Origin of the sequence: Micromonospora carbonacea (genome assembly GCF_014205165.1) — a bacterium.
In the GTDB taxonomy this organism is placed as follows: Bacteria; Actinomycetota; Actinomycetes; order Mycobacteriales; family Micromonosporaceae; genus Micromonospora; species Micromonospora carbonacea.
The window spans coordinates 7111343-7169013 of record NZ_JACHMZ010000001.1 but is presented as its reverse complement, the minus strand read 5'-3'; the positions used below and the strand labels follow the sequence as shown (position 1 = coordinate 7169013).

At 73.9% G+C, this 57671-nt stretch carries 51 protein-coding genes and 1 pseudogene (2 of these 52 running past the window's edge); 27 read left to right on the top strand and 25 right to left on the bottom strand.

What is annotated here, in order from left to right; all coding sequences use genetic code 11:
• Window positions 1-835, top strand: partial view of a helix-turn-helix domain-containing protein gene (locus HDA31_RS30185; RefSeq protein WP_178066950.1) — the 3' portion only. It extends 527 nt beyond the left edge of the window; the window shows 835 of its 1362 coding nt (coding positions 528-1362); the start codon falls outside the window, past its left edge; it ends in the stop codon at window positions 833-835.
• Between the two features lie 223 nt (window positions 836-1058).
• Here the strand turns inward: HDA31_RS30185 and HDA31_RS30180 are convergent, their stop codons facing one another.
• From HDA31_RS30180 to HDA31_RS30170, 3 genes are all read right to left on the bottom strand, one after another.
• The gene (locus HDA31_RS30180) at window positions 1059-2558 is read right to left on the bottom strand and encodes a cellulose binding domain-containing protein (RefSeq protein ID WP_178066951.1); all 1500 of its coding nucleotides are present in this window, start codon (window positions 2556-2558) and stop codon (window positions 1059-1061) included.
• A gap of 172 nt (window positions 2559-2730) precedes the next feature.
• Entirely contained in the window at window positions 2731-3249 is a 519-nt protein-coding gene (locus HDA31_RS30175) for a nucleoside deaminase (RefSeq protein ID WP_178066952.1), read from the bottom strand.
• 521 nt (window positions 3250-3770) lie between these two features.
• The gene (locus HDA31_RS30170; protein WP_178066953.1) at window positions 3771-4811 is read right to left on the bottom strand and encodes a DUF4192 domain-containing protein; all 1041 of its coding nucleotides are present in this window, start codon (window positions 4809-4811) and stop codon (window positions 3771-3773) included.
• 163 nt (window positions 4812-4974) lie between these two features.
• On the opposite strand from HDA31_RS30170, the gene HDA31_RS30165 reads away from it, so the two are divergent.
• From HDA31_RS30165 to HDA31_RS30145, 5 genes are all read left to right on the top strand, one after another.
• Window positions 4975-5892: a fructosamine kinase family protein gene (locus HDA31_RS30165; protein ID WP_178066954.1), complete on the top strand. Its 918-nt coding sequence runs from the start codon at window positions 4975-4977 to the stop codon at window positions 5890-5892.
• On the top strand, window positions 5889-6977 hold the full coding sequence (moaA, locus tag HDA31_RS30160) for a GTP 3',8-cyclase MoaA (RefSeq protein WP_178066955.1): 1089 nt from the start codon (window positions 5889-5891) through the stop codon (window positions 6975-6977). Before HDA31_RS30165 ends, moaA begins: the two co-directional genes overlap by 4 nt.
• 14 nt (window positions 6978-6991) lie before the next feature.
• Complete coding sequence (locus HDA31_RS30155; RefSeq protein WP_246384233.1) at window positions 6992-7243, top strand: MoaD/ThiS family protein; 252 nt, start codon at window positions 6992-6994, stop codon at window positions 7241-7243.
• Window positions 7244-7252: 9 nt separating this feature from the next.
• The gene (locus HDA31_RS30150; RefSeq protein WP_184871985.1) at window positions 7253-8497 is read left to right on the top strand and encodes a metallophosphoesterase; all 1245 of its coding nucleotides are present in this window, start codon (window positions 7253-7255) and stop codon (window positions 8495-8497) included.
• A 103-nt stretch (window positions 8498-8600) separates the two neighbouring features.
• A complete protein-coding gene (locus tag HDA31_RS30145; RefSeq protein ID WP_178066957.1) occupies window positions 8601-11789 on the top strand; it encodes a UvrD-helicase domain-containing protein in 3189 nt (1062 codons plus the stop codon).
• A 170-nt stretch (window positions 11790-11959) separates the two neighbouring features.
• Here the strand turns inward: HDA31_RS30145 and HDA31_RS33270 are convergent, their stop codons facing one another.
• Both HDA31_RS33270 and HDA31_RS30135 read right to left on the bottom strand, forming a co-directional pair.
• Window positions 11960-12643 carry a prepilin peptidase gene (locus HDA31_RS33270; RefSeq protein WP_281370215.1) on the bottom strand — a complete coding sequence of 228 codons (684 nt, stop codon included), beginning with the start codon at window positions 12641-12643 and terminating at the stop codon, window positions 11960-11962.
• A gap of 10 nt (window positions 12644-12653) precedes the next feature.
• Window positions 12654-13628 (bottom strand): EamA family transporter, encoded by a 975-nt coding sequence (locus HDA31_RS30135; protein ID WP_246384235.1) that lies wholly within the window; start codon window positions 13626-13628, stop codon window positions 12654-12656.
• Window positions 13629-14546: 918 nt separating this feature from the next.
• On the opposite strand from HDA31_RS30135, the gene HDA31_RS30130 reads away from it, so the two are divergent.
• The 3 genes from HDA31_RS30130 (at window position 14547) to HDA31_RS30120 (ending at window position 17316) form a co-directional block, all read left to right on the top strand.
• The gene (locus tag HDA31_RS30130) at window positions 14547-15029 is read left to right on the top strand and encodes an LppU/SCO3897 family protein (RefSeq protein WP_074478305.1); all 483 of its coding nucleotides are present in this window, start codon (window positions 14547-14549) and stop codon (window positions 15027-15029) included.
• 477 nt (window positions 15030-15506) lie between these two features.
• Window positions 15507-15935, top strand: coding sequence for an LppU/SCO3897 family protein (locus tag HDA31_RS33265; protein ID WP_178067953.1), 429 nt, complete (start codon window positions 15507-15509; stop codon window positions 15933-15935).
• Window positions 15936-16080: 145 nt separating this feature from the next.
• A complete protein-coding gene (locus tag HDA31_RS30120; RefSeq protein ID WP_178066958.1) occupies window positions 16081-17316 on the top strand; it encodes an ATP-binding protein in 1236 nt (411 codons plus the stop codon).
• 61 nt (window positions 17317-17377) lie between these two features.
• On the opposite strand, the gene HDA31_RS30115 is transcribed toward HDA31_RS30120, so the two are convergent.
• Window positions 17378-17923, bottom strand: a complete 546-nt coding sequence (locus tag HDA31_RS30115) for a GNAT family N-acetyltransferase (protein ID WP_074478176.1) — start codon at window positions 17921-17923, stop codon at window positions 17378-17380.
• 216 nt (window positions 17924-18139) lie between these two features.
• On the opposite strand from HDA31_RS30115, the gene HDA31_RS30110 reads away from it, so the two are divergent.
• Together HDA31_RS30110 and HDA31_RS30105 are read left to right on the top strand one after the other, a co-directional pair.
• Window positions 18140-18685 (top strand): DoxX family protein, encoded by a 546-nt coding sequence (locus HDA31_RS30110; RefSeq protein WP_074478178.1) that lies wholly within the window; start codon window positions 18140-18142, stop codon window positions 18683-18685.
• A 215-nt stretch (window positions 18686-18900) separates the two neighbouring features.
• Window positions 18901-20346: a glycosyltransferase 87 family protein gene (locus HDA31_RS30105; protein ID WP_178066959.1), complete on the top strand. Its 1446-nt coding sequence runs from the start codon at window positions 18901-18903 to the stop codon at window positions 20344-20346.
• On the opposite strand, the gene HDA31_RS30100 is transcribed toward HDA31_RS30105, so the two are convergent.
• The 4 genes from HDA31_RS30100 to moaC all read right to left on the bottom strand — a co-directional run bounded on the left by HDA31_RS30100 (window position 20333) and on the right by moaC (window position 23068).
• Entirely contained in the window at window positions 20333-20764 is a 432-nt protein-coding gene (locus tag HDA31_RS30100; protein ID WP_178066960.1) for a molybdenum cofactor biosynthesis protein MoaE, read from the bottom strand. The two genes, HDA31_RS30105 and HDA31_RS30100, sit on opposite strands and share 14 nt — an antisense overlap.
• Window positions 20765-20777: 13 nt before the next feature.
• Window positions 20778-22040, bottom strand: a complete 1263-nt coding sequence (locus tag HDA31_RS30095) for a molybdopterin molybdotransferase MoeA (protein WP_178066961.1) — start codon at window positions 22038-22040, stop codon at window positions 20778-20780.
• A 69-nt stretch (window positions 22041-22109) separates the two neighbouring features.
• Entirely contained in the window at window positions 22110-22580 is a 471-nt protein-coding gene (locus HDA31_RS30090; RefSeq protein ID WP_178066962.1) for a MogA/MoaB family molybdenum cofactor biosynthesis protein, read from the bottom strand.
• Window positions 22577-23068 (bottom strand): cyclic pyranopterin monophosphate synthase MoaC, encoded by a 492-nt coding sequence (moaC, locus tag HDA31_RS30085; RefSeq protein WP_043960949.1) that lies wholly within the window; start codon window positions 23066-23068, stop codon window positions 22577-22579. Before moaC ends, HDA31_RS30090 begins: the two co-directional genes overlap by 4 nt.
• Before the next feature lie 597 nt (window positions 23069-23665).
• On the opposite strand from moaC, the gene HDA31_RS30080 reads away from it, so the two are divergent.
• The 5 genes from HDA31_RS30080 to HDA31_RS30060 all read left to right on the top strand — a co-directional run bounded on the left by HDA31_RS30080 (window position 23666) and on the right by HDA31_RS30060 (window position 29470).
• Window positions 23666-26188 carry a putative bifunctional diguanylate cyclase/phosphodiesterase gene (locus HDA31_RS30080; RefSeq protein ID WP_178066963.1) on the top strand — a complete coding sequence of 841 codons (2523 nt, stop codon included), beginning with the start codon at window positions 23666-23668 and terminating at the stop codon, window positions 26186-26188.
• Window positions 26185-27510, top strand: coding sequence for a glycosyltransferase 87 family protein (locus HDA31_RS30075; RefSeq protein WP_178066964.1), 1326 nt, complete (start codon window positions 26185-26187; stop codon window positions 27508-27510). The genes HDA31_RS30080 and HDA31_RS30075 overlap by 4 nt, the downstream gene beginning before the upstream one ends.
• A gap of 59 nt (window positions 27511-27569) precedes the next feature.
• The gene (locus HDA31_RS30070) at window positions 27570-28205 is read left to right on the top strand and encodes a phosphoribosyltransferase (protein WP_178066965.1); all 636 of its coding nucleotides are present in this window, start codon (window positions 27570-27572) and stop codon (window positions 28203-28205) included.
• 22 nt (window positions 28206-28227) lie between these two features.
• Window positions 28228-28635, top strand: coding sequence for a TFIIB-type zinc ribbon-containing protein (locus HDA31_RS30065; RefSeq protein WP_178066966.1), 408 nt, complete (start codon window positions 28228-28230; stop codon window positions 28633-28635).
• 109 nt (window positions 28636-28744) lie between these two features.
• Window positions 28745-29470: a maleylpyruvate isomerase N-terminal domain-containing protein gene (locus HDA31_RS30060; protein ID WP_178066967.1), complete on the top strand. Its 726-nt coding sequence runs from the start codon at window positions 28745-28747 to the stop codon at window positions 29468-29470.
• A 48-nt stretch (window positions 29471-29518) separates the two neighbouring features.
• Here HDA31_RS30060 and dnaB read toward each other — a convergent pair whose 3' ends face one another.
• Window positions 29519-31738 carry a replicative DNA helicase gene (gene dnaB / locus HDA31_RS30055; RefSeq protein WP_219824975.1) on the bottom strand — a complete coding sequence of 740 codons (2220 nt, stop codon included), beginning with the start codon at window positions 31736-31738 and terminating at the stop codon, window positions 29519-29521.
• A 400-nt stretch (window positions 31739-32138) separates the two neighbouring features.
• Between dnaB and HDA31_RS30050 the strand changes: the two genes are divergently transcribed.
• Entirely contained in the window at window positions 32139-33920 is a 1782-nt protein-coding gene (locus HDA31_RS30050; RefSeq protein WP_178066968.1) for a hypothetical protein, read from the top strand.
• A gap of 181 nt (window positions 33921-34101) precedes the next feature.
• Here HDA31_RS30050 and rplI read toward each other — a convergent pair whose 3' ends face one another.
• The 4 genes from rplI to rpsF form a co-directional block, all read right to left on the bottom strand.
• Window positions 34102-34548, bottom strand: coding sequence for a 50S ribosomal protein L9 (gene rplI, locus HDA31_RS30045; RefSeq protein ID WP_007073788.1), 447 nt, complete (start codon window positions 34546-34548; stop codon window positions 34102-34104).
• A 14-nt stretch (window positions 34549-34562) separates the two neighbouring features.
• Window positions 34563-34802, bottom strand: a complete 240-nt coding sequence (rpsR, locus tag HDA31_RS30040) for a 30S ribosomal protein S18 (RefSeq protein ID WP_007073789.1) — start codon at window positions 34800-34802, stop codon at window positions 34563-34565.
• A gap of 41 nt (window positions 34803-34843) precedes the next feature.
• Window positions 34844-35374 (bottom strand): single-stranded DNA-binding protein, encoded by a 531-nt coding sequence (locus tag HDA31_RS30035; protein ID WP_176734099.1) that lies wholly within the window; start codon window positions 35372-35374, stop codon window positions 34844-34846.
• 80 nt (window positions 35375-35454) lie between these two features.
• Complete coding sequence (rpsF, locus tag HDA31_RS30030) at window positions 35455-35745, bottom strand: 30S ribosomal protein S6 (RefSeq protein WP_007073791.1); 291 nt, start codon at window positions 35743-35745, stop codon at window positions 35455-35457.
• A 598-nt stretch (window positions 35746-36343) separates the two neighbouring features.
• Between rpsF and HDA31_RS30025 the strand changes: the two genes are divergently transcribed.
• A complete protein-coding gene (locus tag HDA31_RS30025) occupies window positions 36344-37135 on the top strand; it encodes a deoxyribonuclease IV (RefSeq protein WP_074478198.1) in 792 nt (263 codons plus the stop codon).
• Window positions 37132-39249, top strand: coding sequence for a glycosyltransferase family protein (locus tag HDA31_RS30020; protein ID WP_246384237.1), 2118 nt, complete (start codon window positions 37132-37134; stop codon window positions 39247-39249). Before HDA31_RS30025 ends, HDA31_RS30020 begins: the two co-directional genes overlap by 4 nt.
• 87 nt (window positions 39250-39336) lie before the next feature.
• Here the strand turns inward: HDA31_RS30020 and HDA31_RS30015 are convergent, their stop codons facing one another.
• The 3 genes from HDA31_RS30015 to HDA31_RS30005 form a co-directional block, all read right to left on the bottom strand.
• Window positions 39337-40851, bottom strand: a complete 1515-nt coding sequence (locus tag HDA31_RS30015) for a glycosyltransferase family 87 protein (RefSeq protein ID WP_178066969.1) — start codon at window positions 40849-40851, stop codon at window positions 39337-39339.
• A gap of 129 nt (window positions 40852-40980) precedes the next feature.
• A complete protein-coding gene (locus HDA31_RS30010; protein WP_178066970.1) occupies window positions 40981-43917 on the bottom strand; it encodes a transglycosylase domain-containing protein in 2937 nt (978 codons plus the stop codon).
• Between the two features lie 191 nt (window positions 43918-44108).
• Window positions 44109-44582, bottom strand: a complete 474-nt coding sequence (locus HDA31_RS30005; protein ID WP_178066971.1) for a DUF5318 domain-containing protein — start codon at window positions 44580-44582, stop codon at window positions 44109-44111.
• A gap of 174 nt (window positions 44583-44756) precedes the next feature.
• Here HDA31_RS30005 and HDA31_RS30000 point away from each other — a divergent pair, with 174 nt between their 5' ends.
• Both HDA31_RS30000 and HDA31_RS29995 read left to right on the top strand, forming a co-directional pair.
• Window positions 44757-45395, top strand: coding sequence for a PadR family transcriptional regulator (locus HDA31_RS30000; protein ID WP_178066972.1), 639 nt, complete (start codon window positions 44757-44759; stop codon window positions 45393-45395).
• A 23-nt stretch (window positions 45396-45418) separates the two neighbouring features.
• A complete protein-coding gene (locus HDA31_RS29995) occupies window positions 45419-46498 on the top strand; it encodes an inositol-3-phosphate synthase (RefSeq protein ID WP_077935340.1) in 1080 nt (359 codons plus the stop codon).
• 64 nt (window positions 46499-46562) lie between these two features.
• Here the strand turns inward: HDA31_RS29995 and HDA31_RS29990 are convergent, their stop codons facing one another.
• The 3 genes from HDA31_RS29990 to HDA31_RS31890 form a co-directional block, all read right to left on the bottom strand.
• The gene (locus tag HDA31_RS29990; protein ID WP_178066973.1) at window positions 46563-46949 is read right to left on the bottom strand and encodes a hypothetical protein; all 387 of its coding nucleotides are present in this window, start codon (window positions 46947-46949) and stop codon (window positions 46563-46565) included.
• Window positions 46946-47152, bottom strand: coding sequence for a ribbon-helix-helix protein, CopG family (locus HDA31_RS29985; RefSeq protein ID WP_178066974.1), 207 nt, complete (start codon window positions 47150-47152; stop codon window positions 46946-46948). Before HDA31_RS29985 ends, HDA31_RS29990 begins: the two co-directional genes overlap by 4 nt.
• A 147-nt stretch (window positions 47153-47299) precedes the next feature.
• On the bottom strand, window positions 47300-47446 hold the full coding sequence (locus HDA31_RS31890) for a hypothetical protein (protein ID WP_221486721.1): 147 nt from the start codon (window positions 47444-47446) through the stop codon (window positions 47300-47302).
• Between the two features lie 8 nt (window positions 47447-47454).
• On the opposite strand from HDA31_RS31890, the pseudogene HDA31_RS31885 reads away from it, so the two are divergent.
• Window positions 47455-47601: pseudogene (locus HDA31_RS31885) on the top strand (DUF397 domain-containing protein); the annotation flags it as partial.
• Between the two features lie 221 nt (window positions 47602-47822).
• Here the strand turns inward: HDA31_RS31885 and HDA31_RS29975 are convergent.
• Window positions 47823-48308: a methylated-DNA--[protein]-cysteine S-methyltransferase gene (locus HDA31_RS29975; protein ID WP_178066975.1), complete on the bottom strand. Its 486-nt coding sequence runs from the start codon at window positions 48306-48308 to the stop codon at window positions 47823-47825.
• A gap of 145 nt (window positions 48309-48453) precedes the next feature.
• Between HDA31_RS29975 and HDA31_RS29970 the strand changes: the two genes are divergently transcribed.
• On the top strand, window positions 48454-48975 hold the full coding sequence (locus tag HDA31_RS29970) for a SigE family RNA polymerase sigma factor (RefSeq protein ID WP_178066976.1): 522 nt from the start codon (window positions 48454-48456) through the stop codon (window positions 48973-48975).
• Complete coding sequence (locus tag HDA31_RS29965) at window positions 48972-50105, top strand: TolB family protein (RefSeq protein ID WP_178066977.1); 1134 nt, start codon at window positions 48972-48974, stop codon at window positions 50103-50105. Before HDA31_RS29970 ends, HDA31_RS29965 begins: the two co-directional genes overlap by 4 nt.
• A gap of 35 nt (window positions 50106-50140) precedes the next feature.
• Here HDA31_RS29965 and HDA31_RS29960 read toward each other — a convergent pair whose 3' ends face one another.
• Window positions 50141-50908, bottom strand: a complete 768-nt coding sequence (locus tag HDA31_RS29960) for a RhiA family protein (protein WP_219824976.1) — start codon at window positions 50906-50908, stop codon at window positions 50141-50143.
• Window positions 50909-51271: 363 nt separating this feature from the next.
• Between HDA31_RS29960 and HDA31_RS29955 the strand changes: the two genes are divergently transcribed.
• Entirely contained in the window at window positions 51272-51817 is a 546-nt protein-coding gene (locus HDA31_RS29955) for an NfeD C-terminal domain-containing protein (protein ID WP_178066978.1), read from the top strand.
• 36 nt (window positions 51818-51853) lie between these two features.
• Window positions 51854-53362, top strand: a complete 1509-nt coding sequence (locus HDA31_RS29950) for a flotillin family protein (protein ID WP_074478223.1) — start codon at window positions 51854-51856, stop codon at window positions 53360-53362.
• 194 nt (window positions 53363-53556) lie between these two features.
• Here the strand turns inward: HDA31_RS29950 and HDA31_RS29945 are convergent, their stop codons facing one another.
• Entirely contained in the window at window positions 53557-55650 is a 2094-nt protein-coding gene (locus HDA31_RS29945) for a S8 family serine peptidase (protein ID WP_246384241.1), read from the bottom strand.
• Window positions 55651-55868: 218 nt separating this feature from the next.
• Window positions 55869-57329 carry a CCA tRNA nucleotidyltransferase gene (locus HDA31_RS29940; RefSeq protein WP_178066979.1) on the bottom strand — a complete coding sequence of 487 codons (1461 nt, stop codon included), beginning with the start codon at window positions 57327-57329 and terminating at the stop codon, window positions 55869-55871.
• Window positions 57330-57455: 126 nt separating this feature from the next.
• Here HDA31_RS29940 and murJ point away from each other — a divergent pair, with 126 nt between their 5' ends.
• On the top strand, window positions 57456-57671 hold the 5' portion of the coding sequence (gene murJ / locus HDA31_RS29935) for a murein biosynthesis integral membrane protein MurJ (RefSeq protein ID WP_178066980.1). Its footprint extends 1530 nt past the window's final position; the window shows 216 of its 1746 coding nt (coding positions 1-216); the start codon lies at window positions 57456-57458; the stop codon falls past the right edge of the window.

Sequence of the window (57671 nt, the reverse complement as noted above, 5' to 3'; positions counted from 1 at the left end):
CAGCGGCGCGTTCACCGACGGCACATCCGCCGGTGGGGCGTCCGCTGGCGGGGCGTTCACGGGTGCCGCGCCCGCCGGCAGCGTCGACCCGGCCGAGGCGCTGGCCGGGCTGCTGCGCTCGCTCGGCGTGCCCGAGGAGGCCATCCCCGGGCCGCCAGAACAGCGGGGCCGGCTGTTCCGCACCCTCACCCGCGACCGGCGGCTGCTGATCGTGGCGGACGACGCCGCCGACGAGGCACAGGTACGCCCGCTGCTGCCGGCCGCGCGGCACTGCCTGACCCTGGTCACCAGCCGGCGACCGCTCACCGGGCTCACCGGCGCCGTCCGCGTCACCGTCGGGCTGCTCGCCCCGCACGCCGCCTGGCGGCTGCTCGCCTCGATCACCGGCGAGGACCGCTTGGCCGCCGACCCGACGGGCACGGCCGAGCTGGTCGAGCTCTGCGGCCGGCTGCCGCTGGCGATCCGGGTCGCCGGAAACCGGCTGGCCAGCCGGCCGGGCTGGCCCGTCGCCCAGCTCGTCGCCCAGCTCGCCGACCCGCGCCGCCGGTTGACCGCGCTGACCGCCGGGGACCTCGACGTCCGGGCGGCGTTCGACGTGTCGTACCGCCGGCTCGGCGCGACGGTCGCCGGGGTCTTCCGGCGGGCGTCCCTCGTGCCGGGGACGGAGTTCGACGCCGGCCTGCTCGCCGCCGTCACGCGCGTCGACGTCGAGAGCGCGGCGGCGGCCGCCGAGGATCTGGTCGACGCCGGCCTGCTGCTGCCCCGCGGCGACCGGTACGCCTTCCACGGTCTGACCCGCATCTACGCCCGCGAACGCCTCGCGCTGGAGGAGTAAGGAAGGGCCCCCTGTTAACGCCTGAGGTAGAGAAGGGTCCCCCTCTCACGCCCGAGCGGGCGGGGCGCGCTGGCGGGGGCGGCGCAGCGGGCGGGGCGGCGCGCTGGCGGAGGCGGCGCGCGCGGGCGGGCGGTTCGGTGCGGAGGGTTCGGCGTGGCCGGCAGAACGGTGGGTCCCACCGGGTGCCCGCCCGGTGGGACCCACCCGTGGTGGGAAGCTGGGGTCAGGAGCAGGTGGCACCGTTCAGGGTGAACGGGGCCGGGTTGGTGGCGGACCCGTCGGCCGTGAAGCCGAAGCTCACCGAGCCACCGGACGGGATCGTCGCGTTGTGGTTCTCGTTGCTGACCGTCACGGACGCGCCCGTCTGCTGGAAGACGCCGTTCCAGTGCCCCTGCACGACCTGGCTCCCGCCGAACGTCCAGCCGACGTTCCAGCCGGTGACCTGCGGGCCGTCGTTGTAGACGGTGACGGCCGCCTCGTAGCCGGTGCCCCAGGAGTTGACGACGGCGAAGGACACCCGGCAGGTGGCGGCCGTCCCGGTGACCGGCACGATGTCGCCGAAGTCGTCCCGGGCGGTGGCGAAGTCCTGGAAGCCGAAACCGGGGCCCGCCGAACGGGTCGTGGTGCCGGCGGCCAGGACGGTGCCGTTGGCGTTGACGGCGTACACCGGGCCGCCGCTGTCCCCACTGCGGGCCGACTCGTCGCCGTCGAGCTGGGTGGCCTCGACCAGGTCCTCCCGGTCGTCGTAGTGGAACTGCACCTCAAGGTTGCAGACCGGGACGCCGATCTCCCAGGCCGACGTCGCGCCGGACTGGCAGAGGAGCTGGCCGGGGAACACCTCGGTCCAGCCGACCACCCGGGCCTTCACCTCGTCGTTCGAGCCGCCGACGTAGAGCCAGCCGCCGGCCGACGCAGTGCCGATGAGCATCGTGTCGTGGTCGGTGTTCTTGTGGGTCTGCACGCCGATCGGCTCGCCCTGGCCGTCGCTCCACTGCGACCCCACCGAGCCGCAGTGCCCGGCGCTGAGCAGGTGGTTGGTGCCGGTTGCCGCCTCGCGCACACCGAAGCCGACGGTGCAGCCTGCGCCCGAGTCGTTCCAGATCCGGGCCCCGCCGTTCCACGGCGCGGAGTCGTCCTCGCGGGAGCGGGGAACCAGCCGGTCCCGCTCGACGATCGTGGTGCGCACCCCGGTCGCCGGCAGCTTCGGCAGCGCCGCGTCGGCGTCGTCGACGGCGATCTCGATGCCCGAACCGTCGGTACGCAACCGCACGTCGTACGCCGAGTCGCCCGCGTCGCCATCCACCACGGGCGCGACCCGCGCGGCTGCGGCGGCCAGCTCGGTCCTGGCGTACGTCGCCTTGGCGACCTCGACCGGCGCGATCCGGCGGGCGACAGCGACGGCCGAGGCGACGTCGGCCGGGAGGCCACCCTTCCACCAGAGCGTGACGTGGTCGCCGACCAGCCCGATCCCGGCGTACCCGCGTGCCGGGCCCCGCTCCACGGCGGCCCGCAGCCCGGTCGCGGCGTCGACCAGCGGCACCTGCGCGACCATCCGGTCCCGGGTGCCGCCCGGGATCAGGTCGAGGATCGTCGTGCCCTCCGCGCCGGGAGCGGGGGCGGCCTGCGCGGGGGCGGGGGCCGCCCCCGGACCGGCCAGCGCCGTGGCACCGGCGAGGACCCCTGCGGCGAGGACGCGGGAGGTCACCTTCCAGGTTCGTTTCATGACTGAGAGTCAACCCACGGTGGTACGCCCGAACCAGGCAGGACGCCCGGCAGGAGGCTCCTGCCGCCCGTCCTGCCGGCCGCCTCCCCGGCTGACCGGGCCCGCACCTCCATGATCGTCTGTCGTTTTCGGACACTCCCGCCGGCGCGTCGTCTCACCTTTCAGCAGACGATCAAGGACCCGTCGCAGGCGACGACACGGTCAGGAGGGACTGGGCCCAACGGCGCGCGCCGGATTCCGGGGCCGTCTCGCAGTAGCGGCGGAAGAGACTGCGGCTCTCTTCGCGGCGGATGCCGCCGAACAACTTCGGTGGGGCGAACCAGGGCAGGTCGGGGCTCGGCCGCCAGGCAGCCGCCAACGCGGCCCCGCCGTCACCCGGCGACTCCAACGCGAAGTAACACTCGTCCACCCTCATCGCCATGGCCGCGCCCAGGCACATCACGCAGGGCTCCAGGCTCACCGCGAGCCGCACCGGGTGCGGCCGACGACGCCAGCCCAACGCCTCGTCGGCCTGCACCATGGCAAGCAGATCGGCGTGCACGAGTCGCCGCCCGCTCGTCCGCTCCTGCGTGTACGCCCGACCGATGATCTCGTCGCCCAGCAGCACCACCGCCCCGATGGGTTGCTCGCCGGCGGCCAGCCCCTCCTCGGCGGCCTCCAGCGCGGCCCCTACCAACTCGTCCGGAGTCACCCTCGAACCCTATCGATCGACGGTCCCCTACACCCGATACAAGTCGACAGGCCATCCACATCGAATTGCACCAACACCATGCGTGGCATACCGACGGAGGCAGGGGCGAGCAGACTTCTTGACCTGGGGAGCTAAAGATCAAGTGTGCAGTCTTCCTGCACTTGCCTGCGCAAGATCGACTCCTGCCGCACACCGTTCTCGGCTGCTTCGGGTCGCGCACAGCATACGGCGGCACCGAATCGATGCGGGTGTGCCGCAAAGTCTGGAAGCACGACGCCACTCCGCGACAGACAATCGCGCAGCAACACCCACCGGCCCTCTCCCGATCAGACGATGAATCCGAGCTGCGCATAGATCTTGGTACATTTCGGCCCCCAGGGGGCCGTTTCGTACCAAGATCTACCGATTGGGAAGCGAGCCGGGGCCGGGTGAGGCCCGGCGAACCCCCACCCACCGCGCGCCAACTCCACCAGCAGGCCAGCGAACACGACGGGCGGGCCGACCAGCACCCGCCTGAAGGATCAGGGATCACGGCGACGTCGACGGCGACGGAGCACCCCTGGGGGCCGGTTCGCCGGCCAGCCGTCGAGCTGCGACGGCGGCACCCCACGGCGCAGCAGGTCGTCGAGGAGCAGGCCGAGCGAGTAGCTCGGATGCGCCTCCAGCACCCGTTCCAGCGCCACCGCCGCCAGCGCCCCCTGCCCTGCCCGCCAGCAGGCGAAGGCGAGCAGCGAGCCAGGAGCGGCGATCAGATCCCGCTCGGCGCGGCGCAGGACGTCCGTCCAGAGGGCGATGTCCCGGTCCCGCCCGTCGGTGCGTTCCCAGGCGTGGTCGCGGACGGGCAGGTGGGTCAGCAGCAGGGTCAACCAGGCCACCTCGTCGTCGGTGAGCCGCTCGCCCCGGCGACTCGCCCGCAGGGCGGCACGGACGGCGTCGATGCCGGCCCGGCGCAGCGCCCGGCCGCCGAGCAGGTCGGCCTCGCCGGCTGCGGTGATCAGAGCGTCCAGCTTGCGGTCGGCGCGGTCGACCGCGTGACGCATCGCCACCCGCGCGGGCCCGCCGAACGGGGCCACCTGCGCGGTCAGGGCCGCCCGGTCGGGCAGTGCCACCTGGCCGGCGAAGACGGCCGCCGCGCTGACCTCGCTGGTGCCGGTGTCGTACGGGGTGCCGTCGGGCGGGCAGCAGGCCAGATCGTCGCACAGGTACGACCAGTATCGGCCGCCGGTGACCCGCAGCGCGTCGAGGACGGCCAGCCCCGCCTCGGCCAGCGAGTCGCGTACCGCGTCGACGGCCGGGGTGACCCCCGACGCGTCGCCGTAGCCGAGCACGGTGGCGGACTCGGCCCCCTGCCGGGCGATCACGCCGGCCAGGTGAACGGCGGGGTCCAGCGGGTCGTCGCCGGGACCGGGCAGGTCGGCGCGGGCGGCGAAGACGATCCGCCGGCCCTGCAGGGCGACCACCACCACGCTGTCGGCGGGGTGGAAGCCGAGCAGGTAGGGCACGGCGGCGATGAGGTCGGCGGGGGACCGGACGGTGAGCCGGGCGGGGTCGGTACGGGTCATGCAGGCAGCGTGGGCCGGGCGGGGGCACCTCCGGAGGCCCTGTGGACGACACGCCGCGCCATCCACACTACGCACAGTATTCACGCAGCTCAGCGCGCTGCATCGACGACGCACCGAAGAGGCGGCGCGCACGGCAGGGCGGCGTAGCGGCTACCTTGCGCACATGGACCTGGCGTACCTGCGGGCGCATCCGGAGCACCTCCCGACGTTCCTCACCCACCAGCGGATCCGGGAGACGCCGGTGGCCGGCGGCGACGTCTGCGCGGCGTCCCGGCTGACCCTGGACGACGGGCACTCGGTCTTCGCGAAGACGTGGCCCGCCCAGCGGGCGGGGCGGCCGGTGCCGGAGGGCTTCTTCGCTGCCGAGGCGGCCGGGTTGCGCTGGCTGCGGGAGGCCGGCGCGGTGGCCGTACCGGAGGTGGTGGTGGCGCTGCCGGAGCTGTTGGCGCTCGACTGGGTGGAGCCCGGCGAGCCGACGCCGGAGGCGGCCGAGCGGTTCGGCCGGGAGCTGGCCGCGCTGCACCGCGCCGGGGCCCCCGCGTTCGGCGCGGAGTGGGCCGGCTTCGTCGGTGCACTCCCCCAGGACAACACGCCTGACGACGGCCCCTGGCCGGCGTGGTTCGCCCGGCGACGGCTGCTGCCGTACCTGCGGATGTCGGTCGACTCCGGCGCGCTCACCACCGCCGAGGCCGCCCTGGTGGAACAGGTCGTCGAGCGGGTCGGCGAGTTCGGCGGCGACGAGCCACCGGCCCGGGTGCACGGCGACCTGTGGCCGGGCAACGTGCTCTGGGGGGCCGACGAGCGGGCGTGGCTGGTCGACCCGGCCGCGCACGGCGGGCACCGGGAGACCGACCTGGCCCAGCTGGCGCTGTTCGGCGGCCCGCCGCACCACGAGCGGATCATGGCGGCCTACCGGGAGGCGTGGCCGCTGGCCGACGGGTGGCGCGAGCGGGTGCCGCTGCACCAGCTGCACCTGCTGCTGGTGCACACCGCCCTGTTCGGCGCGGCGTACCGCGATGCGGTCGGTGCCGCCGCCCGGGACACCCTGCGCGGAGCGGGGCGCGCTACCGTCGAACGGTGACCGCCGCGCGAGGGACCGACGGCGTCCTCGTCGACCGGTACGGCCGCGTCGCCCGGGACCTGCGCGTCTCGCTGACCGACAAGTGCAACCTGCGCTGCACCTACTGCATGCCCGCCGAGGGGCTGCCCTGGCTGGCGGGGCCGCAGCTGCTGAGCGACGACGAGATCGTCCGGCTGGTGCGGGTGGCGGTGGAGCGGCTGGGGGTGACCGAGGTGCGGTTCACCGGCGGGGAGCCGCTGATCCGTCCCGGGGTGGTCGGCATCGTCGCGGCGGTGGCCGCGCTGACGCCCCGCCCCCGGATCTCGCTGACCACGAACGGGCTCGGGCTCGACCGGCTGGCCCCGGCGCTGCGGGCCGCCGGCCTGGACCGGGTGAACGTGTCGCTGGACACCCTCGACGCCGGGCGGTTCGCCCGGCTGACCCGGCGCGACCGGCTCGCGGACGTCCTCGCCGGGCTGGCCGGGGCCGCCGCCGCCGGGCTCACGCCGGTGAAGATCAACAGCGTGCTGATGCGGGGCGTCAACGACGACGAGGCCCCCGCGCTGCTCCACTTCGCCCTGGCCCACGGCTACGAGCTGCGGTTCATCGAGCAGATGCCGCTGGACGCCCAGCACGGCTGGGACCGCGCCGCGATGGTCACCGCCGACGAGATCCTCGCCACCCTGCGCACCGGAGCCGGCGCGCCCACCGAAGCCGGCGCGCCCACCGAAGCCGACCCGCACACCGGGGCCAGCCTGCCCCGCACCGGGTTCGACCTGACCCCCGACCCGGCCGAGCGGGGCGCGGCCCCCGCCGAGACCTGGCTGGTCGACGGCGGTCCCGCCCGGGTCGGCGTGATCGGCAGCGTGACCCGGCCGTTCTGCGGCGACTGCGACCGCACCCGGCTCACCGCCGACGGGCAGGTCCGGGCGTGCCTCTTCGCCACCGAGGAGTCGGACCTGCGCGGCGCGCTGCGGGCCGGGGCGGACGACGACGAGCTGGCCCGACGGTGGCGGGCGGCGATGTGGGGCAAGCGGGCCGGGCACGGCATCGACGACCCGACGTTCCTCCAGCCGGCCCGGCCGATGTCCGCGATCGGCGGGTGACCGTGCGCCACGACGTGCCCGACCAGCTCACCATCCGCTACTTCGCCGGGGCGCGGGCCGCCGCCGGCACGGCCGAGGAGACCGCATCCGCCGGCCGCGGTCTGGACGAACTCACGGACGAACTGACACGACGGCACGGCGAGCGCCTCGCCGCCGTGCTGAGGGTGGCGAGTTTCCTGGTCGACGGCGTGACCTGTCACGATCGCCGGACACCGCTGCCGGCAGGGGCGACGATCGACGTGCTGCCGCCGTTCGCGGGTGGCTGAGGAGGCTCGGTGTTGGCGGTTGTGGCTCTGGTGGGTTTCGTGCTGGTCGTGATCGGCCTCATCCACCTCTACCTGTGGAAGCGCCTGGTCGCCGACACCACCGGGTCCCGGCGGCTGCGCCGGGCCGGCGCGGTCGTGGCGGCGCTGCTCACGCTGCTCGTGCCGGCCACGCTCGCCGGCACCCAGAACGGCCTCTACTGGCTGGCCTGGCCGGGCTACGTGTGGTTGGCCCTGATGTTCTACCTGCTGGTCGTGCTGGCCGTCCTGGAGGTGCCGCTGCTGGTCGCCCGGCTAGCGCTGCGCCGCCGGGCCGTCGCCGCCGAGCCGGCCGCCGCCGCGCCGGAGCCGGTGCTCGTCGGGGCGCCCGGCGCCGCCGACCCGCCGGCCGCCGAGGCCGTCGACCCGCCCGACCACGACCCGGCCCGCCGGTTGCTGCTGGCCCGCAGCGCGGCGATCTTCGCGGGCCTCACGGCCGCGGGGACCGTCGGGTACGGGGTGCGCAACGCCCTCGGCCCGCCCCGGCTGGACCGGGTGCAGATCCCGTTGGCGAAGCTCCCGCGCGGCATGGACGGCCTGCGCATCGCCACCGTCTCCGACATCCACCTCGGTCCGCTGCGCGGCCGGGCGCACACCGAGCGCATCGTCGCGATGATCAACCGGCTGGACGCCGACCTCGTCGCGGTCGTGGGTGACCTGGTCGACGGGTCGGTCGCCGAGCTGGGCGAGGCGGCGGCCCCGCTGGGCGACCTGCGATCCCGCTACGGCAGCTTCTTCGTCACCGGCAACCACGAGTACTACTCCGGCGTGGAGGAGTGGGTGCGGGAGGTGGACCGGATCGGCCTGCGGGTGCTCCAGAACGTCCGGCAGGAGATCCGTACGCCGGCGGGGGTGCTCGACCTGGCCGGGGTGAACGACGTGACCGCCGCCGGGACCGGGCTGGCCGGCCCCGCCGACTTCGCCGCCGCGCTCGGCGACCGGGACCCGAGCCGCCCGGTGGTGCTGCTGGCCCACCAGCCGGTGGCCGCCGTCGAGGCCGCGAGGTTCGGCGTGGACCTGCAACTGTCCGGCCACACCCACGGCGGCCAGATGGTGCCGTTCAACCTGGCCGTCCGGCTCCAGCAGCCGGTCGTGTCCGGTCTCGGCGAGGTCGACGGCACGAAGGTGTACGTCACCAACGGCGCCGGCTTCTGGGGCCCGCCGGTGCGGGTGGGGGCGAACCCCCAGGTCACCCTTGTGGAGCTGCGCGCGCCCTGATCGGCGTACCGCGCCCTCGCCCCGGTGTCCAGACAAGGATTGCTCAGGTCACGCGTACGCGTGGCGGCGGGCGGGCGTCGGGGCGGGCGTGACAGGATGCGGCGTGCTCCCGTTCAGCGCCGTACCCCCGGCCGGCCCCTCGCCGTTCGTCGCGGACCTGCACATCCACTCGAAGTACTCGCGCGCGTGCAGCCGCGACCTGACCACCCCGAACCTCGCCTGGTGGGCCCGGCGCAAGGGCGTCGGGGTGCTCGGCACCGGTGACTTCACCCACCCCGCCTGGTACGACCACCTGCGGGAGACGCTGCACCCGGCCGAGCCGGGCCTGTACCGGCTCTCCCCCGAGACGGAGCGGGACGTCGCCCGCCGGCTGCCGCCCCGGCTGGCCAGCGAGGCGGAGGCGGACCCGGTCCGGTTCATGCTCAGCGTGGAGATCTCCACGATCTACAAGCGGGACGACCGCACCCGCAAGGTGCACCACCTGGTCTACCTGCCCGACCTCGACGCGGTGGGGCGGTTCAACACCACCCTCGGGCGGATCGGCAACATCGCCTCCGACGGGCGGCCCATCCTCGGCCTCGACTCCCGGGACCTGCTGGAGATCACCCTGGAGGCCAGCCCGGACGGCTACCTCGTGCCGGCGCACATCTGGACGCCGTGGTTCTCGGCGCTGGGCTCGAAGTCCGGGTTCGACGCGATCGCCGACTGCTACGCCGACCTCGCCGGGCACGTCTTCGCGGTGGAGACCGGGCTGTCGTCGGACCCGGAGATGAACTGGCGGGTCGGCAGCCTCGACCGCTACCAGCTCGTGTCCAACTCGGACGCCCACTCGCCGCCCGCCCTGGCCCGCGAGGCGACGGTCTTCGCCACGGGCCGCGACTACTTCGCGATCCGCGAGGCGCTGCGCACCGGCGACGGGCTCGCCGGCACCATCGAGTTCTTCCCCGAGGAGGGCAAGTACCACGCCGACGGGCACCGGCTCTGCGGCGTCAACTGGTCGCCGGAGCGGACCCGGGCGGCGGGCGGGCGCTGCCCCGAGTGCGGCAAGCCGCTCACCGTCGGCGTGCTCAGCCGCGTCGAGGAGCTGGCCGACCGGCCCGAGGGGCACCGGCCGGCCCACGCCCGGGACGTCACCCACCTGGTGCCGCTGGCCGAGATCCTCGGCGAACTGAACCGGGTGGGCCCGAAGTCCAAGAAGGTCGAGGGGAAGCTCAACGACCTGGTGGCCGCGCTCGGCCCGGAGCTGGAGATCCTGACCCGCGCCCCGCTCGACGAGATCGGCCGGGTCGGCGGGGAGCTGCTCGCCGAGGGCATCGGCCGGCTGCGCCGGGGCGACGTGCGCCGGGTGCCCGGCTACGACGGGGAGTACGGGGTGATCACCCTCTTCGACCCGGCGGAGCTGGGCGGGAAGGGGGCGGGGGCGCAGGCGGAGACGCTGTTCGACGTACCCGTGCCGGCGCAGCGACCGGCCGCGGAGCCGGCGGCGAAGGCGAAGCGCCCGGCCGCCGCGAAGGCCGAGCCGAAGCGGAAGCCCGCGCCGCCGGCCCCGCCGCCGCCGATCCCGCCGCAGCCCTCCCCGCACGAGCCGTTCGAGCCGATGCTCGCCGGCATGGAGGAGGTCGGCACGGGGCTGCTGGACCGGCTGGACGCGATGCAGCGGGTGGCCGCGTCCGCGCCGGGCGGGCCGCTGCTGATCGTCGCCGGCCCGGGCACCGGGAAGACCCGCACGCTGACCCACCGGATCGCCTACCTGTGCGCCGAGCTGAACGTGTTCCCGGAGCGCTGCCTCGCGATCACCTTCACCCGGCGGGCCGCCGAGGAGCTGCGGCACCGCCTCGACGGGCTGCTCGGGCCCGTCGCCGAGGACATCACCGTCGGCACGTTCCACTCGCTGGGCCTGACCGTCCTGCGGGAGAACGCGGGCGCGGCCGGGCTGCCGGCCGACTTCCGCATCGCCGACGACGCCGACCGGGCGGCGGCGAAGGCGGAGGCGGGGGAGGACCAGGCTGCCTACACCGCGCTGCTGCGCAAGCGGGACCTGGTCGACCTGGACGACCTGCTCACCCTGCCGGTGGAGCTGCTACGCGCGGACCGGAAGCTGGTGCAGCGCTACCGGGACCGCTGGCAGTGGATCTTCGTGGACGAGTACCAGGACGTCGACGCCGTCCAGTACGAGCTGCTGCGGCTGCTCAGCCCCGCCGACGGCAACCTGTGCGCGATCGGTGACCCCGACCAGGCGATCTACTCGTTCCGGGGCGCGGACGTCGGCTACTTCCTGCGCTTCTCGCAGGACTTCACCGACGCCCGCCTGGTGCGGCTCAACCGCAACTACCGCTCCTCCGCGCCGATCCTCGCCACCGCCGTCCAGGCCATCGCGCCGTCGTCGCTGGTCCGGGGCCGCCGGCTCGACCCGGCCCGGCTCGACCCGGAGGCCCCGCTGGTCGGCCGGTACGCCGCCGCGTCCGTCGCCGACGAGGCCGACTTCGTCGTACGCACCGTCGACGACCTCGTCGGCGGCCTGTCCCACCGGTCGCTGGACTCGGGGCGCATCGACGGCCGGTCCACCTCGCTGTCCTTCTCCGACATCGCCGTGCTGTACCGCACCGACGCGCAGGCCGCCCCCATCGTGGACGCCCTGGCCCGCGCCAACGTGCCCGTGCAGAAGCGCTCGCACGACCGGCTGCGCGACCGGCCCGGGGTGGCCGCGATCGCCCGCGAGCTGCGGCACGCCGACGGCTCCGGCGGCCTGCCCGCCCGGGTACGCCTCGCCGCGCAGGTGGTCGCCGACCGGTTCGCCGCGCCCACCCTCGACGGCTCCGGCGTGGTGCGCCCCGAGGAGGTCCGCGCCGCCGTCGACCTGCTCACCCCGCTGGCCCGCCGCTGCGGCGACGACCTGGAGCTGTTCCTGTCCCAGCTCGCCACCGGCGCGGAGGTCGACGCCCTCGACCCGCGCGCCGAGGCGGTCACCCTGCTCACCCTGCACGCCGCGAAGGGGCTGGAGTTTCCCGTCGTGTTCCTCGTCGGCTGCGAGGACGGACTGCTCCCGCTGCGCTGGCCCGGCTCGACGCCCGACGAGGACGCGATCGCCGAGGAGCGGCGGCTGTTCTTCGTCGGCCTCACCCGGGCCCAGGACCGGCTCTACGTCAGCCACGCGGCCCGGCGCACCCGGCACGGGGCGGAGCGGGACTGCCGGCCGACGCCGTTCCTCGACGTGATCGACCCGGGGCTGTTCGAACGCCTCGGCGAGGCGGAGCCCCGCCGTCCGAAGGACCGCCAGCTCCGCCTGCTGTGAAAGGAAGGGCCCCCTGTTAACGCCTGAGGTAGAGAAGGGTCCCCTTCTCGCGGCGGGCACGGTGGGGCGGGGCGGCGGCGCGGGCGCGACGGCGCAGGCACGGTGGGCGCGGTGGGCGCGGGCACGGCGCGCAGGTGCCGCCAGCGCGGGGCGGGGCGGTGGCGGGCGGCTCAGGCGGTGAGGGTCGCCAGCCAGGCGCCGGCGAGCAGGGCCGGCCCGAGCGGCAGCAGCGTGTCCCGGCGTATCCGGCGGGCGGCCAGCAGGCCGAGCACGATCAGCCCGTGCAGCACGTGCGGCAGGACCAGCCCGGTCAGCAGCGCCGGCCAGCCCAGCCAGCCGAGCGGCAGCCCCAGCACGGCGGCCAGCTTCACGTCGCCGAAGCCGAGCCGCGAGCCGGGCAGGAGGGCGAGCAGCGCGTACCCGAGAAACGACAGCCCCGCCCCGGTCAGCGACGCGAGCAGCCGGCCCGGTCGGCCGTCGGCCGCCGCCGCCGCGACCAGCCCGGCCGCCGCGCCGAGCGCCGCCAGGCCGACCAGGGGGTCCGGCAGCCGGAGGCAGGCCAGGTCGACCGCCGCGAGCAGCAGGCCGACCGCCGCCACCGCGAGGAACGCCGGCAGCGCCGGGCCGACGCCGGGCGCGGCACCGAGCCCGCCGAAGACCACGGCGGCCATCGCCGCCCAGGCCACCGCCGCCTTCCCCCGGGCCGCGCCGCGCCGGCCCGCGCCGGGTCGACCAGCACCGGCCCGGGCAGGATCGAGCCGGGGTACGCCGGCCCAGCGCCCCGCCAGCCACGGCACGAACGCCCCGAGCACCGCTCCGGTCAGGGCGAGAGCGAGCACGCCGGTGGTGGGCACCGGCCGGACGCTACCGCCGGGCCGGTCGGGCCGCCGCCCCGGTGCGCCGTCCGGGGCGTTCCATGCTGACCACGAGCGCGACCCCGGCGACGATCACCGCGCCGCCGAGCAGCACCTGCGCGGTGACCGGCTCCGCGGCCAGCAGCGCGCCGAGCGCGACCGCGACCACCGGGTTCACGTACGCGTAGGTGGACACCAGCGAGATCGGCGCGTGGTGCAGCAGCCAGACGTACGCGGTGAAGGCGACCAGCGAGCCGGCGACCATCAGGTACGCGAGGGCCAGCCAGGACCGTCCGGTGACCTGCCCTGGGTCGAGGTCCCGCAGTTCGCCCCGGGCGGCGGCGAGCACGGTCAGCGCCACGGCACCGGCGACCATCTCGTAGACGGTGGCGACGAACGGGTCCGTGGGCATCCGTAGCCGCCCGGCCAGGAAGGAGCCGACCGACCAGCAGGTGGCCGCCGCGACCACGGTCAGCGCGCCGGCCAGCGGTGCCGCTGCCGATCCGCCGGTCGGCAGCACGAGCAGGACCAGGCCGAGGAAGCCCAGCGTCACCCCGGCGAAGGTCCACACCCGGGGCCGGTCGCCGCCGAGCGTACGGAGCAGGACGACCAGCAGCGGGACCGTGGCGACGAGCAGCGCCGCGATGCCGGAGGGCACCGCCGTCCCGGGCGGCCCCGACTCGGCGAGCACCACCAGACCGTTGCCGCCGGCCAGCAGGAGCACGCCGACGAGCGCGGCGGAGCCGAGCTGCCGCCGGTCGACGCGCAGGGCGCCGGCGCCCCGGCGTACCCGGAGGACGAGGGCGAGCACGACGGCGGCCGCGCCGAACCGGAGGCCGGCCGACGCGAGGGCCGGCAGCGACTCCACCGCGACCCGGATGGCCAGGTAGGTGGAGCCCCAGAGGACGTAGACGACGGCCAGTGCCGCCCAGATCAGCGCCGGTCGGACCGCCGGCGCGGCGGCCGCGCCGGTCGGATCCGGCACGTTCGGTAGGGGTGGCGTAACCCGCCGGGGTGGTGATGTCATCGGTTCGCCACGCTACGGTGACCACGGCGTCGGCGTCCCTGGTTGGTGGCCGGCCTCACCGCTCGGGGTAGGAGGGTGTGCATGTCGAACTACGGACCACCGGGTGAGGGTCCCACCGGGGCGAGACCCGGGCGACGACCCGACGACGGGTACGGCACGCCGGCCGAGCCGTGGGCGGAGGACGCCTGGGGGGACGACGCCTGGGCGGATCCGGACGCGCCGCGCCGGCCGGGCGCGCCGGAGCCGGGGTACCCGGCGCAGGGCGGCCACCGGCCCGGCTCGGCCCAGCAGGGCGGCTACCGGCCCGCCCCGCACCCGGCCCCGCACCCGCACGGCGGCTACCGGCCCGAGCCGGGCTATCCGCCCGAGCCGGGCCCACCCCCCGGCTATCCGCCCTCGCCCGGCCCAGGCTATGCGCCCGAGCCCGGCCCGCGGTCCGGCTTTCCGCCCCAGGGGGGTCCGCAGTCCGGCTACCGGCCCGAGCCGGGCCCGCAGCGCGGCCGCCCGCCCGAGCCGGGCCAGCATCCGGGTTACCGGCCGGAGCCGGGTCCCGATCCGACGTACGCCGGGTATCCGCCCGAGCCGGGTCCCGCCGGGCGGTACGGTTCCCCGCAGCCCGGGCCCCCACCGGCCGACCGGGCGCCGTGGCCGGGCGACCCCGGCCGGTTCGCGGCCGGCGGCTCCCGCGAGCCGCAGCCCGGCCCGTGGGGCGGGCCGGGGCCGCACGACCCGGGGCACACCGACGTCTACCGGCCGGTGGGGGCGGGCCCGGCGCACCCCGGGGACCGGTACGTCGACGACCGGCAGGCCCCCGCGCCGTACCCGAGGTCGGGCGGGGCGCCGCCATATCCGGGCGAGCCATATCCGGGCGAGCCGCTGCCGCCCTACCCCGGCGAGGCGGGCCGCAAGCGCGGTCGGGGTCCGCTGATCGCCGTGCTGGCCACCCTGGTCGTGTTCGCGCTCGTCGGTGGCGCGGCCGTGTGGTATCTGCTGCGGCAGGACGATCCACCGCCCGCCGCGGGTCCCGTCGCGCCCAGCGCCGGTCCGACGCCGGAGGACACCCCGGCGGCGTCGACGACCGCGCCCACCGCCCCGGCGCCCGAGTCCTCGGCGGATCCCCGGTTCGTCAAGGTGGGCCAGTGCGTGCGCAACGAGGGGCCGTCGGGCGGCAAGCCCAAGCTGCTGATCAGCCCGTGCGGCCCGAAGACGTACGAGGTGTTGCGCCGGTTCGACGGGCAGACCAGCGGGGAGAAGGACGCCGAGGCGAAGTGCGCCAAGGTGGCCGGCTACACCAACTGGTACTTCTTCGACAGCCAGTTGGACACCCTGGACTTCGTGCTCTGCCTGAAGCTCCGCTGACCCGCGCCGAAGCTGCGCTGACGCCGCTCGTCCGGTGCCGCGCCCTCCGTCCGCCACACCCCTGGGGGAGAGATGTCATCCTTCGGACCGCCCGGCTCCGGCGCGCCCGACGACCCGTACGCCAGGCCGCCCGCCGGCCCGCCGGTCGACCCGACCCTGCCGCAGTGGGGCCCGCCACCCGGCGGTGACCAGCCGGGGTATCCGCCGGGCCAGGCCGCGTATCCGCCGGGCCAGCCGGGCCACCCCACCGAGCAGCCGGGCTACCCGCCGCCGGGGCCCGGGGCCGGCCAGTCGGGCGGGTACCCGCCGCCCGGTCCCTTCCCGCCCGCCAACCAGCCGGGCGGGTACCCACCCCCCGGGCCCTACCCGCCCGCCGGCCAGCCGGGACCGGCCGCGCCGTGGGGTCCGCCGCCACCCCCGGGGTACGGGCCACCGCCCGTCGCCCCGCCCACGCCGGGCCGGGGCCGCCGGATCGGCCTGATCATCGCCCTGGTGGTCGTGCTGCTGCTCTGCCCCTGTCTCGGCCTGGCCGGGTGGGGGATCTGGCAGGCGGCCGACGACGACGGCTCCGCGGCGCCGACCGTGACCGCGTCGGCGGTGCCGACGGGCGAGTCGAGCGACGTGCCGACGGCCGCCCCGACCACGGCCGAGCCGAGCCCGACCGAGGACGACGACGGGGACTTCGCCAGGGGCGACTGCGTGGTCAACGACGGCACGGACGCCAACGCCGACCTGCGGAAGGTCCCGTGCGGACCGGACACGTACGAGGTCCTGCTGCGCATCCCGGGCACCACGGACGGCGACCGGTGCAAGACGGCGTCGCCGGACGCGACCGCCAACTTCGTCAGCGACAACCCGATCAACGCCCTCGACTACGTGCTCTGCCTGAAGCGACGCACGAGCTGAGGGAGCGCGTCCGCTACCCGAAACTAGGGCTGTCTAGCGTGGACGCTAGACAGCCCTAGTTTTGCCTCGACGGCCGGCGACACGCCGGTAGGGTCCTCTACGGATGTCTAGCCTCGCAGCTAGACGGCCCGATACTGTGCGATTCGTGGATCCGGTCCGCAACCCGTACGCGCCGGGCGCCGGCCAGCGCCCGCCCGAGCTCGCGGGGCGGGGGCGGGAGCTGGACGTCTTCGACGTCGTCCTGGAGCGCATCGCCCGGGGCCGCCCCGAGCGCAGCCTGATGCTCACCGGCCTGCGTGGCGTCGGGAAGACCGTCCTGCTCAACACCCTGCGCTCGCAGGCGATCACCCGCCTCTGGGGCACCGGCAAGATCGAGGCGCGACCCGACCAGTCGCTGCGCCGCCCGGTCGCCGCCGCGCTGCACATGGCGGTGCGCGAGCTGGCCCCCCGGCACCGGGCCCCGGACCGGATCGACGCGTTCCTCGGGGTGCTGAAGGCGTTCGCCCAGCGGTCCGCGCCGACGGGTCGGGCGGGCGCGGTCCCGAAGCTGCGCGACCGCTGGCAGCCGGGCATCGACGTGCCGGCCGCGACCGGCCGGGCCGACTCGGGCGACATCGAGATCGACCTGGTGGAGCTGCTCAGCGACGCCGCGGCGGTGGCCGCCGACGTCGGCACCGGCATCGCCGTCTTCATCGACGAGATGCAGGACCTCGGCCCCGAGGACGTCTCGGCGCTCTGCGCCGCCTGCCACGAGCTGTCGCAGCTCGGCGCGCCGCTGATCGTGGTGGGCGCGGGCCTGCCGCACCTGCCGGCCGTGCTCAGCGCCGCCAAGTCGTACTCGGAGCGGCTGTTCCGCTACCAGCGCATCGACCGGCTCGACCGGATCGCCGCCGACCAGGCGCTCTGCGCGCCGGCCGAGCGCGAGGAGGTCGCGTACGAGCCGAAGGCGCTCGACCTGCTCTACGAGAAGTCGGGCGGCTACCCGTACTTCGTCCAGGCGTACGGCAAGGCCACCTGGGACCACGCGCCACGGTCGCCGATCACCGACGCGGACGTCCGGGTGGCCGCCCCCGAGGCGGAGGCCGAGCTGGCGGTGGGCTTCTTCGGCTCCCGGTTCGAGCGGGCCACGCCGGCCGAGCGCGAGTACATGCGCGCGATGGCCACCCTGTCCCTGGTGGAGGGGGACGTCGGCGGTCGGGACGACATGGACGCCGCCGTGCCGACCGCGGAGATCGCCCGGGCGCTCGGGCGCAAGCCGGCGAGCCTCTCCCCGGCGCGGGACGCGTTGATCAAGAAGGGGCTGATCTACTCCGGGGAGCGCGGCACGGTCGCGTTCACCGTCCCGCACTTCGGCCGCTACCTGCGCACCCAGCCGGCCTGAGCGCGCGCCGGGCGGTCAGAACGCGGGTGGTCGGAGCGCGGGTGGTCGGAGCGCCGGGAGGTCAGACCTTCGACCAGGGTGGCGGGAACAGCACCTCGCCCCGGGGCGCGGGGCCGTCCCCGCTGGTGCTGGGGGGCAGGACCAGCGCCTGCCACGGCTCGCCCAGGCCGGACCACGGGCTGCTCAGCCCCATCCGGTCGGCGCGGGTGAAGCCGAACCGCCGGTAGTAGGCCGGGTCGCCGAGCACCACCACGAGTCGCTCGCCGAGCTCGGTGGCGGCGTCCAGGGCGGCCTGCACCACGGCCGTGCCGTGCCCGACCCGCTGCCGGTGCGGGGCGACCGCCACCGGGCCGAGGGCCAGCGCCGGGGCGCTCCCGCCGTCGCCGCGGACGTGGACCCGGGTGAGCAGGGCGCAGCCGACCACCTCGCCGCCGTACTCGGCGACCATGGCCAGCTCGGGAATCCAGGCGTCGGTGCCGCGCAGGTCCTCGACCAGCCCCACCTCGGGCGGGGTCGACACGTCCGGACGGGCGAACGCGGCGGTCAGCACCCGCCGGACGGGGCCGGTGTCCGCCGGGCCCTCGGGACGCAGCCGCAGAGTCGTCACCCGGGCGAGGTTACCCGCCGGGCCGGGTCCACCACCGACGGTCGCCCCGATCGGCGTGGCGTTCCCGCGTCGCGCGCCCGGGCCGCGTCGAGCGCGCGACGGGTCCTGCCCGCCGCGCCGGCCCGCAGCCGCAGCCGGGGCCGCGACGTCCACGGTCGCCGATCGGATCGGGCCGTTGCAGGGGTGGCGACGCCCGCGACGGGGTATGACTGACCCATGACACCCGTGCGTTCCCTCGCCCGCGTCATGTTGAGCGGCATCTTCGTGGTCAGCGGCGCCCGCAACCTTCAGCACCCGGGGCGGCTGGTGTCGGCGGCGAAGCCGGTCACCGACCGGGTGACCCCGCTGCTCCAGCAGGTCTCCCCCCGCATTCCCACCGACACCGAGACGTTGGTCCGCGCCAACGCGGCCACCCAGCTCGTCGGCGGGCTGATGCTGGCCACCGGGAAGCTCACCCGCCCGGCCGCGCTGCTGCTCGCCGGCACGCTGATCCCGACCACCGCCGCCGGTCATCCCTTCTGGAACAACGCCGACCCGGCCGAGCGCATGCAGAACCAGGTCCACTTCCTGAAGAACCTCGGGCTCTTCGGCGGGCTGCTGCTGGCCGCCGCCGACACCGAGGGCAGGCCCGGCCTGCGGTGGCGGGCCGGTCACCGGATCGGCCACTCGCGACGGTCGGTGGCCCGGGCCGTCCGGACGGCCCGCCGCGAGGCCCGGATCGCCGTACGCTCGGCGGCCACGGCCCGTCGGCTGCCCGGCTGACCTGCGGCGCGACCCCTCCTGGCGGCGGCCCGCCCCCACCAACGCCACGAATTACCTGAACCGCCCGGTAGGCGTTAACGCGGTGGAAATGTAAAAAACCAGTGTGGGATCGGACACGGTCGCATAACGCGGGAGGCATCAACGTGAGGCGCCGTTCTAGGCTCCGTGCTGGACCTGGACGGGCAGGACGACCTTGGTATGGGGGTGGCCACGACGTGCCGGCGACCGTCGGACGACGGATGGACCGCCTCGCCCCGGTCCGTCGCGCGACCCGTGGGATCGACCGCAGGACGGCGGTGCGCGCCGGTGTGATCGCCACCGTCGCGTACGCGGCGTGGCTCGCGATCGGCGCCTTCGGGCGGCCCTACAACTTCTTCGACATGAAGATCTACCACGGCGCGGTGGTGTGGTGGGCGAACGGCAACGAGCTGTACGAGTTCATCGCCCCCTCCACCACGCTCGGCTTCACCTACCCCCCGTTCGGGGCGCTGGTGATGCTCCCCATGGCGCTGGTGCCCGTCAACGTCGCCGGCTGGCTGAACGCGCTGGCCAGCATCGGCGCGCTGGCCCTCGTCCTGGCCGGCCTGCTGCGGCCGATCGTCGACCGGCTGGGCTGGCCGTTGTGGTACACGGTGGGCATCGCGACGCCGATGGCGATCGCCCTCGAACCGGGGCGCGAGACCCTCGGCTACGGGCAGGTCAACCTGCTGTTGTTCGCCCTGATCATGGCCGACCTGATCGGGCTGCGCTGGCGGGCCCGGCGGGGCACCCGGTTCGACGACGCGGCCGGGCCGCTGCGGCGGTTCGTGTTCAGCGGGGCGTGGGCCGGGGTCGGCATCGGCCTGGCCACCGCCGTCAAGCTGACCCCGGCGCTCTTCGTCGTGTACCTCGTGATCACCCGGCAGTGGCGTGCGGCGGCCACGGCGGTCGGCACCACGATCGGGGTGACCCTCGCCGGCTTCGCGCTGGTCGGCACCGAGTCGCGGGCCTACTTCGGCGGCGTGCTCTGGCAGACCGAGCGGGTCGGCGCGGCCGACATGACCCCCAACCAGTCCCTCGCCGGCCTGCTGGCCCGCCTCTACGACTCGATCGAGACCCCCGGGCTGCTCTGGCTGTCGTTCTCGGTGCTGGTGCTCGCGCTCGGCCTGTCCCGGGCCGTCAGCGCGCGCGCCGACGGCGACGAGCTGACCGCGTTCACCCTGGTCGGCCTCACCGCGAACGTGGTCAGCCCGATCTCCTGGTCGCACCACCTGGTCTGGGTCATCCCGGCGATCGTCGTGCTGGCCGACGCCGCGCTGCGCCGCCGCGAGGCGAGCCGGGGCGTGGCGCAGCGGACCGGCCCGGCGTCGTCCTACGGCGGGCTGCCCGGGGTCAACGGGCTGCGCCCGCCGATCTGGTATCCGACGCTGACCGGCCTGCGGCACGGCGCGGCGGCGGTGGGGCTCTACCTGCTGTTCCTGATCTCGCCCATCTGGCCGTACGAGCACCAGCTCCCCGAGGTGTCGCACTACCAGGACGGCCTGTTCGGCGCGCTGATGGAGAACTCGCTGGCCGTGGCGCTGATCGTCCTGGTCGCCGCGCTGCCGTGGCGGCCGGGCGCCGAGCCGGCCTTCTACGCCGACCGGTTCGGCCGCGCCGCGAACGCCGTCAGGGGCAGTTGACCCACTCCTCGGTGCCGTCGGCGAACACCTGCCGCTTCCAGATCGGCAGCCGCGCCTTCACCTCGTCGACGAGCCGGGCGCAGGCGGCGAACGCGGCGGCCCGGTGCGCGGTGCTCACCGCCGCCACCAGGGCGGCGTCGCCGATGGCGAGCGGGCCGACGCGGTGCGACACGGCGACCGCGTATACGTCGGGGTCGGCGGCGATCTCGGCGGCGACCTCCCGGAGCACGGCGGCGGCGTTCGGGTGCCCCTCGTACTCCAGGCTGAGCACCACGCGGCCGTGGTCGTGGTCGCGGACCACGCCCTGGAACGACACCACCGCCCCGGCCCGCCGGTCGGCGACCGCCGCCTCGTGCGCGGCCAGGTCCAGCGGCGCGGTGGTGACCGTGCCGAAGACCGTCGACTCCTCGATCGTCACCGGATGCCCCTCCTCACGGACACGACCGCTCCCCGGGCAGCAGGGGCAGCGGCACGACCGGCACCCGCGCGCCCGGCTCGCCGGTCGTGCCCGGGCGGATGACCGCGAAGCCGTCCGCGCCGGCCAGCCCGCGCAGCATCGCCGACCCGACGTGCCGGACCGGGTGGGCGGTGCCGGCGGCCCGGTCCAGCCGGACCAGGGCGAGGTGGGTGTGGTCGCCGCGCCCCGGCACCGCGTCGGCCAGCGTGGCGTGCGGCAGCACCGGCATCGGCCGGCCCTGTAGGCCCGCCAGCAGCGGCGCGACCAGCGAGACGATCGCGACGATCGCGGACTGCGGGTTGCCGGGCAGGCCGGCGACGAAGCGGACCCGGCCGTCCGGGTCGACCAGCCGGGCCAGCAGCATCGGGAACCCGGGGCGGACGGCGACCGTGTTGACCACGTAGTCCGCGCCGAGCGCCTCCAGGGTGGGGTGCAGGTGGTCGACCGGGCCGTGCATCGTGCCGCCGGTGGTGCAGACCAGGTCGGCGGTGGCCAGCGCCGCGCGCAGGGCCGCCACGTGCGCCGGCAGGGTGTCCGCCACCGGGCCGACGACGTCGGCCGGGCGCACCTGGCAGCCGTACCGGCGCAGCCACGCCGGCACGGCCGGCCCGAGGGCGTCCCGGACACGGCCGGCGGCCGGCGGCCCCGACGTCAACAGCTCGTCGCCGAAGACCAGCAGCGCGGCGCGGGGCGGCCGGCGGACCCGCAGCGTGTCGTGGCCGCAGGAGGCGGCGAGGCCGATCACCGCCGGGTCGACCGGGGTGCCCGCCGGGAGCAGCTCCTCACCGGCGCGTGCCTCCTCGCCGGGCTCGCGCCACTCCGGGGTCGGCCGGGGGGTGCCGGCGACCCGGCCGTCGGCGGTGCGGGTGGACTCCTCGACCCGCAGGATCGCGGTGACCCCCTCGGGCACCATCGCGCCGGTGGCGATCTCGACGGTGGTGCCGTCGTCGGTCAGCGGGGCCGGGCTGCCACCGGCCAGCACCCGGCCGACGACCCGCCACGGCCCGTCCCCGCGCACCGCCCAGCCGTCCACGCTGGAGGTGGGGAAGGCGGGCAGGTCGGTGCGGGTGGTCAGCGGCTCGGCGAGGGTGTGCCCGTCGGTCTCGGCGAGCGGCCGGCCGACGGCGGGCAGCGCGGCGGCGAGGCCGACGGCGTACACCCGGGAGCGGGCCTCCTCCCAGCCGGCCGGCGGCGGTACGGCGACCTGCTCCGCGGCGGACGCGGTTTCCGTGCTCACCGGCCGAGCCTATCGTCGGCCGGCGGGACCCACCCGGCCAGTGGCCGCGCCGTCCCGGGTGCCGGTCGCTCAGTGGTCGCCGCCGCGGAGCTGGTCGACGGCGTGGGCGAGGATCGGGCCGAGGACGGCGAGCCCGTCGCGGGCGCCGCCGGTGGAGCCGGGCAGGTTGACGACCAGCATCCGGCCGACGACCCCGGCGACGCCCCGGGACAGCGCCGCCGTCGGCACCCGGTCCCGGCTGTGCGCCCGGATCGCCTCGGCGATGCCGGGGATCTCGTGGTCGAGCAGCGCTCGGGTCACGTCGGGGGTGCGGTCGGTCGGGTTGATCCCGGTGCCGCCGCTGGTCAGCACCACGTCGACCCCGTCGGCCAGGGCGGCCCGCAGCGCCGCGCCGACCGGTTCGCCGTCGGGCACCACCACCGGGTCGTCGACCTGGCAGCCCAGCTCGCGCAGGCCGGCGACGAGCAGCGGGCCGCTGGTGTCGGCGTAGACCCCGGCCGACGCGCGGTTGGAGGCGACCACCACCCGGGCGCGGATCACGGCCGGTCCGCCGGCCGCTGCCACAGGCCCGTCTTGCCGCCCTCCTTGCGGAGCACCCGCACCGCGTCGACCGACGCCGCCGGGTCGACCGCCTTGACCATGTCGACCAGGGCGAGGCCGGCGACCGCGACGGCGGTCAGCGCCTCCATCTCCACGCCCGTGCGGTCGGCGGTCCGCGCGGTGGCGGTGATCTCGACGGTGTCGTCGGTGAGCGCGAGGTCGACGGTCACGCCGTGCAGCGCGATCGGGTGGCAGAGCGGGATCAGGTCCGGGGTCCGCTTGGCCCCCATGATGCCGGCGAGCCGGCCCACGGCGAGCGCGTCGCCCTTGGGCAGCCCGTCGCGGCGCAGCAGGTCGACCACCTCGGCGGTGGTCCGCAGCCGGCCGGCGGCCACGGCGAGCCGGCCGGAGACCGCCTTGGCGGAGACGTCGACCATGCGGGCCGCGCCCGCCGCGTCGACGTGGGTGAGCTGGGCGGGATCCGTCACGGTCGCGAGCCTATCCTTCGGTACGCCCGGCCCCGGTCCCACCTTCGGCGGGCACGCGGTGCGGCACCGTGGACGGGCACCCGGAGCCAAAGGAATTGCGTCGGCGGGGCGGCGTTTCCCCGCCCGGGTCAATCCGGGCGACTGTCGGGAGTCGGTCCGTCCCGGCGCGTCACGGCGTGGCCGCGCACCCCGCCGATTCGGGACCTACCAGGAGAGAAGAACCCGAAGCGGGGATGAACCGGGAGGCGGACCTCACCAGACTGGGTACGGGGACGAGCCGTACTCTTTGCCGACCACGTGGCCGCGCGACACAGAACTGACAAGCGCGACGCAATTACCTGTAGAGCGCTCCGCACAGGTCCCGTAAACACAAAGTGACAAATCATCCCCAGGTTGGCTTATATTGCGCATACCGACATTTATCAGTACAGAATTGGACGTCCACCGCCTTAAGCTCTCGTTCGTCGGACAGGAACGACAGAAAGGGTGGGGGCTGTGATGAAGTCGCACGAGTGGAGTTGAGGGCACTTCTCGGAGCGGATAAAGGCCAGTACCCTGAGGAACGCATAGCCATCGGTGACAACGCGAGGACGATGGGTGGCCGCTCCGACGAATCGACGGACCGAGACCGATCGGCGACTCCAGTCGCTAGTCGGTCTCGTCGTCGTTTGCGCGTCCGCCGCCCTCGTCGTCTCCACGAACCAGCTCCTGGCGGGGGGCGACCCCGGTAACCTGGCGCTCTGGGCGGCGCTCGTCTCGCTGGTCGCCATCGGCGTCACGGTGAAGGTCCGGGTCCGGATCAGAGCCACCAACCACGACATCGCCTGGACCGAGACCGCCATCCTCATCGGCCTCGCCGTCGCCCCCACCCCCGTGGTGGTCCTCGCCACCGCCCTCAGCATCGCGATCACCACCTGGCTGGACCGGAAGACCACGCTCAAGACGCTGTTCGGCATCGGCAAGAACACGCTCGTCGCGGCCGTCGCGGGGACGGTCCTGCACGCCGCCGGCTGGCGCACCGGCGACGACCTGCTCGTCCACCTCGTCCTGCCGCTCTCCGTCGCCTACCTGGCGGCCGTGGTCCTCGACGAGCTGGTCACCCTCCCGGTCATCGCGATGGCGACCGGCGAGCGGCTGCGCGACCTGTTCCGGGAGGACTGGGGCCTGCGGGCCGCCACCGCCGCCGCCCGGCTCCTGGTGATCGTCGGCACCGTCTTCATCCTCCGGGCCGACAGCCGCCTGCTCCTCGCCGTCCCGCCCCTGGTGCTGAGCCTGCACCTGCTCTACTCCAACCGGGTCCGCACCCGCACCGAGCAGCAGGCGTGGCAACGGCTGGCCCGCACCACCGACGCGCTCAACGTCGTCGACCTCGACAAGGTCCTCACCACCGCCGTCACCCAGGCCGCCGAGCTGTTCTCCGCCGACGAGGTGGAGATCTCCCTGCGCGGGACGGGCCGGACGGTCCGCGGCTCCGCCGGCACCCTCACCTACGACGGGCCGACCGGCCCCGGCGGCCCGACCGAGGGTTCGGTGATCTCCGCCCGCCTGGAGGGGCACGACCGCACCGTCGACGTCGGCACCCTCCGCCTGCGGTTCCGGGGCCCCGTCCGGTTCTCCGAACGCGAGCAGTACACCCTGCGCACCTTCACCTCGGCGCTGTGCACCGCCGTCCGCAACGCCCAGGCGTACGCCGAGCTGGCCCGCGTCGCCAACGAGCACGCGTACGCGGCGACCCACGACACCCTCACCGGCCTGGCCAACCGGCGGCACCTGCTGGACCAGGGCAGCGAGCAGCTCAACGCCCGGCACGCCGACGGGGTGACCGCGCTCGTGCTGATCGACCTCAACCACTTCAAGGAGGTCAACGACACCCTCGGCCACGCCGCCGGCGACCAGGTGCTCCTCCAGGTCGCCGACCGGCTGCGCGGCGCCGCCCAGGGCGGCGACCTGGTGGCCCGCCTCGGCGGCGACGAGTTCGCCGTGCTCCTGCGCGGCCTGCCCGCCCCGGCGGTGGCCGCACACCGCACCGAGGCCCTGCTCGCCGCGCTGCACGAGCCCCTCGACCTCGACGGCATGCGGATCAGCGTGGAGGCCAGCGGCGGCATCGCCATCGCCCCGGCCAGCGGCGGCATGCCCGAGCTGCTGCGCCGCGCCGACGTCGCGATGTACCAGGCGAAGCGCGCCGGCCAGCGCATCGCCACCTACGCGTCGACCCGGGACACCGCCGACCTCGGCCGGCTCACCCTCGGCGGTGAGCTGCCCCGGGCCGTCGCCGACCAGGAGTTCACCGTCAACTTCCAGCCCATCGTCGACCTCGGCACCGGCGAGGTGACCAGCGCGGAGGCGCTGGCGCGCTGGCACCACCCGGTGCACGGCGTGATCGACCCGCTGCGCTTCCTGGAGGCCGTCGAGCGCTCCGGCCTGCTCCCCGCGTTCGCCGAGGCGATCCTCGACCAGGCGCTCATCGCCGCCAACAGCTGGCGCGACGCCGGCTTCGACCTGCCGGTGGCGGTCAACGTGTCGCCGCGCAGCCTCCTCGACGCCCGCTTCCCCAGCTCCGTGCTGGCCCGGCTGCGCGCCCACGACCTGCCGCCGGACCGGCTGGTCCTGGAACTGACCGAGACGCTGACCCTCAGCCAGCTCGACGTGGTCGACCGGGTGCTCAGCCGGCTGCGCGACGAGGGCGTCCGGCTGGCCCTGGACGACTTCGGCACCGGCTACTCCTCGCTGTCCCTGCTCTCCCGCATCCCCGTCCACGAGCTCAAGATCGACCGCAGCTTCGTGTCGGCCATGGAGGGGTCCGCCGAGGCCGCCGCCGTCATCCGGTCCACCCTCGACCTCGGCCGCAGCCTCGGGCTCACCGTCGTCGCCGAGGGGGTGGAGAGCGAACCACAGCGCCGTGCCCTCTGGGAGCTGGGCTGCACCGCCGGGCAGGGCCACCTCTTCGGCCGGCCGGTGCCGGCCGGCACGCTCCTGTCCACCCTGCACCGCGGCTTCGGCGGCCGCACCGGCACCCTCGCCCCGCCGCTGCACGACGCGGGCACCGTGGTCCGGCTCCCCGCCGGGCGACGGCAGGGCGGGCGCAGCCGGGGAGAGCGTCTGCCACACTTGCCCGCGTGACCGCCGCCGCCGACCGGGCCGCCCGTGCCCCCGCACCGTGGCGCAGGGTCGACCGGGCCGCCGGCGGCCTCGCCCTCGACCTCGGCCTCTACGCTGCCTCCGCCGCGTTCGCGGCCGTCACCGCCGCCACCTCCACCCTGCCGCCGCACCGCGCCTGGGGGAGCATCGCCGCGTTCGGCTACCTGGTCGCCGCGCTCGCCGTCGCCGGCCAACTCGCCGCCCGCCGCCGGGACGCCGCCGCGGCGCTCGCCGCCCTGCCGGCCCGCTGGACGGTCACCGGGCTGGCCTGGGCCACCACCACGCTGCTGCCGCTGCTGGCGCAGAGCGCGCAGCGGGCCGCCGGCCGCACCGACCGTGCGCAGGAGGAGGTGGTCGTCGTCGAGCACAGCGGCAACCGCCTCGTCGAGACCGGCACGCCCTACCTCGGGCACGACGCGATCGCCGCGCTCCCCGCCGACGAGCGGCTGCTCGGCTACACCCCGTACCAGCCGGGCATGGCCCTGTTCGGGCTGCCGCGCGCCGTCGCGGACGGCTGGTGGACCGACGCCCGCGTCTGGTTCGCGGTCGCCACCGCGCTGCTCCTCGCCCTCGCGGTGCGCGTCCTGCGCACCGGAGCCCCGACCGCCGCCGACACCCCGACCGCCGGGGATCCGGCCGGCGGCGGCGACCGGGCGGCGACCGTGCTGCGCGGGTTCCAGGCGGCGACCGTGCTGCCGGTCTGCGCCCTCACCCTCGCCACCGGCGGCGACGACCTGCCGGTGCTCGCCGCCTGCCTGCTGGCCCTCGCCCTCGCCGCCACCGGCCGGCCGGGCCGCGCCGGCCTCGCCGTCGGCGCGGCGGGCGCGCTGAAGCTCTTCGCCTGGCCGGTCGCCCTCGTGCTGATCGCCTGGGCGGCCACCCACCGCCGCGCCGGGCGGCTCGCCGCCGGCGCGCTCGGCCTGCCGGCCCTCGCCCTGCTGCCCGCCCTACTCGTCGACCGCGACGCGCTGGTCGAGAACGTGCTGCGCTTCCCGCTCGGGCACGGCCTGGTCACCAGCCCGGCGCAGTCCCCGTTTCCGGGTCACCTGATCACCACCACCCTGCCCGGCGGCCGGGTCGCCGCCGCCGCGCTGCTCGTCGCCGCTGGGGCCGCCATCGCCGTCCGGCTCCTGCGCCGCCCGCCCCGCACGGCCACCGCCGCCGCCCTGATCTGCGGGTACGGGCTGCTCGCAGCGATCCTGCTGATGCCCACCACCCGCTTCGGCTACCTGCTCTACCCGGTCGCCCTGCTGGCCTGGGCACCCGCCCTGCCCCGCCCCGCGCCGGCCCCCGCCGCCCCCTGACCGGGGGGCTTCGCCCCCGACGGCCGGCGCGGTCGGCCGGCACGGCGTACACCTGAGACATGACGACGACCTTCCGCGACCGGGACGACGCCGGCCGGGTCCTCGCCGACCGGCTCGCCGGCCTCGTCGGGCGCTCCGACGTCACCGTGCTCGCGCTCGTCCGGGGCGGCGTGCCCGTGGCCCGGGTCGTCGCCGGGCGGCTCGGCGTCCCCCTCGACGTGCTGGTGGTCCGCAAGCTCGGCCTGCCCCTGGCCCCCGAGGTCGCCTTCGGCGCGCTCGGCCCCCACGGCGTGCGGGTGCTCAACGAGACGGTGGCCGCCCGGCTCGACGCCGCGGAGGTCGCCGAGGTGCAGCGCCGTGAGCAGGCGGAACTGGACCGCCGCGAACGCCGTTACCGGGCCGGACGGCCCCCGCTCGACCTGACCGGCCGGACCGCCGTCATCGTTGACGACGGCCTCGCCACCGGGGCCACCGCCCGCGCCGCCGTCCAGGTGGCCCGACGCCTCGGGGCCCGCCGGGTGGTCGTCGCGGTGCCCGTCGGCTCGCAGCAGGCGTACGAGATGCTCGCCGCCGAGGCCGACGAGGTCGTCTGCGCCGAGCGGCCCGCCGACTTCGGCGCGGTCGGCGCCTACTACTTCGACTTCCACGAGGTGTCCGACGACGAGGTGACCGACGCGCTCGCGGCAATCGGGTGACTTCACCGGGTACCTTCGGGTAATGCAGCTCACCTGTCCCAAGTGTCACGGAGACATGCGCCAGTACGAGCGCAGCGGAGTCGTCATCGACCAGTGCGGCGAGTGTCGGGGGATCTTCCTCGACCGCGGCGAACTGGAGAAACTGTTCGAGGCCGAGGCGAACTGGAACCGGCAGCAGTCGGCGGGCGCCCCGAACCCGGCCCGGCCGGCCCAGGCGCCCGGCGCCTACCCGCCGCCTCCGCCGCCCGCGCACCAGCCGCAGCAGCCGGGCTACGGCGCGGTGCCCCCGCCTCCGCCCCCGCCGCCCACGCACGGCTACCCGCCGCCCGCCCCCGCGTACGGCGGGCACGGCCAACCGCACTACGGCTACCACGGCCACTACCGCCGCAAGAAGCACCACGGCGGTTTCCTCGGCGAGCTCTTCGACTGACTGATCCGTTCGGCGGTCGCCAGGTCGGCGACGTGGGGCAGGCCCGGTCCGGGTGACCGCCCCACGTCGCCGACATGCCCGGGCGCGTCCGGCGTGCGAGGCTGCGTCCATGACAGCCGTTTCGCAGCCCGAGGCGCTGGCCCAGGCGTACGCGGGGATCACCGACGTCGTGGCCCCGCTCGACGACGCCGGCCTGCGACGGCCCACCCGGTGCCGGGGCTGGCGCGTCGCCGACCTGCTGTTCCACGTGCTCTGCGACGCGCAGCGGGCGCTGGTCGCGCTCGCCAGCCCCGCCGACGGGCCGGCCGACCGCGACGACGTCTCCTACTGGCAGAGCTTCGCCGCGCCGCCCGACGCCACGGGGACGGGCACCGGCCGGCGGGCGGCCCGCGACGACGACGACAGCGGTGACCGGCACGCCGGGTGGGTCCGGCGCTCGGTCGCCGCGTTCGAGCGCCCCAGCGGGGTGTTCCGGGTCTGGGCCGACACGGCGCCGGCCGCCGTCCGCGCCGCCGCCGCGGCCGACCCGGACGGCTTCGTCACCACGCAGGGCCACGTGCTGCGGGTGCCGGACCTGCTGGCCACGCTCACCACCGAGGCGGTCGTGCACCACCTCGACCTGATCGTCGACCTGCCCGACGCCCCGCCGCCGGCCGCGCTGCCCGCCCGGGTCGCGGTGGCGAGCCTCTGCGGGCTGCTCAGCGACGACGCCGTCCGGCCGGCAGGCTGGGACGACCGGGACTTCCTGCTCAGGGCCACCGGCCGGGTGCCGCTGACCGACCGGGACCGGTGGGAGCTGGGCGAGGCCGCCGGCTGGTTCCCGCTGATCGGCTGAGCGGCCGGGCGCTGGTGGGGGTGGTCCTGCCGGGCTCGGCCCGTCGGCTCAGACGATCGCCATGTCGACGAAGCGGGACAGGTGGAGCTGCGCGGCCACGGTGATCGAGTCGGTCGGCCCGTTCCGGTGCTTGGCGACGATGAAGTCCGCCTCCCCGGCGCGCGGTGACTCCTTGTCGTAGTAGTCGTCCCGGTGCAAAAGTATTACTACGTCAGCATCTTGTTCAATTGACCCAGATTCGCGCAAATCGGATAGCTGCGGTCGCTTGTCCGTCCGCTGCTCCGGGCCACGGTTCAGCTGACTCACCGCGATCACCGGGCACTCGACCTCCTTGGCCAGCAGCTTGAGGCCACGGGACAGGTCCGCGACCTCCTGCTGCCGGCTCTCGGTGCGCTTCGGCGACGTCATGAGCTGGAGATAGTCGACGACGATCAGCTTCAGGTCGTGCTTCTGCTTGAGCCGACGCGCCTTCGCCCGGATCTCCATCAGGTTCATGCTCGGCGTGTCGTCGACGAAGAGCGGCGCCTCGCTGATCTCACCCATGCAACGGGCCAGCTTGGTCCAGTCGTCGTCGGAGAGCTGGCCGCTGCGCAGCACGTGCAGCGGGACGCGGGCCTCCGCCGAGAGCAGGCGCATGACGATCTCGACCTTGCTCATCTCCAGCGAGAAGATCGCCGACGCCTGGTTGGCCCGGATCGCCGCGTTCCGGGCGAAGTCCATGCTCGCGGTGCTGTTGTGCGTCGGGATCATGGACCGGCCGGCCAGGTAGAGGTGGTCCGGGTTGTCCACGGTCACGCAGCGCACCGGGACGCTCGGCACCGGCCGCACGTCCACGACGAACCGGACGCCGGCGTCCGGGGCCGTCCGCTGCCGCGCGGCGTGCGCCGCCCGCTTGTCCGCCAGGCGGAAGACGGGGTCGGGCGTCGAGAAGTCCACGGTGTACGCGACGGGCGAGCCCTCCCGCGCCGGCTGCTCGCCGACCGTGCACCGGTAGCCGAGGCCGACCACGAGTTCCCGGACGCATCCGGCCAGCCGTCGGGAGGTCGAGGCGTACCGGAGGTTCCCGTCGGGGCCCACCGTCCCGGCGGCGTCCATCAGGCCCGCGAGCAGCTCGCGGCGCTGGTCCTCCGACGCGCGGAGGTAGTCCGGCGGGAGGTGCGGCTCGGCGCTGCCCTCGCCGACGCCCACTCCGAGGGTGTACGGCGCGACGGCGAGATCCCGCGTGGGCAGCCGCAGCGGCGCGCAGTTCCCGACGGCGTGGCGGGGCTGCCGGCCCGCCGTGTCGGTGTGCAGCGTGGCGGCGATCCGGGCGGTCGTCACCGCCTCCGGGGCGGCGGTGGTCCGCCACAGGTGCTCGGCGTCGGCCACGATGACCGAGCCGTCGGAGAACTCGACCTCGTAGCAGGGGCGGTCGTGCCGCACCTCGAAGGCGGCCGTGACGGTGGTCGGGGTGCCGTCCGCGGCGAGGAGCCGGTCACCGGCCGCCACCTCGCCCATCGTGGTCCAGCCGTCGGGGGTGGGCAGCGGGGTGTCCAGCGCCAGCGCCTTGCCCAGACCGGGCCGGCCCGCCACGATGATCAATTGGCCGGGGTGCAGGCCGTTGAGCAGCCGGTCGAGGTCGGTGAAGCCGGTCGGCACGCCGGTCATGACGCCGCCCTGGGCGCCCACCGCCTCGATCTCGTCGAGGGTCGGCTGGAGCATGTCCGCCAGGATGGCGAAGTCCTCGCTGACCCGGCGCTCGGTGATCTCGTAGACGGCCTGCTGGGCGAGGTCGACGATGTCGTCGACGTCGCGGCTGCCGTTGTTGCCGGTGCCGTAGCCCAGTTGCACGATCTTGGTGCCGGCCTCGACGAGGCGGCGGAGCACGGCCCGCTCCCCGACGATGCGGGCGTAGTAGGCGGCGTTGGCGGCGGTGGGGACGGTCGCGATGAGGGTGTGCAGGTAGGGCGCGCCGCCGATGCGGGCGAGGTCGCCCGAGTCGGCCAAGGCGGCGGCCACCGTGATCGCGTCGGCGGGCTCGCCCCGGCCGTAGATGTCGAGGATGGCGTCGAAGATCGTCGCGTGCACCGGCCGGTAGAAGTCGGTGGACTTCAGGATCTCGACGACGTCGGCGATGGCGTCCTTGGAGAGCAGCATGCCGCCGAGGACGCACTGCTCGGCGGCGACGTCCTGGGGTGGGGTCTTCTCGAACTGGCCGTCCCGCTGGGCGGATGCCGGTGGCTGGCCGCCGCCCCGTGGCTCCGTCCGCATGTCGTCGGTGACCGACACGGGATCCCCCCTCCGCTGCGTCGGCGTTGACTACCGCTGCGCCGCCGGGCACGACGACGTCCGATCGGACCGGTCGGGTCGATCGGGGGGTCATCGCACCGTCGGTCGAGAGGCAACCATACGGAACCCGAGGTCAGCGACTCAACCAGGCCGGTGGACGAGCCTTGGGACAACCTGTGGACGCCGGTGGACAACATGTGTGCAGGGTGTGCACAGGTTGTGGATAAGTGTTGGGGAATTCCGGCCCGAAACGCCGTGACCTGCATAGACACCGTCCCCACCCTGTGGAGGAGAAATTTCTGGTGAGCTTCCTGGGCGCTTCGTCCCGTACTATCTCCTGCAAACGGCTACACCTGGACAGCGGATTGCACTTTCGGTTCAGAAGGGTCACGCTCCGGCCGTGAGACACCGGGACTGGGGACGCGGGGAGGGCAGCCCGCGCGAGCGGCAGGCGAGCCTCCCGTGGGACGCCTCCGGCGACCAGCCCCCGGCCGACTCGCACGGCTCGGCCGTCGAGCGCTACCGCACCCCGAGCCGCCGCCGGGCGGCGCGCCGGGGCCAGCAGGAGCCGGTGGAGACGTACCTGCCTCGGTGGGCGCTGGACTCGGGTGTCGAGCGGGCCGACGGTGGTGGTCGGCACGCGGCCCCCGACGACGAGGACGACGCCCGCGCCCGCTCGGGCTCGGGCTCGGGCTGGCGCACCACCGAGACGACCACCAGTTGGCGGCGCGTCAGCGAGACGACGTGGCGGGACGTGCCCGCGATCGAGGCGGCCCCGGAGCGGGAGCGGCCCGGCGGTTGGCGGGACGTGCCCGCGATCGGCGCGGCCCCGGAGCCCGAGCGGCCCGGCGGCTGGCGCGACGAGGCTCTCCGCGACGACGCTTCCCGCGACGGGGGCTACGTGGGCAGCAGGCGGGCCGACGAGGACGATCCGGTGTCGGGCGCGGCGCGGGCGGCGCGCCCCCGCCGGTCGTCGTCGCGCCGTCCCCAGGTGGTCTGGTCGGGGCTGGAGGACGTGGGCACCGCGACCGGCGCGGACGCGGCCGAGGGCGGGGGGCGGCGGACCCGCCGCAGCCGCCGGGCGGGCGCCGACTCCTGGTCCACCCGCCCGGCCGTGGATCCGTGGGCGCGGGGCGCGGCGGACGCGCCGGAGACCACCGGCGAGGCGGCGTCCTACCAGCCGGCGGTGGACCCGTGGGACGCCTCCGGCGTGCACGCGTGGGACCGTCCGGCGGTCGAGAGCCGGTGGGAGTCACCCGCCGGTGCGGCCCGCTGGGACCAAACGGGTGAGATCGGCGACCTCGGCCGGTGGGACCAGACCGGCGAGATCGGCCGGTGGGACCGCACCGGCGAGATCGGGCGCTGGGAGGAGACCGGGGACGTCGGCCGGTGGGACCAGACCGGTGAAATCGGCCGGTGGGACCGGGCCGGGGAGACCGGGCGACGGGAGCGGTCGACCGCCGAGACCGGGCAGTGGGGCCGGGTCGACGACGGTCAGCGCTGGGACCGGGCCGTGGAGCCCCGGTCCGGGGACGCTCCGGTCGAGGGGTGGTCCTGGCCGGAGCACGTGGAGGGGTTCTGGTCGGGCACCCGGCTCGCGGGCGACGATCCCCGGTGGATGGACGCCCCGCCGTCCGCGCCGCAGTCGCCGGTGGTGCCCTACACCGCTCCCCGGCCGCGCTCGGCACCACGCCGCAGGGCGGAGCCGGGCCGGCGGAGGGGCGAGCCGGTCGGCGACGCGCGGGCGGTGGGTGTGCCGTCGCGGCGGCGTGCGGAACCGGTGCCCGTCAGGTCCTGGAACCGCCGCCTCGAAGACGACCTGCTCGATCCGGATCCGGGCGGGCCGTTCCGGCCGTTGGTCTACACCGCGGCGTGTTACCTGCTCCCGGCCGTGCTGGTCTTCGTCTGGCTGCTGACGCTGGACGGTCAGGCGCCGGCCGGCTGCGTCACGGACATCAGCGGTGGCGGCTGCGACTCGCCACGGTCGCACGCCCTCGGCTCGCTGGTGAACGGGGCGCCCCGGTTCGGCCTGGCGCTGGCCAGCAGCCTCGTCGTCGCGCTGCTGCTGCGGCGGGTCGGCACGACGTGGCGGTCGGCGACTGTGGCGTTGGCGGCGGCGGTGGTCGGCGGCGGGCTGTCGACGGTGATGATCAGCGCGGTGACCGGTCAGCCCATCGGTTGACCGCCCCGACCGTCGCCGGGCGCGCGGCGCTCTCCGACGTGTCGCCGCCGAGCGGGTCGCCCGCCCGCGAACCCGGTCGTCGCCGGGTGGGGCTTCCACACCGGGCTGGCTTCCACACCCGGACGCGGAAGGGCCCGCACCGGCGATCCGGTGCGGGCCCTTCCGGTGCCGCTGTCGGGTGTCAGCCCTGGACGACGTTGAGGTCGAACTTGGCGGTCACCTCGGGGTGCAGCCTGATGCTGACCGGGTACGCGCCGAGCGACTTGATGTGGCCGGGCGTCTCCAGCCGCCGACGGTCGAGGGCCGGGCCGCCGGCCGCCTTGACGGCGTCGACGATCTCGGCCGGGGTGACCGAGCCGAAGAGCCGCCCGCCGTCGCCGGCGCGGGCCTTGAGGCTGACCTTCAGGCCCTCGAGCTGGGCCTTGACCTCGTTGGCGTGGCCGAGGTCGCGGATCTCGCGGGCCGAGCGGGCCCGCTTGATGACCGTGACCTGCTTCTCCGCGCCCTTGGTCCAGGCGATCGCGAAGCCCTGCGGGAGCAGGTAGTTACGGCCGTAGCCGTTCTTGACCTCGACGATGTCGCCCGGGGCACCGAGGCCGGACACCTCCTGAGTCAGGATGATCTTCATATCGGTGCCTCCTCTCAGCGGGCCGTGGCCGTGTACGGCAGGAGCGCCATCTCGCGGGCGTTCTTGACCGCGCGGGCGATCTGCCGCTGCTGCTGCGAGGTCACGCCGGTCACCCGCCGAGCGCGGATCTTGCCGCGGTCGGAGATGAACTTGCGCAGCAGCGCGGTGTCCTTGTAATCGATGTACGTGATCCCGTCCTTGTCGAGCGGGTTCACCTTCTTCTTCGGTTTGCGAAGTGCAGCGGCCTTGGCCATTGCTCGGGCTCCTGGTTTGCGGTCGCGGGCGCTCGGCGCCATTAGAACGGAGGCTCCTCGTCGAAGTTGCCGCCACCCGAACCACCGCGCGAGGGAGCCGGCGCGGCCGAGGCCCAGGGGTCGTCGAAGTTGCCTCCGCCGCCGCCCTGGTTGCCACCACCGCCACCGCCGAAGCCGCCGCCACCGGAGCGGGACATCTTCTGCACCTTCGCCGTGGCGTAGCGCAGGGACGGGCCGATCTCGTCGACCTCCAGCTCGATGACGGTGCGCTTCTCGCCCTCGCGGGTCTCGTAGGACCGCTGACGCAGCCGGCCCGACACGATCACCCGGGCACCGCGCTGCAACGACTCGGCGACGTGCTCGGCGGCCTGCCGCCAGACCGTGCACGCGAGGAACAGCGGCTCGCCGTCCTTCCACTCGCCGGACGCCTTGTCCATGAACCGGGGCGTCGAGGCGACCCGGAACTTGGCGACCGCGGCCCCCGAGGGGGTGAAACGCAACTCGGGGTCATCGGTCAGATTGCCGATGACCGTGATGGTGGTGTCTCCTGCCATGACCATCTCCTCGCGCACTCATCGTTCGCCGTACAGGCTCTCAGGGCCCTACGACAACCTCGATGAGGCTGATCCGGGTGGTGAACCGGGTTGGACTGTTAGCGCATCTCCGGCCGGATGACCTTGGTGCGCAGCACGGACTCGTTGAGCCGCAGCTGACGATCCAGCTCGGCCACCGCCGCAGGCGTGGCCTGCAGGTCGACGACAGCGTAGATGCCCTCGGCCTTCTTGTTGATCTCGTACGCGAGGCGCCGGCGGCCCCATACGTCGGTCTTCTCGACCGAGCCACCCGCGGTCCGGATCACGTTCAGGTACGTGTCGAGCGACGGGGCGACGGTGCGCTCCTCGAGGCTGGGGTCGAGGATCACCATGATCTCGTAATGACGCAAGACGTGCTCACCTCCTGTGGGCTAGGCGGCCACGGTCCTTCCGTGGCAGGAGGTCTGGCGTCGTGGCCGCTCCGGACCGGGGGAACCCGACCGGGCGCGGACAACCGGACCAGAATACCCGGCCCGGACGATCATGCCCGGGCAGGTCGCCGTCGCCGCTCCACGCGTCGTCGGTTCACGCGATGCCGGGTCACGCAGCGCCGGTTCACGGGTCGGCGCGGCGCGTCCCGCCGCAGGCGTACGGGAACCGGGGGCCGGGCCGACGACGCGCGTCGGCCTCGGCCCCCGGTCACGAGGCCGCGGGGCGTCCCGTCCGCATTCCTTGGGTGGGACCTGGGGAGGAACGACCACACCGATGAGGTTGGACCGAAACGCCCCGCGGAGCTTCATTGTGTTGTTATCCGACGGTACAACGATTTCGTCACGTGTGGAGAGAATCAGCGCTTTTGCCCGATGATCGGCGTCGGCCAATCGTCGATCCCCGTCCGGACCAACGACCGGCGGGCCGGCCGGGTGACGACCGCCGCCGGCGGTGGGACACCACGACCCGGCCGCGCCACCACCCCGCACGTCGGTGCCTCGACGTAGGCTCGCCTGCATGCGTATCGGAGCCCACGTCGATTCCGCCGACCCGCTGTCCGAGGCGACCGCCCGAGCCGCCGACGCCGTGCAGTTCTTCCTCTCCGATCCGCAGGGCTGGAAGGCCCCGAAACCCAGGGAGGACGCCGACCGGTTGCGCGCCGCCGAGGTCGACCTCTACGTCCACGCGCCATACGTGATCAACGTGGCGACGCTGAACAACCGGATCCGCATCCCGAGCCGGAAGCTGCTGCTCGGCCACGCCACGGCGGCGGCGGAGATCGGCGCGAAGGGCCTGATCGTGCACGGTGGGCACGTCAACGCCGGCGACGACCTGGCGGTCGGGTTCGACAACTGGCGCAAGACCTTCGCGTACGCGGCGGACGCCGGGGGCTTCGCCCTGCCGGTGCTGATCGAGAACACCGCCGGCGGGGACAACGCCTGCGCCCGACGCCTCGACGCGCTGGCCCGGCTCTGGGACGCGCTCGGCGACTACGAGGTGGGCTTCTGCCTCGACACCTGTCACGCCCACGCCGGGGGTGAGGAGCTGCTCGACCTGGTCGACCGCGTGAAGGCGATCACCGGTCGGATCGACCTGGTGCACGCCAACAACTCGAAGGACACGTTCGGTTCGGGGCGGGACAGGCACGACAACCTCGACGGCGGCACCATCGACCCGGAGCTGCTGGTGGCCGTGATCCAGGCGGCGGACGCCCCGGCGATCGTGGAGACCCCGGGTGGTGCGGACGGTCAGGGCGCGGACATCGCCTTCCTCCGCGACCGGCTCGCCGTGGGGAGCCCGGCCGCATGACGACCGAGCAGTCCGGCGTCACGGACGAGGCCGTCCCCGGCGAACCGGCGGCCCGCGGGGACGACGAGGCCGGAAACGACGCCAGCGCCACAAAGGACGCCGACGCCACAGAAGCCGTCGGCAACGCGAAGGCCGACGCCGGCACCGCGAAGGACGCCGGCACCGCGAAGGACATCGACGCCACGAAGGCCGACGGCAGCACGAAGGGCGTCGGCAACGCGAAGGCGGACGACGCCGACGGCGAGACCAAGGACGGCAAGACCAAGGACCGCGAGGCCAAGGACGACGAGGCCGAGGACGGCGACGACGCGAAGGGCGACCGCGACGCCGGGGACGACCGGAAGCCGGACCGCTGGGAGGCGTTCGCCCCCGCCCCGGAGCCGGTGCCCGGGCGACTGCGGCGCGGGCTGCGGGCGGTGGGCCGCTTCGGCGTCCACGAGTGGACCCTGGCCGTGCTGGGCTCGCTGGCGCTGGCCGTCGCGCTCACCTGGCCGACGCTGCGCTACCCGCTGCACACGCTCCCCCAGGACTACTGGGACCCGAGCCTCCAGACCTGGCAGATGGCCTGGTCGGGGCACATCCTGCTGACCAATCCGGCGCAGCTGTGGCACTCCAACACGTTCTTCCCGGAGCCGTGGAGCTTCGCCTTCTCCGACACCCTGCTCGGGTACGCCCCGGCCGGCATGATCGGCACGGGTCCGGAGGCGGCCCTGCTCCGCTACAACATCATGTTCGTGCTGGCCCACGCGCTCGCCACGCTCGGGGCGTACGCGCTGGCGCGGCAGCTCGGCTCGGGGCGCGCGGGCGCGGCGGTGGCCGGGGTCGGCTACGCGTACGCCCCCTGGCTGCTCGCCCAGGCGGGGCACCTGCACATCATCTCCAACGGCGGCATCCCGCTGGCGCTGGCCATGCTGGCCCGGGGGCACGGCTGGTCGCTGCGCCACGGCTACCGCCCCGAGCGGCGGCACGCCGGGTGGGCGTACGCCGGCTGGGTGGTGGCGGCCTGGCAGCTCAGCCTGGGCTTCGGCATCGGGCTGCCGTTCGCGTACGTGCTGGCGGTGGCGACGCTCGTCGCCACCGTGACCTGGTTCGTCCGGCGGCGGTCGGCGCGGCGGCCGTTCGGGGTGCGGCTGCTCGTCGCCGACGTCGTCGGCGCGCTGCTGTTCGCGGGGGTGGGCGCCCTGCTGGCCGTCCCCTACTTCAAGGTCGCCGAGCTGCACCCGAACGCGGCCCGCACCCTCGACGACGTCGGCATCTACTCACCGCCGCTCTCGGGCTTCTTCACCGCCCCGGCCGAGTCCCGCGTCTGGGGCACGCTGCACGAGGGGGCACGCGCCGGGTTGCCCTGGAACTCCCCGGAGATGACCCTGCTGCCCGGCTTCGTGCTCTACGCGCTGGCGGCGGGCGGGCTGTTCTTCTCGGTGTGGCGGCTGCGGCACCGGCTGCTGCTGCTCGCCGGGGTGGTGGTCACGGCGGTCCTGGCCATGGGCACCCGCTTCTTCGGCGGCACCTTCACCTACGGGCTGCTCTTCGAGTATCTGCCGGGCTGGAACGGCCTGCGCACGCCGGGCCGGATGATGCTCTGGACGACGCTGCTGCTCGGGCTGCTCGCCGCCGGGGCGGTCAGCGCCTTCGCGATCCGGGTGCGCGAGTGGGCGGCCGAGCGGGTCCCGCCGTGGCCGGGACCGTGGCTGCGGCTGGCCACCGTGCTGCCGCTGCTGCTGGTGATCGCCGAGGGCCTCAACGTCACCCCGCACCCGGTGGTGCCGGTCCAGCCCGCGGCGCTGCGGTCGGTGGACGGCCCGATGCTGGTGCTGCCCAGCGACCAGGGCTCCGACCAGCTGGTGATGCTGTGGTCGACCAGCCGGTTCCAGGACGTGGTCAACGGCGGCAGCGGGTTCACCCCGACGCGGCAGGCCGAGATCCGGAAGGCGACCGAGAGTTTCCCGGACCAGGCGAGCGTGACCTACCTGCGCGCGCTGGGCGTGCGCAACGTGGTGATGCTGCGCGACCGGATCGCCGACACGCCGTGGGCCACCACGATCGACGCCCCGGTCGACGCGCTCGGCATCACCCGCGAGCAGGTGGACAACGCGGTGGTCTTCCGCCTCTGACGACCGGTCGCGCCGAGCTGCCGCGCCGCCGTGGGCGGCGCGGCCCGGCACGGGGGCCTCGCCCCGACCGGGTCGCGCCGAGGGCCGTCAGGCCGCCGTCGGGGCCGGCACGTTGGTGGGCTCGGCGGGCGCGGGTCGCCGCCGCCACCGGTCCACCCAGGGCGCGTCCGGCGCGCCGTCGAGCACCCCGCCGTCGGGGTCGTCGGCGTAGGTGTCGCGTACCGCGTCGCGCTCGGGGTGCAGGATCTCCTTCACCACCAGCACGCAGAGCAGCACGACGGTGCCCAGCCGCAGCGTCGCCGCCAGCACGAAGACGCCCTCGGGGAAGACGGGTCGGCTGGTCGCCGAGCCGAGCAGCTCCCCGTAGAAGGCGGCGAAGTAGCCGATCTCGGCGACCTGCCAGGCGATGAACGCGCCCCACTTGGGGCGGGCGAGGACGACCAGCGGCAGCAGCCAGAGGACGAACTGCTGCGACCACACCTTGCTGAAGATGAGGAACGCGGCGACGACGAGGAAGGCGAGCTGGGCCAGCCGGGGCCGCTTCGGCGCGCGCAGGGCCAGCACCGCGACGCCGAGGCAGGCCAGCCCGAACAGGGCGTACGAGAGCCAGTTCAGGGTGGGGATGTTGGCGTTGAGCCACTCGAACGGCCCCATCGAGCCGGGGCCGCCGGTGTTGACCTTGCCGTCGAGGTAGCGCCCGATGTACCAGAGCGTGCCCCAGTCGATCGGCCGGGTGGTGTTCAGCTCGAAGAAGCGGTCCCAGTTGTCGCGGTAGGCCACGGCCGCCGGCAGGTTGACGGCGACGAGGGCCACGAGCGCCGTGCCGACGGCGGTGAGGCCGGCGCGGATCCGGTTGGCGCGCAGCGCGAGCACGAGGATCGGCCCGAGGACGAACAGCGGCCACATCTTCGCCGCGCCGGCCAGGCCGAGCAGCACCCCGGCCAGCGCCGGCCGGCTGCGCGCCCAGGCGAGGAAGCCGAACGCGGCCAGCCCGATGGCGAGCAGGTCCCAGTTGACGGTGGCGGTGAGGAACAGGGCGGGGGCCAGCGCGAAGAGGGCGGCGTCCCAGGGTCGTCGGCGGCGCAGGGCGAGGATGACGGCGACGGTCGCCACGGCGAGGGCGCTGAGCACCAGGGCATTGGCGTTGTACGCCCACCGCCCCTGGTTGATCTCCGGGTTGTCGACGCCGAGGGCGTGCACCGGCAGCCCGAGGGCGCCCATGAAGTAGCCGGTCAGCACCGGGTACTCGACGGGGTGGTCCCGGTAGGGCACCTTGCCCTCGTTGAGCCCTTCGGCGTAGTAGAGCGCCAGCACGTCGGTGTAGCACATCCGCGTGTACTGGATGTTGTTCTGCCACGCGCCGTCCTGGCAGGGGGACTTCTGCACCCAGTGCAGGGCGAGGGTCAGGCAGGCCAGGGCCAGCACGATCCGGGCGGCCGTCCAGAACCGGCTCTCCCGGTCGGCGGGCCGGTCCAGCGCCACCGCGTGGTCGCCCAGCGGGCCACCGATCAGCTCGGAGGCCCCCCGGACGAGGCCATCCGACCGGGACGGGTGGTCGCCGGGACCGGCGTCGTCCATGTCTGCCGTCGACTGGGTGCTCATGGACAGGAATCATCCCGTACCGATGGCCCTCACGTCCCGCCCCCGCGCAAAACATTCCGATGGACGAAACGCCGTCGGCGGCCGGACGTGGTGTCCGGCCGCCGACGGCGGGTGTTCAGTGCGGTGGGTTCACTCCCTGGTGCGGGGGGTGATGGTCGGCAGCAGGCCGCCGCCGGTGCCCCCCTCGTTGTCGTTCCCGGGGTTCGTCGGCGTGTCGGGGCCGCCGCCGCCCGGGTTGGGGGGCCCGCCTCCACCCGGGTTGTTCGGGGTGTTGGGGTTGTTCGGGGTGTTCGGGTTGTTGCCCGGGTTCTGGCAGAAGATGTCCAGCGGGTTGCACGCCGGCGGGTCCGGGGTGGGCGGCGGGGGCGGCGGGTCGCCGTTGCCCGCCTCCGGGTCGCCGATGTTCGCGGCCGGCGGGAACGTCCTCTTCGGCTCGCCCTTGAGGGCGTCGTTCATGAACCGTTCCCAGATGCCGCCGGGTAGGTTCGCGCCGCTGACCCTGGTGCCGTCCTTCAGCTTCAGCGGCAGCCGCTTCTGCACGTTGCCCACCCAGACGGCCGTGGCGAGCTGCGGCGTGTAGCCGATCATCCAGGCGTCGCCGTTCTCCGAACTGTCGGACTTGAGCTCCCAGGTGCCGGTCTTGGCGGTCGCCTCACGGCCGTCGGCGAGCCGGTGGTTGACCTGGCCCGGGTATTCCTTGAGCACCGAGGTCACGTCGGCCACGACGTCCTTGTCGATCCGCCGCTTGGGGTCGAGCTTCTCGCTGCTGACCTTCTCCCACTTGCCGGTGGTCTCGTTCTGCTTCTCCACCGAGTAGAGGAAGTGGGCCTTGTTGTAGACGCCCCCGTTGGCGAAGGTGGCGACGCCGTTGGCGTGGTCGAGGACGGTGATCGGGTACTGGCCGTAGCCGACGACGTGGAAGAACGGCGACGGCGCGATGTCCTTCGGGTCGGTCTTGGTCAGGTCGTACGCCTTCGCGGGGTCGGTGTCCGTGCGCCACATGGTGGTGACGCCGGCCTGCTTGGCCATGTCGATGACCTTGTCCGGCCCGATCTCCTGGGTGACGTGGTAGAACGGCACGTTCAGCGACTTGAGGGTGGAGACCTTCAGGGTGCAGGAGTTGCCGCAGGACGGGTTGTCCACGCCCGCGTTGCTGACCTTGAACTTCGTCCCCTCGGGGGTGAAGCCCCGGCCCTTCCAGCGCGACTCCAGCGCCTTGCCGGCCTTCAGCGCGGCGGCCAGGGTATAGATCTTGAAGCTCGACCCCGGCGAGTGGCCGCCGGTGACGGTGCCGTTGGCGTCGGTGTTCTTGCCGGCGTAGTCGGTGCCGGTGCCGTTGTCGCCGCCGTAGTAGGCGACGACGCGCCCGGTCTCCGGGTCGATGGCGACGACCGCCGCCATCAGGTTCTTGGGCTGGCCGGCGAGCTCCGAGCCCTTCGTCTTGCGCTGGGCGGCCTCGACCGCCGCCTTCTGGATCTTGGTGTCGATGGTGGTGCGGATGCGGTAGCCGCCGGCCATCAGCGCCTGTGAGCAGAGCGGCTTCTTGTCGGTGACGTCGGCCTCCTTGTCGACGCAGAGGCCCTTCTCGCGCATCTCGACCTTGACGTAGTTGATGACGTTGCCGTACGGCGTGTTCACGCCGAAGTCGATGCCGGCGCCGCCGTTCTTGGGGCTCTTGATGTTCTTCGGGTACTCAGTCGGGCGCTCCGGCCGGCCGGGGGCGTTCAGCCAGCCCTCCTCGACCATGCCGTTGATGACGTAGTCCCAGCGGGACTTGGCGTCGACCGGGTTGACGGCCGGGTCGAACCCCCGGTGGGTCTCGCTGGCGACCGGCTGCTTGATCAGCGCGGCGAGCACCGCGCCCTCGGCGACGGTCAGGCTCTTCGCCGGCTTGCCGAAGTAGGTCTGCGCCGCCGCCTCGATGCCGTACGCGCCCCGGCCGAAGTAGATCACGTTGAGGTAGTGCTGCATGATCTGCGGCTTGCCGTACTTGTCGTTCAGCTTGGAGGCGAGGATCGCCTCCTTGACCTTCCGGGCGTAGGTGTCGTCCTTCAGGTTGTCGTACGCGTTGCGGGCGTACTGCTGCGTGATGGTCGACGCGCCCTGCTTGTCGCCGCCGGAGACGTTGTTCCACGCGGCGCGGGCGATGCCCTTGTAGTCCACACCGGAGTGCCGGTAGAAGTTGCGGTCCTCGGCTGCGGCCACCGCGTCCTGCACGTGCTGCGGGATCTGGTCGATGGTGACCAGGGTGCGGTTCTGCTCGCCCACCTTGGCGATGATGGTCTTGTTGTCCATCGCGTAGAGCGTCGTCGCCTGCGGCGGCGTGGTGTCCTCGGGCAGCACGACGTTGGTCGAGTAGTACGTGAAGCCGACGACGCCGATGCCGGCGAGCATGATGAAGACCGCGAAGCTGGCGATGAGGATGTTCGCCCGCCGGCGCTTGCGGGCCCGCGCCGACTTCGCCCGGCCGTCGGGGCCGCGGCCGCCGCGGTCACCCCCGCCGGGCGGCGCGCCGATGCCCGAGGTCGGGGAGACGCTCGCGCGGGCCACGGAGGCGCGGCCGGCGGGGCCGCCGAAGGCGGCGCCCACGGACGCGGCACCCACGCTCGCTCGTCCGGCGGAGCCGACACCGACCGAGGCCCGGCCCGCCGGGGAGACGGGCGCCGGGGAAACCGGCACCGAGGCGCGGCCCGCGCCGGCCCGGCCGGCTGTCGACCCGCCCGGGGCGGGGGAGACGGGCACCGAGGCCCGGCCGGGCACCGCGCGCCCGACCGACGCCGAGCCCACCGAGGCGGAGCCGGAGGCGGCTGTGCCGCGCGGCGGCACCGCCGCGGAGCCGGCGCGCGGCGGCACGGCCGCCGAGCCACCCACCGGGGCGCGGCCTCCCGCAGCCTGGCCGCGGGGCGGCACGGAGGCGCGGCCCGGCTGTGCCGTACCCTCTGACCAGCTGCCGCGGGCGTCGTCGCCGCGACGGTACGCGTCGGCCGGGCCCGCACCGGGGTCGCCGTTGGCGCCCGGTATCTGGGCGCGCCCGCGCGAGGAGCTGGGATCGCCGTACGAGTTCATTCCTCACACCCTGCCGGTCGCGGTGGGACGCGATCGCGCCGCCACCGGTTTGCCGTGAGCTGAAACACAGGACGCCGCCGCCCGAACGAGTCGGGCCGAGGGCATCACTTCCGGATCAATCGGACCTATCGGCCCTAAAAGCTGTCGGTCGTCCCGCCTCCTCCACATCGGGCCAACCGAGTCAGCTGGGTTCACCGTTGCGCCTCTCGCCTCCGCGGAACGGCCGGGCCGGCACCCGGGGCCGTGGCGGCCGAAGCACCGGCCGCGCCCTGGTCGGACCCGTCCTCCACGCCGCCGGCCAGCCCGTCCCGGCCCAGCAGGAACTGCTCGACGAGGTGGTTCCAGCCGCAGCCGAGGCACACCTCCACCACGAACACCTGGAACTCACGCAGCGTCATCGCCAGGACGGGCAACTCGGCAAGGGTACGCGCCTGCCCGGCGGACTGCTTGAGTTCGTCCCCGTAAATGTAGTGGACGTGGGTGAGGTTCTCGCTGCGGCAGATCGGGCAGCGCTCCTCGGTGGCCTCACCGTGGAAGCGGGCGGCGTTCTTCAGGTACGGCGACGCGTCGCAGACGTCGTAGGTGCCCACCCGGCCGGCGAGGAGTTCACGCAGCACCGCTCGCTTCCGGAGCGAGTAGTCGACGACCTGGCGCTGCGTACGCATGCGGAGAAGGGTACGCGGTCCGGCGCGGCGAGGCGACCGCCGTCACAATCGGTGACCCCGAGAATTCGGCATGGGGGTTTGCCCTGATCCTGGGTGAGCCGCTAACGTGCGATGTATCGGTCCGATACATCGCGGTGGTTGAGTCTCCGCGTCGGGGGTAAGGAAGGGTGGCCCGTGCTCGATCTCGCCATCCTCGGCCTCCTTCAGGAATCCCCGATGCACGGCTACGAGCTCCGCAAGGAGCTCACGGCCAAGCTGGGCGCAATCCGTGCGGCGATCAGCTACGGCTCGCTCTACCCCACCCTGCGCCGGCTGCAGGCGGCCGGGTGGATCACCGAGGCCGACGAGACGCCCGCCACCGCCGAGGAGGTCCCCGCACTGACCAGCCGCAGGGGGCGGGTGGTCTACAAGATCACTGCGGAGGGCAAGGAACGCTTCGCCCAGCTCATCGCGCAGGCCGGCCCCGAGACGTACGACGACACGGGCTTCGGTGTGCACTTCGCGTTCTTCGCCCGCACCGACCAGGCGACCCGGCTCCGCATCCTGGAGGGCCGCCGCCGCAAGATCGAGGAACGCCGCGAGGGGCTTCGCGACGTGCTGGGCCGGGCGGCCGAGCGCCTCGACGCGTACACCCTGGAACTTCAGCGCCACGGCCTCGACGCCTGTGAACGCGAGGTCCGCTGGCTGGAGGAGCTCATCGCCAACGAGCGCTCCGGCCGTGCCCCGACGGTCCCGGGAACCGGGACGGCCGGCGGCCGACGAGATAACGACAGCCCGCCTCCGCCTGGAGAGTCCAGGAAAGAGCGGCCGTGATGAAGAAGAAGGAGGCAGACGCTATGGGCTCCGTCCGCGTCGCCATCGTCGGTGTGGGTAACTGCGCCTCGTCCCTCGTGCAGGGCGTGGAGTACTACCGCAACGCCGACCCGAACGACCGCGTCCCGGGTCTCATGCACGTCACCTTCGGCGACTACCACGTCTCGGACGTGGAGTTCGTCGCGGCGTTCGACGTCGACGCCAAGAAGGTGGGCATGGACCTCGCGGAGGCGATCGTCGCCAGCGAGAACAACACGATCAAGCTCTGCGACGTGCCGCCGACCGGCGTCAGCGTGCAGCGCGGCCCGACCTTCGACGGCCTGGGCCAGTACTACCGCGAGATCGTCGAGGAGTCGGACGCCGAGCCGGTCGACGTGGCCAAGGCGCTGCGCGACGCGCAGGTCGACGTCGTCGTCTCCTACCTGCCGGTCGGCTCCGAGCAGGCCGACAAGTTCTACGCCCAGGCCGCGATCGACGCCGGCTGCGCGTTCGTCAACGCCCTGCCGGTCTTCATCGCCTCCGACCCCGAGTGGGCCAAGAAGTTCGAGGACGCGGGCCTGCCGATCGTCGGCGACGACATCAAGAGCCAGGTCGGCGCGACCATCGTGCACCGGGCCCTGGCGAAGCTGTTCGAGGACCGCGGGGTGGAGCTGCTGCGCACGTACCAGCTCAACTTCGGCGGCAACATGGACTTCATGAACATGCTGGAGCGCAACCGGCTGGTCTCGAAGAAGATCTCGAAGACCCAGTCGGTCACGTCCCAGATCCCGCACGAGATGCAGAAGAGCGACGTGCACATCGGCCCGTCGGACCACGTGCCGTGGCTCGACGACCGCAAGTGGGCGTACATCCGCCTGGAGGGCCGCTCCTTCGGCGACACCCCGCTCAACGCGGAGCTGAAGCTTGAGGTGTGGGACTCGCCGAACTCGGCCGGCGTCATCATCGACGCCGTCCGGGCCGCGAAGATCGCCCTGGACCGCAAGATCGGTGGCCCGATCCTGTCGGCCTCGTCGTACTTCATGAAGTCCCCGCCGGTGCAGTACGCCGACCACGACGCGCACGCCGCCGTCGAGTCCTTCATCAAGGGCGAGGTCGAGCGCTGACGCGCTGACCCCAGCACGATCACGGAGGGCCGGGTCCGTCGGGACCCGGCCCTCCGTGGTTCGTTCAGGCCGGCATCCCCAGGTACGGCGACAGCCGCAGTGCGATCTCGTCCACCGAGTCGACCTCGCCGCTGGCCATCGCATCGGTCAACGCCATCCGCTCCTTGGCCGGCATATCGAGGACGAGGCCGGAACGTTCCAGGCAGACATCCGCCGCCATCCAGCCAAGACTGGCGTTCCACATGTCGAGCGGACGCCAGACCATGATCGCGTGCAGGAGGGCCGCTGCCCGATCTATCGGTGTCGGATAGACGCGGCCGTCCAACAGGTGCGCGTGGGGCCGGGCGGCAGCAGCGAAGAGGATCCCCCCATCCCGCACGATCGTTCGAGAAGCCGTGCTGCCGGAGAGCAGGAGGAGCAGGTCCTCCGCATCGGGCCAGAATCGCGTCACCGGTCGCCCAACATCTCGTAGAACTCCGCGTTCCGCTCCCGCACCCGCCGGGCGGCCTGGCGAGTCCACTCGTCGCGCTCCTGGCGATCCAGGTACGCCTCGATGGCCACCTCGACGGTCTTGTGCATCGAGCGGTGCTCGGCCTCGGCCAGCTCACGGAGCCGCTGTTCCACTTCGGGCTTGAGCGTCAGAGTGAAGGCCATACCAGATTTGTATAGCCTGTCAGGGGTCACGTCAACCAAGCTGGGCACTGCTTCTCCTTACGCCGCTCCTTACGCCGCGCATACCCGGCCAACGGCCGACGGGGAAGTCGGATGCGGCCGCACCGGCAGCGAGATGTGTAACAGTCGTCACGTTCTCTTCGCCCCTCGCCTGAGGCCGTCCGGGCGCACGAATATCGTCCGGCGCTCGACCGCCTCGCCCCGCGCGTCGAGCTGGTAGACGTCGAGCCAGCACCAGCCGTCGTAGGTCGTCAGGTCGTCCCGCACCCGGATCACCCGAGCCACGATGCGTCGAGGCGGGGCCGGTGCTCGACGGCAGCGGCCGGTTCGCCGTCCGCGACAGCAAGGACCGCACCGGCCCGACGCTGCTCTTCCCCGCCGCCGACTGGACCGCCTTCCTCACCGACCTCCGCGCCGGACGATTCGCCTGATCCCCTGACGGCCGGACTGCTCCTGGCCGGTCAAGATCGTGCTCGATCAGTGATCGAGTGGCCTCGCCCCGGCCTGAGGCCACTCTTTCCGCGATTGAGCACGCTCTCCCACGTCTTCCGGCCGACTGGCCCTCTCGGCCCCGAAAAGCTCAGCGATATCAGCACAAAACGGCCACCAGGGGCCGAAAGCACCAAGATCCGTGGAATGCCGCTCAAGCCCCTCAGGACCAGGCTCGGCGCAGGGCGACGCCCGCCTCCAACTCCAGCAGCTTCACCTTGCGCGGCAGGCCGCCGCCGAACCCGACCAGCTTCGCCCCCGCGCCCACGATCCGGTGGCAGGGGACGATCACGGGGATCGGGTTGCGGTTGCAGGCCACCCCGACGGCCCGCGCCGCCCCCGGGTCGCCGTCGCCGACCAGCCGGGCCACCTCGCCGTAGGTAGCCGTCTCCCCGTACGGGATGCGGGTCATCTCCCGCCACACCGCGCGCTCGAACTCGGAGCCCCGGCGCGCCGCCACGGGCACGGTGAACTCGGTCAGCTCCCCGGCGAAGTACGCCCGCAGCTCGGCCACGGCCCGGCCGGACAGTTCGTCGCCGGGGACGTCGACGGCGCTCTCCACCCGCCCGAAGTGCGCGCCGCACACGGCGGCGTCGTCGGTGGCCACGGAGAACTCGCCGATCGGGGAGTCGAGCACGGTCCAGCGCACACCCCATCCTCCCCCGCCGGCGCGACGCGCCCCGACCCCGCCCGCCCGACCCCGCCAGCCCGGCCCACCGGCGCCGGCCCGATCCGCCCGCCGGGTGAGGCAAACTTCCGGTCCCGGCCGGCGTCTTGACCATCGGAGGTGGACGGTGGCTGAGGTGACCGACGGGGAGTTCACCGCGTTCGTCAACGACCGCGGCGAGGCCCTGCTGCGTGTCGCGTACGCCCTGGCCGGCAGCCAGCACGGCGCGGAGGACCTGCTCCAGAACGCGCTGGCCAAGGCGTACACGCGCTGGCCGCAGATCCGGGGCGACGCCGAGCCGTACGTGCGTCGGATCCTCTACCACGACCAGGTCTCCGGCTGGCGTCGGCGGGCCAGGCGACCCGAGGTGCCGCTCGACGCGTTGCCCGAGGTGCCGGCGGAGCGGGACACCGGCCACGACGCCGACCTGCGGATGCTGCTGCGGGACGCCCTGCTGACGCTGCCGCCCCGGCAACGGGCGGTACTGACCCTGCGCTACCTGGAGGACCTGAGCGTCGAGCAGACCGCCGCGCTGCTGGGCTGCCGGACGGGGACGGTGGCCAGTCAGGCGTCCCGGGCCCTGGCCAAGTTGCGCCGGCTCGTGCCGGCCTTCGCCGAGTACGCCGATCGCCCGGAGGTGTCCCGATGAGTTCCCCGGCCGAGGAGGCGCTGAAGGCAGCCGTACGTGATCTCGCCCGCCAGGCCCGGCCGGTGCCGGACCTGGCGGCGGGGGCGATACGGCGTGGCCGGCGGCTGCGGGCCCGTCGCCGGGCGGCGGCGGCAGCGGGTGCCGCCCTGGTCGCCGTCGCCGCCGTGGCGCTGCCGTTCGTGCTGCTGAGGCCGGATTCGCCGGTCCGGCCGGCGGTGCCCGAGCCGACGGCCACGGTCACTCCGACCCCGGAGCTGCTGCCCACCCCGGGGCCGAGCTGGAGCACGTCGCCGCTGGCCCTGCCCGGCGGCTGGGTGGTCACCGGCGCCGGCCGGGACGGCTCCAACCAGGGCGGCTCAGGCTGGGTGCTCGACCGCAGCCAGGGCCGCTACCTCGCCGTCCAGGGATACACCGGGGTGTGGCCCGCGCCGGAAGGCACGCTCACCGCCCTGGCCGACGAGGACCGGCCCGGGGAGATCGGCCTGGCCGACTCGGCCCGACGGCGCACGACCTGGTTCCGGACCGGAGTGTGGCTCATGCAGCCGCAGTGGTCGCCGGACGGCCGCCGCCTCCTGCTGACCCTCCGGGCGGAGGGCGATCCGATGCGCATCGGTGTGCTCGACCCCGCCGGCGGGCTCGACGGCAAGGGCGCTCTCGACTCGTTCCCCGTCGACACCGACCGCTACTTCTGCACCGACTACTGCTTCTTCACCTGGACCCGGGACGGCCGGGAGGTGGTGCTCCAGCAGACCGGATCGGGTGGGCCGCAGTCGGAGTCCGCCCGGCATCCCCGGCGGGGCGTGCAGCTCTTCTCCGCCGACGACGGCCGGCCCACCCGGTTCGTCGCCGTGCCCGGCGACCCGGCCGGCCCGTGGGCCTGGTCGCCCGACGGGCGGCTCGTGGTGGTGCAGGGCCAGCACGAGCCGCTGCTCGTCGAGACCGCCGACGGCCGAGTCGTCCGGGCCCTGCCGGCCGCCGACGCCGCCTTCGTCACCGACGACCGCCTGCTCTACCGCCGCCCGTACGGCGACCGGGACTTCGTGCTCGCCGACCCGACCGGGCGGGAGCTGGTGCGGCAGCCGCTCCCGCCCGAGCTGGTCGACCGGGCCGTCACCGTCGCCCCCGGTTGACGGGGCGGGCGCTCGGCACCGGGCCCGGCCGGCCGTCAGTTCCCGTAGGAGATGTTCCACTCCTTGCCGTCGAAGACGGCCTTGGCGCTGGTCATGCCGACGGGGTACACCATCTTGGCCGGTTGGGTGAGTTCGGAGATGTCCATCACCTCGCTGCTCGCGAAGCTTCCGAAGGCGAGCCAGTAGGTCGGTTTGGGGCCGAACTCGACCCCGAGGTTCGGCACCGTCGGCACCACGAACGTGCCGGCTCCCGACATTCCGATTCCCACGCTTCCCTGGTCGTCGTTGCCCGGCCCCGGAACGCTGTCGTCCTGCTTGATTATCAGGCTCCCATTCTTACCCGACGGGCCGGTCGGGCCGAATTCGAAACCGCCGTCGACGTAGGAGAGGGGGACCTGATTGTTCTGGGTCAGGTCGGCCTCCAGGATCTGGCCTGCCACGAACTGCGTCCCGGGGACGAGCGTGCCGACCTGCCCCCAGACGAAGTTGTAGTCGATGGTCCACTTGTATTCGATCGTCGTCGACGGGTGGCACATCTTCGACATCCAGGCGAGCGTGACCGCGTCGCTCGGAAGCGCGGGGTTCTCCTGGAAGAGGATGGCATTCATGCCGTCCAGCGCGGAAGCGTTCGAAATCGTGACGCTGTAGCCGACGGCGTCCTTCTTCGCCCGGACGTCGTGCGACGGGGCCCCGCGGGACGCCGCCCTCGCCTGGTCCGTGCGGCTGGTGCCGAGCAGGGCGGCGCCCAGGCCCGCGCCCAGCGCGGCGAGCCCTCCCCGTCGGCTGATCCTGATCTCTCTCATCGCTCCTCCTCGCGCACGACAAATTCCCCTGCCGACACCCCAAGAAAAGGAGAGGGAGCGTCAGGGTTTCGAATCGGAAGGATCTCACTCTCGATCAATAAAATCTGAGAGCGTCAATATGTTATGTAGGAAATCCTTATCAGGGCAAGGGCTTCCCCGCCGCGCGGTATGGTCAACTCCCATGCGCCGAAATTTGCAGTTCAAACGAGGGCTGATTTACGCGGTATTGCAGCGGAAGGCGCCTTAGGTGTGAATGACCTCGGCGCCTCCGACTCCGCCGGACACCGCGGCCGGTTCCGGCCGGTCCGATGGACCGGGAGAGCACGACGTCCCGCGTGACGGGGCACACCCCGCCACGCCCGGATGACCTTGCACAGGGCGGCTACCGTGCAGGTCGTGGCCACCGGAACGCTCATTTTCCTGATCATCGGCGGGGCGGGCGTCGGCGTGCTGGCGCTGGCCCTGCTCGGCACCGAGCTGTTCCACTTCGCCCATCCCGGCGCCGACGGGCCGGTGTCCCTGGAGGCGGTCGCCGGGTTCGCCGGCGCGTTCGGTTTCGGCGCGGCGATCGTCAACGAGCTGCTCGGTGCGCGTACCCCCGGGATGGTCGCGGCGGCGGTGGCCGGCGGCGCGGTCGCGGCGGCGCCCACGGCGTGGGTCGCGGCCCGACTGAGCCGGGCGGCCCGCACCATGCGCACCGACCCCACGCCCACCCGCCACCACCTCGTCGGCGCGCTCGGCCTGGTCGTGACCCCGATTCCCGTGGACGGCTACGGCGAGGTCCGGGTCCGGGTCGCCGGCCAGCCGGTCAAGCTCAACGCCCGGGCCGACCGGCCGATCGGGATGGGCGAGCAGATCTTCGTGGTCGAAGCCCTGAGCGAGACCAGCGTGCACGTCGAAACCTACTGACCCCACCACCCTCCCCTGTCGCAGAGCGGAAGTCGCATGCCCCTTCTCATCGCCATCGGCGGCGCGGTACTCCTCGTCGTCGTGCTCATCCTGTTCGTGCTGTCCCGGATCAAGGTCGCCGGGCCCAACGAGGCGTTCATCGTCACCGGCCGCAAGGGCCGGACCACGCAGACCGCCGACGGCGGCCGGTCCACCGACAACTCCGGGCAGAAGGTCGTCCTCGGCGCGTCGGTGTTCGTGCTGCCCGTGGTGCAGAAGATCCAGTCGCTGGACCTGTCCAGCCGCCGCATCGACGTCGGCATCAAGGGCGCGGTCAGCAAGCAGGGCATCCGGGCCGACCTGCACGGCGTCGCCATCGTCAAGGTCGGCGGCACCGAGGACGCGATCCGCGCCGCCGCCCAGCGCTTCCTGCACCAGCAAGACGAGATCGACAACTTCACCCGCGAGGTGCTGGCCGGCGCGCTGCGCTCGATCGTCGGCCGGCTCACCGTCGAGGAGGTCATCCGGGACCGGGCCGCGTTCGCCAGCGCGGTCGCCGAGGAGGCCGAGCACTCGATGACCAACCAGGGGTTGGTGCTGGACACCTTCCAGCTCCAGGACATCGTGGCGGAGGGCTCGTACCTCCAGGACCTGGGGCGGCCGGAGGCGGCCCGGGTGCTCAAGGACGCGGCGATCGCCGAGGCGCGGGCCCGGCAGCAGGCCGAGCAGGAGCGGCTGCTCGCCGAGGAGGCCATCGCCGAGGCCAACCGGAACCTGTCGCTCAAGCAGGCCGCCATCCAGGCGGAGATCGACGCGGCGAAGGCGAAGTCGGCGGCGGCCGGGCCGCTCGCCCAGGCCGAGCGGGACCAGGCGATCCTCTCCGAGCAGCAGAAGGTGGCCGAGCGCAACGCCGAGCTGAAGCAGCGCCAGCTCGACACCGAGGTGCGCAAGCCGGCCGACGCCGCCCGGTACAAGGTGGAGCAGGAGGCCGAGGCGGCCCGCAACGCGGCGGTGCTCAACGCCGACGCGCAGCGCCAGGCCACCATCGCCGCCGCGCAGGCCGCCGCCGAGCAGTCCCGGCTCACCGGTGAGGGCGAGCGGGCCCGTCGGGCCGCGCTGGCCGAGGCGAACGCCATCGAGGGCGCCAAGGAGGGCGAGGCCGAGCAGCGCCGGCGGTCCGCGATCGCCGAGGCCGTCGAGCGGGAGGGCCAGGCGGAGGCCGCGGCCATCCTCGCCAAGGGCCAGGCCGAGGCCGACGCGATGGCCCGCAAGGCCGAGGCGTTCGCCGCGTACGGGGAGGCCGCCGTGCTGGACCTGCTCGTCCGGGTGCTGCCGCAGGTGGTCGAGGCCGCCAGCGCGCCGATCGGCGCGATCGACAAGATGACCGTCATCTCCACCGACGGGGCGTCGACGCTGACGAAGTCGGTGGCGAGCAACGTGGCGCAGGGCCTCCAGCTCGGCACCGACCTGACCGGCATCGACCTGGCCGGCCTGCTCGCCAAGCTCGGCGCGGCGCGCAACGGCTCCGAGGCGGCCACCGTGGATGGCACCGCCGTCGACCGCTGACCCTCTCGTCCGGCGACCCGAAGCCGGCCGGGCCCGTCGTGGGCCCGGCCGGCTTCGCTTTCGGGTACGGGCACCCGGCGGGTTCCGGCATCCGGAGGGGTACGGGTGTCCGGCTCGCGGGGCAACGGCCGACGCCCGCCGGACCACCCCGGTGGGGGCGGTGCCGACGGGCGTCGGATGTGGTGCGGGGCCGGTCAGGCGAGGCCGATGGTGAACTGCTCCCACGAGCCGACCGAGGTGCTCTTGGCGATCAGCGGCTTGCTGCCGCCGCTGTCGGCCTTGACGATCTTGCTGTTCGCGTTCGCGTACAGGTGTACGGTGCCGTCCGGGTGGTGCCACCCGACGAAGAACGCCTCCCAGTCGCTGATCGAGCCGGCCTTCGCCAGCAGCGGCTGGGAGCCGCCGCTCTGCGCCGTCACGTACTTGTTGTTGACCAGCGCGCGGAAGGCGACCCAGCCGTAGCCGAGGTCGACCAGCTCGTACTTCTCCCAGGAGCCGACCGAGGTGCTGCGGGCCAGCAGCGGCTTGCTGCCGCTGCCGTCGGCCGCCACGAACTTGCCGTTCGCCTTGGCCTTCACGCTGACGATCGGGTTGGGCGCCTCGAAGTCGAACTTCTCCCAGGCGCCGATGCTGGCGCTCTTGGCGAGCAGCGGCTTGCTGCCCGCGCCGTCGGCGGCCACGTACTTGCCGTTGACCTGCGCCTTGAGGCTGATGCTGCCGTCGGTGTTGTTGAACAGCTGGAACTTCTCCCACGCGCCGATCGCGGTGCTCTTGGCGATCAGCGGCTTGCTGCCGCTGCCGTCGGCCGCGACGTACTTGCCGTTGGCCTTCGACTTGAGGGCGACCACCCCGCTGCTGACGGAGACGACATCGAACTTCTCCCACCCGCCGAGCTGCCAGCTACGGGCGATCAGGGGCTTGGAGCCGCCGCTCTCGGCCACGACGAGGGAGTCGTTGACCCGGGCCCGCAGGCCGACGTTGGTGCGCGCCACCGGGGCCGCGCCCACGTGCGCGAGCCGGTCGATGCTGCCCGCCGGGCCGAGCACCGCGCCGGAGACGCCGTTGGTGACGACGGCGTTGCGCACCTGCTGCGGGGTCCAGCCCGGGTTCTGCGCGAGCAGCTGGGCGGCGATGCCGGCCACGTGCGGCGCGGCCATCGACGTCCCGTTGATCGTCTCCGTCGCGGTGGTGCCGCCGATCCACGCCGAGGTGATGCCGACGCCGGGGGCGAACGTGTCCAGGCAGGTCCCGTAGTTGGAGAAGCCGGCCATCATGTCGACCCGGTCGGTGGCGCCGACGGTGATGGCGGCCGGCGCGCGGGCCGGCGAGTACGCGCAGGCGTCGTCGGCCTCGTTGCCGGCGGCGACGACGTAGGTGATGCCCTGGCCGATGGAGGTGGCGATCGCGTCGTCCAGCACCGGGTCCACGTCACCGCCGAGGCTCATGTTCGCCACCGCGGGCTTCTGGGCGTTGTTGGTCACCCAGTCGATCCCGGCGACGACCCCCTCGGTCGAGCCGTAGCCCTCGCAGTCGAGCACGCGGACCGCGACCAGGTCGACGTCCTTGGCGACGCCGTAGGTGGTGCCGCCCACGGTGCCGGCCACGTGCGTGCCGTGGCCGTTGCAGTCGGCGGCGTCGCCGCCGTCGACCGCGTCGAACCCGTAGCTGGCCCGGCCGCCGAAGTCCTGGTGGTTGACGTTGATGCCGCTGTCGATGATGTACGCGGTGACGCCGCTCGACGACGGGTACGTGTAGGACTTGCTCAACGCCGGGGTGGTCTGGTCGATCCGGTCCAGGCCCCACGAGGGCGGGTTGGTCTGGGTGCCGCTCGCCGAGACCTTGCGCACCGGCTCGACGTACGCGACGTCCGGGTCGGCCGCCAGCCGCTTCGCCTGAGCGGGGGTGAGCTGCGCGGAGTAGCCGCGCAGGGCGCCGGTGAAGACCTTGCGCACCGTGCCGCCGTTGGCCTTGGACAGGGCCTTGACGGTGCTGCGGGTGGTGCTCGCGCTGGCCTTGCCGTTCTTCAGCTTGACGATGTAGCGGCCCGGCACGACGCCCTTGGTCGAGGCGTCACGCGCCTGCGACCGCTTCGGCGCGGTCAGGTTCGGCCGCACCGGGTTGCCGGCGGCGTCCAGGCTGGACGCCGCCACGCCGGCCGGCTCGGGGCTGGCCTGGGGGGTCGGTTCGGCCATCGCCGCGCCGCCGGTGGTGGCGAGGGCGATGGAGGTCGCGGAGGCGAGGGCGAGCCCGGCCACCGCGGAGCGGCGCGTTACGCCACGACGTGTCAAAGAGATCTCCCCGTTGCAACTTCGGCCGTCCACCTCGGACGGCCGAGAACAATGAATCCGGCCTCACACTGAAATGGACAGGAGGCCACGATGATGTTGCATCATCATGGACGCTGGTCGAACGGAATTACCTCAGCCGATCGGTCGATACGCTACCGTCGCGTCGTCAGTTTCCCGACAGGCCACGCCGGCGGGCCCCAGGTCCGCAGGCCCCGTGATCAGCCGCCGATGCCCTGTTCGCGGGCCCAGCGCAGCAGCTCCGCCTCGGCCTCGTCGCGGTCCAGCGGGCCGCGCTCCAGGCGCAGCTCCTTGAGGTGCTTCCAGGCCCGGCCCACGACCGGCCCCGGCGGCACGCCGAGCAGCTCCATGATGGCGTTCCCGTCGAGGTCGGGGCGGACCCGGGCGAGGTCCTCCTCGGCGGCGATCCGGGCGATCCGCTCCTCCAGCGCGTCGTAGTCGGCCGCGAGGGCCGCCGCCTTGCGCCGGTTGCGGGTGGTGCAGTCCGAACGGGTCAGCTTGTGCAGGCGGGCCAGCAGGTCACCGGCGTCGGTGGCGTAGCGGCGCACCGCCGAGTCCGTCCACTCGCCCCGGCCGTATCCGTAGAAGCGCAGGTGCAGGCCCACCAGCTTGACCACCTGGGCCGTGACGTCCTTCGGGTAGCGCATGGCCTTCATCCGGGCCTTGGTCAGCCGGGCGCCGACGACCTCGTGGTGGTGGAAGCTGACCCGGCCGTCCGACCCGACGGCCTTGGTGGCCGGCTTGCCGACGTCGTGCATGAGCGCGGCCATCCGCAGGACGAAGTCGCACCCGTCGGTCTCGTACGACACGGCGTTGGCGACCACAGTGAGCGTGTGCTCGTAGACGTCCTTGTGCTGGGCGTGCTCGTCGATCTCCAGCTTCAGCCCGGTCAGCTCGGGCAGGAAGCGGTCGGCCAGGCCGGTGTCGACCAGCAGCCGCAGGCCGGTGATCGGGTCCGCGCCGCAGAGCAGCTTGGTGAACTCGTCACGGATCCGCTCGGCGGTGATCCGGTCCAGGTCGGCGGCCATCCTGCTCATCGCGGTCCGCACGTCGGGGTGCACCGCGAAGCGGAGCTGGGCGGCGAACCGGGCGGCGCGCAGCATCCGCAGCGGGTCGTCGCCGAACGACTCGGCGGGGGTGCCGGGGGTGCGGATCACCCGGGCGGCGAGGTCGTCGAGGCCGCCGTGCGGGTCGGTGAACCGGTGCGCGGGCAGGCTCACCGCCATCGCGTTGATGGTGAAGTCGCGCCGCCTGAGGTCCTCGGTGAGGCTGGTGCCGTACTCCACGACGGGGTTGCGGCTGACCTGGTCGTACGCCTCGGCGCGGAAGGTCGTGATCTCCAGCCGCAGCCCGTCGCGCTGGCAGCCGATGGTGCCGAACTCGCGCCCGGTCTCCCAGATCGACTCGGCCCAGCCCTTGACGACCTGCAGGGTCTGGTCGGGGTGGGCGTCGGTGCAGAAGTCGAGGTCGTCGCCGAGGCGGCCGAGCAGGGCGTCGCGCACCGAACCGCCCACCAGGTGCAACTCGTGGCCGGCGTCGGCGAACCGGCGGCCCAGCTCGTCGGCGACCGGCGAGACGCGGAGCAGTTCGGCGACGGCGTTGCGCTGCGCGGCGGTGAGTTCGCGGCGGTCGGCGGCGTGGGGTGCGGAGGCTTCGGACATGGGATCGCCAGCCTATCGGTCGGGTCGGGGGCCTGATCCGCCGGGCGCGGGTAGGCAGCAGGTGTTGACTATGGTCATGGTGTGCGGGCCGGTGCCCGGCTCCGACGTACCCCTGGGAGGCTGGAGATGAGCGGCGGTCTCTACCGCAGCGCGAACGCCGCGCAGGGCGGCGGCCGGCCCCCCGGCGACGACGCCACCTTCATCTCGGCGGAGCCGCTGAACCAGCCCGCGATCGAGTCGACCGCGCCGCCGCAGGAGCAGGTCGCCGAGGCCAGCGCCGCGACGAACAGCGCGGTGATGGCGATCGGCAGCCTGGTCAGCCGGGGCACGGGCTTCCTGCGC

Bases quoted from the DNA above. Each gene is read 5' to 3' on its own strand.
- HDA31_RS30180 (WP_178066951.1), bottom strand. From the start codon at position 2,558: ATGAAACGAACCTGGAAGGTGACCTCCCGCGTCCTCGCCGCAGGGGTC.
- HDA31_RS30170 (WP_178066953.1), bottom strand. From the start codon at position 4,811: ATGACCCGTACCGACCCCGCCCGGCTCACCGTCCGGTCCCCCGCCGAC.
- HDA31_RS30165 (WP_178066954.1), top strand. From the start codon at position 4,975: ATGGACCTGGCGTACCTGCGGGCGCATCCGGAGCACCTCCCGACGTTC.
- HDA31_RS30110 (WP_074478178.1), top strand. From the start codon at position 18,140: ATGACACCCGTGCGTTCCCTCGCCCGCGTCATGTTGAGCGGCATCTTC.
- HDA31_RS30070 (WP_178066965.1), top strand. From the start codon at position 27,570: ATGACGACGACCTTCCGCGACCGGGACGACGCCGGCCGGGTCCTCGCC.
- HDA31_RS30065 (WP_178066966.1), top strand. From the start codon at position 28,228: ATGCAGCTCACCTGTCCCAAGTGTCACGGAGACATGCGCCAGTACGAG.
- HDA31_RS30060 (WP_178066967.1), top strand. From the start codon at position 28,745: ATGACAGCCGTTTCGCAGCCCGAGGCGCTGGCCCAGGCGTACGCGGGG.
- rplI (WP_007073788.1), bottom strand. From the start codon at position 34,548: ATGAAGATCATCCTGACTCAGGAGGTGTCCGGCCTCGGTGCCCCGGGC.
- rpsR (WP_007073789.1), bottom strand. From the start codon at position 34,802: ATGGCCAAGGCCGCTGCACTTCGCAAACCGAAGAAGAAGGTGAACCCG.
- HDA31_RS30025 (WP_074478198.1), top strand. From the start codon at position 36,344: ATGCGTATCGGAGCCCACGTCGATTCCGCCGACCCGCTGTCCGAGGCG.
- HDA31_RS30020 (WP_246384237.1), top strand. From the start codon at position 37,132: ATGACGACCGAGCAGTCCGGCGTCACGGACGAGGCCGTCCCCGGCGAA.
- HDA31_RS30015 (WP_178066969.1), bottom strand. From the start codon at position 40,851: ATGAGCACCCAGTCGACGGCAGACATGGACGACGCCGGTCCCGGCGAC.
- HDA31_RS30010 (WP_178066970.1), bottom strand. From the start codon at position 43,917: ATGAACTCGTACGGCGATCCCAGCTCCTCGCGCGGGCGCGCCCAGATA.
- HDA31_RS30005 (WP_178066971.1), bottom strand. From the start codon at position 44,582: ATGCGTACGCAGCGCCAGGTCGTCGACTACTCGCTCCGGAAGCGAGCG.
- HDA31_RS29995 (WP_077935340.1), top strand. From the start codon at position 45,419: ATGGGCTCCGTCCGCGTCGCCATCGTCGGTGTGGGTAACTGCGCCTCG.
- HDA31_RS29985 (WP_178066974.1), bottom strand. From the start codon at position 47,152: ATGGCCTTCACTCTGACGCTCAAGCCCGAAGTGGAACAGCGGCTCCGT.
- HDA31_RS29965 (WP_178066977.1), top strand. From the start codon at position 48,972: ATGAGTTCCCCGGCCGAGGAGGCGCTGAAGGCAGCCGTACGTGATCTC.
- HDA31_RS29960 (WP_219824976.1), bottom strand. From the start codon at position 50,908: ATGAGAGAGATCAGGATCAGCCGACGGGGAGGGCTCGCCGCGCTGGGC.
- HDA31_RS29955 (WP_178066978.1), top strand. From the start codon at position 51,272: ATGACCTTGCACAGGGCGGCTACCGTGCAGGTCGTGGCCACCGGAACG.
- HDA31_RS29950 (WP_074478223.1), top strand. From the start codon at position 51,854: ATGCCCCTTCTCATCGCCATCGGCGGCGCGGTACTCCTCGTCGTCGTG.
- HDA31_RS29940 (WP_178066979.1), bottom strand. From the start codon at position 57,329: ATGTCCGAAGCCTCCGCACCCCACGCCGCCGACCGCCGCGAACTCACC.